The following is a 50,099-nucleotide window of genomic DNA, read 5'->3' as shown; positions in this document are numbered from 1 at the left end:
CGATGGTAGTGTGGGGTCTCCCCATGCGAGAGTAGGTCATCGTCAGGCACTTATTCCGAGAAAACCCCGAGTTCGAAAGAGCTCGGGGTTTTTTCATGGGCCCTGAAAAAGGGTGCATTAATGTTTATGGAAAGGAGACACCATGAGCAAAATGATGATGCGTAAGCTTGCGATGCTGCTGCTTGTCGGAATAACGGCCGGAGGTCTGTTGGGCTGCGAGAATGATGCGGGCCCTGCCGAGGAGACGGGGAAGAATATCGACGATGCCATGGAAGAGGCCGGGGAGAGCATCAAGGAGATGGGCGATAGCATCCAGGAAGAGGCCGAAGGTGATTGAGGCCAAGCGCAAGAGTCGTGATGAAGCACTTCTCCTCATCCTCGCACGACTGCAAAGTCAAATGAGGTAGAACGGAGCCTACATTTTCTTCCCGAGCGGCCGATGTACTGTTATTGACCATATGGTCAATTTCGGACAGACCCATTCCCTGAATGGGCTCGGGAGCGAATAGAATGAAAAACCTGACGATTTCCCAGAAGTTGATGTTGTTTATCAGCCTCACGATGATAGTGATCGTCGGCGGGGCGACCGCCGTACAGTATCGTCTGTTCAGTGGGCTGGTGACGGAGCGTGTCACAACGGCAGAGTTGCCGGCCACCTTGGAAAGCATTCGCAATGACATCAATGCAACCCTCACGGAGCCGATCACCCTGTCGCGCAGTATGGCGACCAACCCTTACCTGCATGGCTGGCTCGATGAGGGTGAACCCGCCGAAGGAACTGAGCGAGCCGTAGCCTATTTCCAGGATATTCAGGACCGCACCGGTGCCAGCATCGTCTTCTACGTTTCGGCTCTCAGTGGAAACTACTACACCTCGGAGGGTCTCGAGCGCACGCTCAGTCGGGAGCAGGACACGTGGTTCTATAGCCTTGTGGGAGACACCGAGGGAGACAGCTACCGGCTGAATATCGATTTTGAAGGCGACGAACTTCAAGTCTTCATCAATTACGTTATTGAGCGGGAGGGTGAGCGAGTCGGCATCGCTGGGGTCGGCTATACCCTGGCGGGAATGGCCGAGACGATCCGCAGCTATCGGCTCGGCGAGAGTGGCCTGGTATTCCTGACCAGCCGCGAGGGCATTATCAACCTTCATCCCGATGGCGCATCGATGGTCGGGGAGTCCGTCTTGTCGCTCCCCGGCTGGGACGGCGTGGCCGCTGAGCTGCTTGCCGGCACGGGTTATCGTTCGGGTATGGCTCAGGACACCAACGGTTCGGATCAACTGGTAGCCGCCATTGATGTACCGGGCACCAATTGGATCGCTTTTGCCCAGATTCCTGCAAATGAACTCTTTGCGGATCTCAACAGGGCAGTGGGAATGGTGATAGTGGCCGTCGCTGCAATTCTGCTCGCCAGCCTCGTGGTGATAGGCGTATTGCTGCGCACTCTATTTCGCCCCTTCCGGCGAACCGCGGATGCCATGCGAGAAATTGCCGAGGGGGAGGGGGACCTGACGCAGCGGCTACATGTTCGGGGCAGGGACGAAAGCACCGAACTGGCAACGCAGTTCAACGCCTTCGCGGACAGGGTCCATGACGTGCTCTTTCACGTACGGGGCAGTAGTGAAGCGGTTCGTGTTGCGGCCATGGAGATCGCAAGTGGCGGGCGCGACATGTCACAGCGCACCGATAATGCGGCTGCCAGCCTTCAGCAGACTTCGGCCTCCATGGAGGAGATCACCAGTACGGTAGAAAACACCACGGCCTCCTCGCGGGAAGCCAGCAGCTTGTCGCAGTCTGCCGCACAGCTTGCTCAGCGTACCGGAGACACCGTGGGCCAGGTGGTGACCACCATGGGTGAGATCCAGAGCTCTTCCCAACAGATTGGCGATATCGTCAAGGTCATCGACAGCATCGCTTTCCAGACCAACCTGCTGGCTTTGAATGCCTCTGTCGAAGCGGCGCGAGCCGGCGAGAATGGGCGCGGATTTGCCGTGGTTGCTGGTGAGGTGAGACAGTTGGCGACGCGCAGCGCGGAGGCTTCGCGGGACATTCGTCAGCTGATTGAAGCCTCTGGTGAGAAGGTGGAGGGCGGCACCAGGCTGGTGCGTGAAGCCGGCGATGCCATGCAGCAGCTGGTCGATGGGGTGAATCGTGTGGCGACAATGCTGGGTGAGATCAGCCATGCGGCGAGCGAGCAGAGCGATGGCATCGGCCAGATCAATGTGGCTGTGTCCGAGCTTGACCGCATGACGCAGCAGAATGCGGCCCTGGCGGAAGAGTCGACCTCAGCTGCCGACCAGTTGAGAGGGCAGGCTGATCGGCTTGCAGAAGTGGTGGCAAGCTTCAAGCTGCGTGACGAGGCGATAAACCATGCCGGCTACCTGCAGCACAATCGAGCCGCGGCCACGACAAACGAGTAGGCGTGACGCCCGCCGCCCGTCAAACGAGTGACGGGCGGTTCCTGACGCTGGCTGGGGTCACGCCTGGCCAGCGTCGTTCTGTTCGATGCCCTGAAGGTACCAGGGCTCACCCTCACGCAGCTCCCGGGTGAGATGCCAGGTCTCGTTGAACTCGACCTGCTCGTCGTTTTCTTCGAGCACGCCATGGAATATCACGGTGGCTTCGGCCTGCTGGCCAAGCTCACGGATGTCGCCGAGCTCGGCGAAGAGGCGCGCGATTTCCGTCCGATTGTTGGCCGGGTGCTTGCGCCGCTCCTCACGCAGCAGGTTGTAGAGCTCGGGGGTGACGTATTCCTGAATGCCGGCGAAGTCATTGTTGTCCCAGGCGCGCTGGAGCGTCATGAAGTGTTCCTTGGCGCCGCTAAGGAACTGTTCCTTGTCGAACCAGGCTGGCAGGCTGCCGAAGTCGGAGCCTCCCAGGGTGGTGTCGGGAGCCGGCTGGAAAGCCTGGGTCGGTGCTTCCGACGTCCGATAGGTTGCCGGTGATGCGCCCGCGGTGACGGTGCGGCGGCGCGCCAGCAGACGGAATAACAGGAAGCCGAGTCCTGCGATCAGCAGCATATCCATCAGGCGCAGTTCATCGAAGGCGCCACCGAAGAACAGGGCCGCGAGCAGGCCGCCTGCCAGCAGGCCACCCATCATGGCGGGCATGCGAGAGCCGGCGGCCTGACCCGGTTGAGCCTGGCGGGTAGGCGCTGCCTGATTGGGGGCGGCAGCGGGTCGGTCGGCCGAACGGGAAAAATTGCCGACATTGCCCCCACCGCCCATGCGGCGAGCTTCGGCGTAGTCTGCGGCCAGGGTGAATCCCAGGATACCGACCACTAGCATGACAAGAAGGTGACGCATCGAACTGGCCTCGCTGGATGGGAACTGAAAGAAAGGGTTCAAGAAGCGCTATTCTAGCGGCTATGCTGAGGGAAGTGTGCGAGAAATAACGATGCAAGAGGAGCGTTCATGCGCCTGAAAAGTGAAGAGAGTCTGCTGTTGATCGTCGACCTTCAAGCGGGGCTGCTGCCGGTGGTCGCTGGTGGTGAGCAGGCGGTTGCCGAGGCGGCCTGGCTTGGTGGTGTGGCCGAGACATTGTCGATTCCGGTCTGGGTCACCGAGCAGTACCCGCAAGGGCTGGGGGGCAGCGAGCCCCGTCTGCTCGAGGCGCTACGGGAGCCCCGGCTGTGGCAGAAGGTGCATTTCAATGCCCACGCCGAACCCGATTTTGCCGCTGCCCTGGCTGACAGCGGCAGGCGGCAAGTCGTTCTCTGTGGCTCCGAAGCGCACATCTGCGTCATGCAGACGGGGCTTGGCCTGCTGGAGGCGGGCTACGAGGTGTATTGGCTAAGTGAGGCCTCGGTCAGCCGGCGTGCGGCGGAGGCGCAGCTGGCACGGGAGCGAATGGTGCGCTGCGGGGCCGTGCCGGTCAGTGCCGACATGGTGGCCTATGAATGGCTGCACCGCTGCGACGATGAGCGCTTCAAGGACGTCCATCGTCGCTTTCTGAAGCCTCGCTCTGCCCGGCCACTGCGTTTCTTCTAGCGGTGTCAGCGAGCCGCCTGGCTCTGCTGCTCCCGACGCGTGAAGACGAGAGTATCGTCTTTCGACATGGCCGCATTGTAGCCATATCCCGCCACATCGAAGTCCTTGAGCCCCTCGGGATCATCAAGCCGCTGGCGGATCATCCAGGCCGCCATGAAGCCACGCGCCTTCTTGGCATAGAAGCTGATGATCTTGTAGGTGCCGTTCTTCTCGTCCTTGAACACCGGGGTGATGACCCGGGCCTTGAGCTGCCGGGTATCGATCGCCTTGAAGTACTCGTTGGAGGCCAGGTTGACGAGCACCGGCGTGCCGCTTTCTGCTACCGCCCGATCCAGTGCCGGGGTCAGGGTTTCCTGCCAGAAGGCATAGAGGTCCTTTCCAGCGTGGTTGGGCAGGCGAGTGCCCATTTCCAGGCGGTAGGGCTGGATCAGGTCCAGGGGACGCAGCAGGCCATAAAGCCCGGAGAGGATGCGCAGGTGCTGCTGGGCGAAGGCGTTGTCGTCATCGCTGAAGGTATCGGCCTCGAGGCCGACGTAGACATCGCCCTGGAAGGCCTGGGCGGCAGGCTTGGCGTTACTCGGCGTAAACGGCGTCTGCCACTCGGCGAAGCGTGCCGCATTGAGCCCGGCCAGCTTGTCGCTGATACCCATCAGCTCGCTGAGCCGCCGGGGCGAATAGTCGTGCAGAATCTCGATCAATTCACGGCTGCGGTCGAGGAAATCCGGCTGCGAGTACCGGGACGTGGTGGCCGGGGACTCGAAATCCAGCGTCTTGGCGGGTGAAATCACGCTCAGCATGGGGCACTCCTGTACCGGTAGGCTAATGTGCCGAGTATATCAAGGGCGAGGAGAGGGCGGGGCTATCGAGACGATAGCCTACCAATTGCACACGGGGCCTCTCGGCAGCGCCCCTGTGCGCCTGTCGTCTCAAGGGCGGCTTTCTTTCTCAAGGGCAGGTTCAGGGGCAGGGATTGGGCAGGCGCCGATGCACCTCGTCGATGGCATCCAGCACATTCTGCTCGAGCCTCAAGGACTCGCTCGCCAGGTTGTCCTCGAGCTGGTCCATGGTCGTGGCGCCGATGATGTTGCTGGTCAGGAAGCTGCGCGAATTGACGAAAGCCAGCGCCATCTGGGCGGGGTCCAGGCCATGTTCGCGGGCAATCTCTACATAGGCCCGCGTCGCTTCCTCGGCCTGGGGTGAGGTGTAGCGCTGGAAACGTTCGTAGAGGGTGAGCCGGGCCCTCGCCGGGCGCGCGCCATCGAGATACTTGCCGGAGAGCACGCCGAAGCCCAGCGGTGAGTAGGCCAGCAGGCCGACGTTCTCGCGATGAGCGATTTCGGCGAGGCCGACCTCGAAGGTGCGATTGAGCAGGTTGTAGGGGTTCTGGATCGAAGCGACCCGGGGCAGGTCGAGACGCTCGGCCAGGTTCAACGCCTGCATCACGCCCCAGGGGGTTTCGTTGGAGAGGCCGATGGCGCGTATCTTGCCCGCGTTCACCAGCTCTTTCAGTGTGCCCAGGGTCTCCTCCAGGGCAACGCCGTTTTCTTCCTCGTCATGCTCATAGCCCAGCTTGCCGAAGAAGTTGGTGCGCCTGTCGGGCCAGTGCAACTGGTAGAGGTCGACGTAGTCGGTCTGCAGTCGCGACAGGCTGGTATCGATGGCCTGAAGGATCTGTTTGCGGGTCAGCCGTGAGCCGCCCCTAAGGTGCGCCATTCCGGGACCGCTGACCTTGGTGGCAATGATGACGTCGTCACGGCTGTCGCGTCGCTTGAGCCAGCTACCGATATAGGCTTCGGTGCGCCCCTGGGTCTCGGCCTTGGGCGGTACCGGGTACATCTCGGCGGTATCGATGAAGTTGATACCGAAGGCGACGGCGCGGTCGAGCTGCTCATGGGCCTCGCTTTCGCTGTTCTGTTCGCCGTAGGTCATGGTGCCCAGGCACAGGCGGCTGACCTCGATGCCCGTGTTGCCTAGCTGTCGCGTCTGCATCACTGCTCCTGTCGCGGTTTCGTCCGGTATCGAGTGCCATGCTAGCCGAGGCCCAACAAGGCAGCAAATGGCAGGGGTTGAGTCGCCGGAGGGGCGGGCGTATGCTGGCCACCCTCAACGGCCCGGCGGAGTCCGGGCGGCGAGCTTACGACAGGCCATGGTGAGGACCAGAGGATGGTCTGACTTGCCATGATACTGACACACGCACGCAAGGTTGTTTGCCCATGACGCAGGCATCGTCACTGTTCACCCGGCTCGAGTACCGTCTAGCGGAGCAGCTGTTTCATACCCGCTGGTTGCCGCGCTCTCCGCGTACCCAGCGCCTGACCATGCGCCTCTTCAAACGTTGCGCCGATGCCGGCCATCCCGGTGCGCTCTCGCTTTATGGACACGTGCTGTTCCATCGTGGCGTCAGCCCCCAGGACAAGGCGAAGGGCGCCCGCTACGTGCTGGAAGCCGCCCAGGCGGGAAACCTCAAGGCACAATATCAGGCGGCCCGTATTCATGAGCATGGTTGCCTGCAGTATCCCCGGCGCGAGGACAGAGCCGTGACCTGGTACGCGCGTGCCGGCGAGGCGGGGCACCCCCTGGCAGCGGCACGCCTGGCGAAGGCCTATCGCCATGGCGAACTCGGGTTGACGGCGGATGCGACTCACGCCGCCCACTGGCAGGCCCTGGCCGACCGTCACGCACGGTTGGAAGGCGCCGAGCTGGACATCGACGGTGCTCAGACACGACACTAGACTGCCGGCCACCTTGGCGACTGATGACATCGCCCGGCCCATCATCGAGGAAGCGCCCATCCGTGACGCTGCCCACACTATTGGATATCGAGGCGTCCGGGTTCGGGCGCGGTAGTTACCCCATCGAGATCGGCCTGGCCAGGGCCGATGGCAGCGACTGCGCCTTTCTCGTTCAACCTCTCGACGACTGGACCCACTGGGACCCCAAGGCCGAGCTGCTGCACGGCATCTCGCGGGCACGCCTTCACCGTGAAGGATTGCCGGTCCAACAGGTGGCGCGGTGGCTGAATGATGAACTGGGCAGCATCGGTATCGCCTATAGCGACAGCTGGGGGTACGACAATACCTGGCTGTCGCTACTGTTCCATCATGCAGGGGTGCTGCCGGCATTCCGTCTGGAGGCGCTTCGTATCCTCCTCGACGAGCGCCAGCTCGCCCTGTGGCATGCCACACGAGAGGCGCTGATTCAGGAGCTGGGCATTCACCGCCACCGCGCAGGAGAGGATGCACGACTGCTGCAGCTCACCTACCTGCGAACACGGCAGCTGGTAGACAATAGCTGAAGCACGCCTCTTTGCGCTTCCGTGATCGAGCCAGCTTGTGATCGCTGCCGTCAGCGGCATGCAGGAGCGGTTTCGTGCGTGATCAGCCGTTGGCCAGGCGAGCCTCCAGGGCATCGAGCAGTGCGACGGGTTCTTCGGCGTCGATCAGGCAGGTGCGGGTTCGTGAATTGAGAAAGCCGTGCTCCACGGTGCTGTCCAGGAAGGCCAGCAGCGGGGAGTAGAAGTCCGCCGTGTCGAGGACGCCAATGGGCTTGTCATGCAGCCCCAGGTACTGCCAGGTCCAGGCCTCGAACAGCTCCTCGAGTGTGCCGATACCGCCGGGAAGCGCAATGAAGGCATCGGCATGGGCGGCCATGCTGGCCTTGCGCTCGTGCATGTTTTTGACGCGAATCAACTGAGTGAGTCCCTCGTGGGCCTGCTCCCGCTCCACCAGGTGGTCGGGCATCACCCCGATCACTTCACCCCCTTCGGCCAACATGCTGTTGGCCAGCTCCCCCATCAGGCCGATACGCGCACCGCCATAGACCAGGCCATGGCCGCGTGCGACCAGTTCACGTCCCAGTATCCGAGTGGCTTCCAGAAAGGCAGGATCCCGGCCATCGCGGGAGCCCAGGTATACGCAGAATCTCGACATGCTTTTCTCCTTGGCAAGGGGGGTTATCCTAGCAGCCAGGGCATACGAAAAGGAGTCTCAGGGGAGGCAGTCGGCAACGGCATATTCCCGGTCCATCCACTGGCCGATGACGTTGTCGCCGCAAAGGTGGTGTGCATACTGGGTATGCAGGCAGCGGACCTGGTCCCAGTTGGCGATGCCGCCGATGCCGCGTTCGCGAAGGACCGTTTCGTAGCCGAGCTGGATGACCCTTTCGCGCTGGGCCGGCACCATGTGATGCCAGCGTGATGCGACATAGTCCCGGTGGCTGGCGTGATAGGCTGCCAGGAAATCACCGTCCTCCTGAAGCCGGGTTTCCAGCTCCTTGATCACGCCGCGGGCCTCGATGCGCGAGATCTCGATCTTCAGACGGTCGGAGCAGAGCCAGTAGAGGGTGGGGAAGGGCTTGCCCTCGACGATGGGCGCCATGCGCAGCACCAGGGGTGTGCCTTCGCCATCGGTGGCGGCAACGGCCTCTATGCCCCGGGGAGCGCGGCCCAGCTGGCGGGCAATGATGGCCAGTTGGCGTTCATCGGGTGTCTGATCGGTCTGGATCACCATCGCTTGGGTCCCGTACGAACTTGTTGGAGCGGCCCACGGCGCGAAAGAAGGTTCGGTTGAGCTGCTCAGGGGAGGGAACATAGCCCTTCCAGCGTCGTTCGCAGTACTCATTGGCCCGTGCCATCAACACGTCGTAGAGGCGATTGAACGGCGCATCATAATCGTAGGGGTCTGCCCCGAACAAGCGGATGTGGGGGTAATCCGCGAAACGCTCCATGAAGTATCGCTCCAGATCCTCTTCCACCGCACGGTGCTGGTCGACGTTGTCGGGATCGAGCCAGAGGTTATAGCGGATGGCCATGATCAGCTCCAGGCAAAAGTAGGTGGTCCCAACCAGGTGGGCCATGACTCTGTGACCACGAGGGTCGGGCTTTGGCTCAGGGTAATGTCAGTATCGTGCGAGCGGCGCCAGCTTTGCGCTCGTCAGGCGAACCAGATCGTCGGGCGCCAGGCGGATTTCCAGGCCGCGCCGGCCGCCACTGACATGGACCACGGTAAAGCTCACGGCACTCTCGTCCAGGAAGGTGAGCAGGCGCTTCTTCTGCCCCAGGGGGCTGATACCACCGAGTACATAGCCCGTTGCACGCTCCGCTTCGGTGGCATCTGCCATGCTTGCCCGCCGGGCGCCGGCGGACTTTGCCAGTGCCTTGAGATCCAGCTGAGCAGTGACTGGGACGATGCCTGTTACCAGGCGGCCATCGTCGAGCCGAGCCACCAGGGTCTTGAACACGCTGCGGGGCTCCAGCGACAGCGCACGGGCCGCCTCCTCGCCGTAGGCCGCCGCGCGAGGGTCATGTTCGTAGCTGAGCAGCTCGAAGGTGGCGCCGTGGCGCTCGAGCATCTTGATGGCCGGCGTCATGCCTTCGCTGGCTCCTCGACGGCGCGCAGGTGAGCCTCCAGCGCAGCGCGCAATTCGCCTTCGATCGGTACGGCCCGCTTCTCGCCATGGTCGAAGTGTACCAGCACGGTGTGCCCCAGGTTGGTGAGCACCCCCTTCTGCCACGCCTCCTGGGTCACGGTGAAGGAGCTGTTGCCCAGTCGCGAGAGATAGGTGCGCAGCTCGATGTCGCTGCCATAGTGCAGCTCGGCCCGGTAGTCGATCTCCATGCGCGCCATGATCAGCCGCCACTTGCGCGGGTCCAGGTCCGGTGTGAACAGTCGAAAAAGGTCGTTCCGGGCCATCTCAAACCAGGCCGGCAACCGGGTGTTGTTGATATGACCCAGGGCGTCGGTGTCGTAGAAGGCGGGCTCGATGGTGCGCACGAACATGGCAATGATCCTTGTGGGTCAGAATGTTGTCCTGTCGAAGCGGGGCGTCAAGAACCAGCATTGCCCCGAGCAAGCGCTAGGTCAAGTGGCGCTATTGGCCCGAGCGGCATGCCAGGCCTGGAGCCGAGTCCAGCCAAGCAGCCAGAGAGTAGCCACCCCGAATCCGGCCAGGGTGCCCAGGAACAGGCCCAGGGTGGCATAGGTCAGGGAGACGCACAGGGCGTAGCAGAGTAGTGCTCCCAGGCCGGCCGGATAATGCTTGATCACCGTGGCGGCTGGGGCTGCTCCGTGGGTGAGGTGCAGGATCACCAGCAGCGGGAACATGGAGATCGGGAAGGCCGCCAGCATCCCCGCCCAGGAGGCGGGCAGCACATGAGCGAGCCCGGTCACCAGGAACACGATAGCGGTAGCCAGCGTCGCCCGCATCCCCAGTGCCGGCCAGCGGGAGCCGCCGGGTTTGACCGTGACCCGGGTCTCCGCAATGTGACGATAGAGCCAGGTAAAGACAAAGATGGCCAGCAGGGTGGTCAGGGTGCCGGTCAGACGAGTGAATTCGAAACGGGTCAGCAGCAGGCTGACCAGGAACCAGGCCGTCAGGCCCCCGGCGGTGCCGGTGAGTACTCCCCTGAGGCCGTCGCGACGGCCGCAGATCAGGTAGCCACCACCCAGCGCCATGGTGGCGGTAAAGCCGGCCAGGCTGTATACCGCGCTCTCGGCGGCAAAGCCCGGCGATATCTCAAGCCCAATGAAGAACAGGGCAATGGCAGTACCCAGCGGGTAACCGGCGAGCAGCCCGGCCATGCGAGTACTGACGCGCTCGGCGACCATCGCCAGGCCCAGCACGATGCCGATCGACACCACCAGCTTGGCCAGTTGCCAGCTCAAGGGAACTTCCATGGGTGAGTCCTTATGGTCTAGACGAGTCGCAGGCCCTGGCGATCGGCCCAGGCGGCGCCGACTGCATGGGTGAGTTTGTCATGAAGATGCGTCGGCAGGGCGGCCCTGGCGGCCTCCACGTCATCGAAGCTGCGGTTGAGCAGCCAGCAGTAGGCCCAGGCGCAGGCCTCGTTGTCGCTGTGCGGCTCAGGGCGCGCCGGCATCTGAACCAGCAGGAACGCGGCGGTGCGTGCCGCCCAGAGCGGGATGTCGTCTCCAGCCTCGGGGCGACTCCAGGCCGCCAGCGTGGCGCCAGCGGGTGTCTCGTCGGGCTGCCCCAGTTTTGCCACCCGAGCGGTCTCTGCCAGAATCAGGGCCAGCCGGTCCGGATCGCCGCTTCCCAGCTTGAGCCACTGTTCGATCAGGGCGGGCATGCCTTGTCGTACCTTGGCATAGAAGCCGCTTTGCGGCATGGTTTCACTCATTGTCGCTGCTTCCCGAGGAAAGAACATGGAGTTCGATTTTGCCACGCCCGTCGAGCGTCGCCACCCCGAACAGGGGTCTTCACAACGGTGGCCTTCGCAGAAGTGGCACCGTTATGACGAAAGCGTGCTTCCACTGTGGGTGGCCGATATGGACTTTCGCTCACCGCCGGCGGTCATTGAGGCGCTGCGTGAACGCGTCGATCACGGTGTCTACGGCTATGGCATGGTACCCGACTCGCTACGCAAGACTCTATGCGAGTGGAGCGCCAGGGAGTATGGCTGGGCGATCGAGCCCGAATGGCAGCTCTGGCTCCCCGGCGTGGTGCCGGCACTGCATCTGGCCAGCCTGGCTCTGACCGAGCCGGGTGACGGCGTTTTGACGATCACACCGATCTACCCACCTTTCCTCAAGGTGGCCGAGCGCACAGGGCGGCTGCCCCAGCGAGCGGCGATGGCGCCACCGCAGGTGTTGGGCGAGCAGTGGCGCCTCGACATCGAGGCGCTGGAAGCGGCCGTTACCCCACGGACCCGACTGTTGCTGTGGTGTCACCCCCACAATCCTACCGGTCGGGTCTGGCGTCACGAGGAGCTGACTGCGCTGGCGGAGCTGGTGGAACGCCACGACCTGCTGCTGGTCTCCGATGAGCTGCACTGTGACCTGTTGCTGGACGAGGGTGCCAGCCATCGCCCGCTGGCGGCTGCCTTCCCCGAGCTGGCTGCCCGCACGATTACTCTCTGGGCGCCTTCCAAAACTTTCAATCTCGCCGGACTGACCACGGCCTGTGCCGTGATCGAAAATGAGTCCCTGCGCCACCGCTTTGCCGCCGCCCTCCGTGGCTTGATGCCTGACAGCAACGTGCTCGGCCTGGTGGCCGCCGAGGCGGCCTATGCCCATGGCGATCCGTGGCGCCGGACATTGATCGAGGTGCTGCGCGGTCATCGCCGCACCCTGGTCGAGCGGGTGGCCGCCTGGCCCGGCGTTGCTCTGAGCGCACCCCAGTCCACCTACCTGGCATGGCTGGACCTGCGTGTTGCCGAAGGGTTGGCCGGTCTAGCGGGCTCACCCCAGCAGGTGCTATTGGAGGAGGCCGGGGTGGCCCTCTCCGATGGCAGCGATTTCGGCTGGCCGGGGTTCGTGCGTCTCAACTTCGGCACCACCGCCGCTCAGCTCGATGAGGCCCTGTCCCGACTCGACGGTGTGTTGAAGGGATGAGCCGAAAAAGAGACGGCCCCTGTCGGGGCCGCCTCCTGAAACGATCCATCCTGCACATGGTGCTCGATAGCGTCGGGCTCAGTAGAGCAGGGTGAAGAGCCGGCGACGGTAGGTCACGGTCAAGGGATGCTCGGCCCCCAGGGCATCGAAGACCCTCAGCAGCGTCTTGCGGGCAACGTCGTCGCCATAGGCGCGGTCCGCCTGCATCAGCTTCAGCAGCGCTTCCAGCCCCGCCTCGTACTGACCATCGGCCACCTGGCGCAGCGCGCGCTTGAACTGCGCTTCGCTGTCGTCGCGCCCGGCCAGGGCTTCCAGCTCCTCACCGGTGGGTGCCTCCTCCCTGAATTCGACGCTGGCACGCACCCCTCTTGCCGGTGCCGCGTCTCGCTCCTCGGGTGGCAGGTTGTCGAGCAGTGCCAGGGCCTCCCCGCTGCGCTCCTGGGCCACCAGTGCCCGCGCCAGCTCCACCTGGTAGGCGTAATGCTCGGGATGCTGCTGGACCAGCTCCTCGTAGAGAGTGCGGGCCGTCTCGGCGTCGCCCTGGGCCAGGGCCTCGGCGGCCTGCTCCTCGGGGCTGGCCGGGGCGTCTTCCGGGGCGGGGAAATAGCGCCCCAGCCACTCGCGGATCTCCTTCTCGGGCAGCGCCCCCTGGAAGTGGTCGACCAGGCCGCCCTGGCTGATCAGCTTGACGTCGGGGACCGAACGCACGCCCAGCTGCGCAGCGATGTCCTGATTGTCTTCGATATTGAGCTTGGCCAGGATGAAAGCGCCATTGTACTCCCGAGTGAGCTTTTCCAGGATGGGCATCAGGGTCTTGCAGGGCTCGCACCAGGGGGCCCAGCAGTCGAGCAGTACCGGCACCTGGGTGGAGAACTCCAGCACTTGCTGGATGTTGTTGCGATCGACATCGATGATCAGCTGCTCATCGCTCGGGGCAGCGGCAGGCGATGGAGCGGGCTCCGGGGGCGTCAGGGGGGCACCGCTGCGGGGATCGACGATGGACATGGGCACAGACCTTTCATGAAGGTGAATTTGTTCGATAGATGCGGGTGACTGGCCCATGATTCAAGGGCAGGGGTGCGAATCGTTTCAGCCTGGCGTTGGCGATCTGGCCAAGCTGGCGGGGCATCCCGGCATGGGCTGTGGTAGTCTCGGATTCGTCTGGCCGGAACGGTGCCAGGCGTCACGATACGAGGAGCCGCCGATGGCGACATACCAACTCAACAGCAGCAGCGACCTGATCGAAAACCCCTCTCCTCGCTGTGCCTGCATGCTGGTGCTGGACACTTCTGCCTCGATGTTCGGCCAGCCCATCCGTGAGCTGAACTCGGGCGTCCAGGCCTTCATTTCAGCGATCAAGGAAGATGACATGGCCGCCTGTTCGGTCGAGCTTGGCGTCATCACGGCGGGGGGCAAGGTCACCGAGCAGCTGCCGTTCACCACCGCCATGAACATCTCCCAGTGTCGCCACTTCGCCGCATCCGGGCTCACTCCGCTGGGGGCGGCCATGGAGCTGGCGCTGGACCGATTGGAAGAGCGCACGGCAGCCTACCGCAAGGCTGGTGTCGCCTACTACCAGCCCTGGCTGGTGGTCATCAGCGATGGCGTTCCCACCGACCAGTGGCAGGCGGCATCGGCCAGGGCCCGTTCCCTGGCGCAGCAGCGCAAGATGGTGGTGATGCCGGTGGGGGTCGAGGAGGCCGATCTCGAGGCGCTCAGCGCCTTCTCGACGCGTCCGGCCAAGCGGCTCGACGGCTTGAAGTTTCGCGAGTTCTTCCTCTGGCTGTCGGCCAGCATGAGCCGCGTCTCCGCCTCGGCTTCTACCACCGAACAGGTCAGGCTACCGCCGACCGACAGCTGGGACAGTATCTGAGCATGCCCCAACGCGTCGATGGGAAGGAGGTCTAGTGGCATTGCGGGCAAGGGTCGTGACGGATTCGCTGGGCAAGACGCGCCGGCTCGGCAAGCGCCTGGAGCGCGGCGGGGAAGGGGAGATATTCGCCCTTCAGGAGCGCCCCGACGTGATCGTCAAGTGGTACTACCCCGAGGTCCTCGACAAGCGTGGCGACGAGCTGCACCGCAAGGTGGAGGCGATGCGTGAACTGCGCGATGCGCACATGACCCGTGACGTCTGCTGGCCCCTGATCCGCGTCTTCGACGACAAGCACCGCTGGATCGGCTTCGCCATGTATCGGGCCCGGGGCGTCAGGATGGGCTTTCTGGCCCATGCGCTGCTCTATCAGCGCTACTTCCCCGGGCTGGATCGCCGGCAGATCGTCGATTATCTGATCCGCTTCGTCGAGATCGTCCAGCAGCTGCATCGCGCCGGCGTCTGCATCGGCGACTATAACCTCAACAATATCTTCTGCGTGCCCTCGACCCAGGAGGTCACGCTGATCGACTGCGACAGCTACCAGCTGCGCATGGGCGGCACCTTCTATCCCTGCCCGGTGGGCAGCCCCGACATGACCCCCAAGGAGCATCAGGGCGTCGCCTTCCGCGATATCGTGCGCACGCCCCGCAGCGAGGCGTTCTCGCTGGCCATCGTGCTCTTCAAGTGCCTGATGCTGGGACGTCACCCCTACGATATCGTCGGCGGCGACGACCCGGTCCGCAATCTCCGTCGCGGCAACTTCGCTTACGGACACGGCCAGCGCGATGTGCCCCAGGGGGCCTGGTACGATCTCTGGCGCGAGCTGCCCGAGCCGATTCGCGACATGTTCGTCACCACCTTCACGGCGGGTGCCAGCGCGCCGAGCCGTCGCGCGACACTGCCGCAGTGGCATGCCGCCTTGACGACGTATCGTCAGCAGCTGGAAGCCGGTGAGTGCCCCCGTGAACTTGCCAGGCCCAGCGCGAAGCCGGATTCGCAGGTGCTTCATGCCCGATGAGCTGAGCCACGCCGAACCTGAGCGGCAGGAGGGGGCCTGGACGGCCCTGGCCACGGCGGTGCCGGGGCTGGCGCATCTTGAAGCGCCAACCCCGCAGCCCTGCCAGGATGCTGCTGGGGCTGCTGCTGGCTGGCGCCCCGTGCTGGTGGTGGCCGATGGCGCGGGTAGCTCGCCGGCGTCGGACGTGGGTGCGCGCACACTGGTCGCCGCCATGTTGCGTCTGGCCGACACGCTGGAGCCCCAGCTCGCCTGGCTGCTCGATGGTCAGGATGAGCCGGGGAGCGAGCCGCTTGGTCAATTCGCCGAGCTTCTGGTTCGCCACGCCACGGGAAGCCTGCTCGACCGCGCCGCCGAACGGTTGCGCCCGGCGCGCGACCTTCGCTCTACGCTATTGCTGGCGTTGGGGGGCCGCGAAAGGCTGCTGTGGCTCAAGGTGGGTGATGGCGAGATCGTGCTGGAGCGGGCGGTGCCCATCGAATCCCCGGAGGGCGACGAGCCCGCGCTGGCGCCCGAGCTTGTCACGCTGGGTGAACGGGGCAAGGGCGAGTTTGCCAACCAGACGCTGTTCGTCGACGATCGGCTGACTACCGAACAGGTACAGTACGGCTGCGAGCCGATGTCAGCCATGACAGGCATCGCCCTGATGAGCGACGGTGCTGCCGAGAAGCTGGTGGCACACGACGGTGGACGGGTGGCAGGACAGCTTAGCCACTGGCTCGATGACCTGCGCCGGGGCCGGCTGCGCCAGCGCGACCTGGTCCGGCTCTTCTACAGCGATACCTTCTGCCGTGGCACCAGCGGCGACGATCGCAGCATCGCCCTCGCCGCACGTGACCTGGCGCTGCCTCAGGAAGCGTTTAAGGAAAATTGAGAGCGGATCGAGGAGGCGAAAGGAAGCGAACCGATGACCGGTCATCGTGATGACGCCCAATAAAAAAACCGAGGCTTGTGGCCTCGGTTTTCTCGAATTTGGTAGCGGGGACCGCTGAATTGGTATCGAAAGCGAACCGATGACCGGTCATCGTGATGACGCTCAATAAAAAACCGAGGCTTGTGGCCTCGGTTTTCTCAAATTTGGTAGCGGAGACCGCTGAATTGGTATCGAAAGCGAACCGATGACCGGTCATCGTGACGATGTCCAATAAAAAACCGAAGCTTGGAAGCCTCGGTTTTTTCGAAGATGGTAGCGGGGACCGGATTTGAACCGATGACCTTCGGGTTATGAGCCCGACGAGCTACCAGACTGCTCCACCCCGCATCAACGTGGTGCGAATACTACGCTTTTTCTGCGCCATGTCAAGTGGGTGGTCGTTGTTCGTGCACTTGTCGCTCAAGGGTCCATAATCATAAAGGATGCTTGAAGGGGGCGCCCCTCAGGAAGCATCCTGTTACCGCTTGCCTGCTGCTTCAGGTCAAGCCATTCTGCATAAGTATGCGTCATGATCAGGGAGGTGGAATATGACCCAAACAGCACCCGTTGCCTGGGTAACCGGCGGAACCGGTGGTATTGGCTCGGCAATATGTCGCGGCCTGGCCTCAGCGGGCTATCAAGTGGTTGCCGGGTATCACAACCCGGAGAAGGCGAAAACCTGGCTTGAGACCCAAAAGGCTGACGGCTTTGACAACATAGCGCTTTCTGGTGTCGACCTGACCAGCTTCCAGGCGTGTGAGGCTGGAATCAAGGAGATCGAGGAAAAGCACGGGCCCGTGAGCGTATTGGTCAACTGTGCCGGGATCACCCGGGACGGCACCATGAAGAAGATGACCTACGAGCAGTGGCACGAGGTCATCGACACCAACCTCAACAGCGTCTTCAATACTTGCCGTAGTGTCATCGGGACCATGCTCGACCAGAAATACGGCCGCATCATCAACATATCCTCGATCAACGGCCGCAAGGGACAGTTTGGCCAGGTCAACTACTCCGCTGCCAAGGCGGGTATGCATGGCCTTACCATGGCGCTGGCCCAGGAGACCGCCACCAAGGGAATTACCGTCAACACCGTATCGCCGGGCTACATCGCCACCGACATGATCATGAAGATACCGGAGAACGTGCGCGAGGCGATCCGCGAAACCATCCCGGTCAAGCGCTATGGCACGCCGGAGGAAATTGCACGCCTGGTCGTGTTCCTGGCAGACAAGGAGGCGGGGTTCATTACCGGGGCCAATATCGATATCAACGGTGGCCAGTTCATGGGCTGACACCACGGCGCCAGAATGTCATCCGGCTACGGGAGGCTTTGCCTCCCGTTTGCGTATCTGCAGCTGCGAAAGCAAGCCGGCAGCGGTGTCCAGCCCCTCTCAGGGAGGCGGTAGGTGGGTCAGTCGTGTCAACAGCGCGTCGAGTTCACCCACTTCACGCGCCCACTGGTCCGGGGAGACAGGGCCGGTGGCCAGCAGATTGCGCAGCACGATACGCACTTCTTCTGCACGGCTGAGTTCTCGACTCAGCCCTTCGTTGAGACGCTCGACCTGTATGGCCAGGCGCAGCGGCTCGTCATGTTGGCTCACTCGCCCCATGGCCAGCAGCGAAAGATGGACGCGCAGCCGGGCCAGCTGCTCGGCCACGTCGGCGTCGGAGGGTGGGTGAAGGCGTGCGGCATTGCGCTGCTCATGGGCGGTGCGCATGTCCTCCGGGAGAGAGAAGCCGTCCTGGATGGCCACGTCCTCGGCGGTACCCTCCTCGAGCAGCCTGGCGTCGGCCTTCAGGTGAGCGTCGACCAGGGGCTGGCAGGTCTGCCACCGCTGGATCTCCTCGGCCACGGCAAGGCGGTTGAGTCGTTCGCGCCGAGCTCGAACGATGCCGCTCCAGCGGCGTCGCATGCCCTCCGTTCGCCGTCCTGATGGCAGCGGCTCCAGGGTCGACGCCTCATCAATGGCCTGTTCCAGGATCGTGCTATCCGCATGGCGGCTCGGCTGCCAGGCGTCGAGTCGGTCGATCAGTGCCTGCATCTCCTCAAGTCGCTGGCGAGCTCGCTGCGTGCGGTCATCCCGCTGGGCTTCACGGGCCGCGAATATCTGGTCGCAGATCTCGCGAAATTCCCGCCACAGCGTCTGCTCCTCGCCACGCGGTGCACGGCCCAGCTCTCGCCAGCGCTGCTGAAGCGTCTTGGCTTCTTCCGCCCGGGCGGCTGCCGGGAGCTGCCGCTCGAGCAGGGCGCGGGCGTCTTCGACCAGTTGTCGCTTGGTAGTGGCGACTTCGCGAGCCCTCTGGTCGATAAGCCCCTGAAGTGCGTAGCGAATGCGTCCGAACCGGCGCCCGATGGCTTCCGCTTGCTCCTTGGGGACCGGAGTGTGGCGACGCCACTCCTCCCGGGCATGATCGCGGATGCGGCGCAAGGCGTCCGGGTCGGCGTCTGCGGCGGGAGCTTCCAGCAAGGCTTCCAGTTGTTCGCAGAGAGCCGTTCGGGCTTGGAGGTTGCTTGTGCGCTCGGCGTGTAGCCTGTCGCGCCAGGGGGCCAGGCGTTCGTGAATACGATCCGATGCCGCGCGAAACTGTTCCGAGAGCTGGCGATTGGCAGCGGCATCGCCCAGCAGCTTCCAGTCCCGCACCAGTTGCCGGTGCCGGCGGTCGAGCTCTGCGTCGGTCAGCGATGGCGTCTCGGCCAGTTGCTCAATGGCCTGGCAGAGCTGCTCGCGCTTGGGGCCGGCAACAAAGCCACGCCAGTCGCGTAGTTCTGCAAGCCTGGCGCCCAGACGCTTGAGGGTGGCCCGATGGTTCTGGAGTCGCTCGTCAGGCAGCGATTCGGCACGGTGCCTGAGGCTCTGATGGAGGCGGCTGGCCCCCTTGAATGCGCCCCGGTCGAGCAACTGCTCCAATTGTGAAAGGTCGGCTGCAAACTGTTCCAGCCGTGTGTCGATGTCGACGTCCGTTTTCTCCGAGCCAGCGAGTTCGCGGCGGGCCCGGGCGAGCAGCGGCGTGGGGGGCAGGGATTCGGGCCACTGGCAGGCCTCGATGCTGGCCGCCAGGCGTTCCGGATTCCGCTCCTTCAGGGCCGCTTCGAGTTCGAACGCCTCTGCGCTCAGTCGCTCCCAGGCGGTGAGGACGCGGTCATAGTCGGCCAATACGGTGTCATAGCGTTCGCGCAGCCCTTCATCGGTGACATGCAGGTCCGAGAGGGTCTGCCAGCGGTTGGCCAGCAGCAGCTTCTGTGAGCGCAGACTGGCGATATCCTGCTCGGTGAGAAGATCCCCCCGGGGTAGGCTGGCAAGGCTCTCCTCCAGCGCTTCGAGCAATGATTCGCGGGCCTCGGTGGCCAGCTCGCGGCGGCGGTCCGCCTGGGCATGGGCGTGTTCGCGTGCCTCGTGATCGGATATGACCTTGCGGCAGCGCTGGCAGGCGTCCTGGTAGCGGCGCTCCTGGCTGGCATCGGGAAGCCCCGGCATCGACTCCCACTCCCTGGCCAGATGTCGGTATCGACCGGCATAGAGCGGCTCCCATGGGGCGCGGCCTTGAGCTTCCAGCTTGGCCAGCAGGGCCTCGCGGTTCTCTCGCTCGGCGGTGAGGGAGGCGGCATCGGCTTTCAGACGATTCAGGCGCTCTTTGGCTTGGCGCATGACCTGGCGGTCGCGGCGAGCCTTCTGGGCCAGCTGTTGTAGGCCGGCTTCGCTGGTTACCCGTGCCGCAGCGGCGTGGCGGACGGCGGCAATTCCGTTTTCGCAGGCCTGATGGATGAGGTCCTCTTCCGCGTCAAGGCGTGCCACAGCGGCCAGCCTGAGCTGCTGGTTGTCCCCCTGCAGGGCGATGGCGGAGAGCAGGTCGCGGTCGTCGATGTTTTCCAGTAGCTGCAGGCGCCGGGTCAGCGTCATGCCGCCGGTCTTGCCGGTAATGATGTCGATCAGGCGGCGATGCAGCTCCGGGGCATAGGGCTGTTCGCCGAGCAGGCGAATCAGGGTGTCGGGCTCATCGATCCTCGCCAGCGCCGCCAGGCGAACTCGCGGGTCGCTGTCGAGGCAGAGGCGCTCCAGGCCCTCACGCTGGTCTGGGCGCGATGGGTCGAGCTTGTCAACGGCCAGGCGTCGGACCTGGGCATCGTGGTGCTTCCAGCGAGGGGCAAACAGGCGTCGAAGGAATCCGGGCATGGGGCATCCTAAGCGTGAGGAGCGCAGAGCAAGGCGCCTGCGCCTAGCCGTTTTATTGCTATCGGGTCGGCATCTTTCGTCTAATGTATGTATCTAAGCATGCGCCGCGGCTGGGGAAAAGTCTTGCACCCAGCCAAGTGTGGCCAAACTGCGACTCTGTCATCCCGGCCCGGCTGGCCGTATGATCAGTTGCAGGGTCGCAGGGAGTCGCTTAGCTTTAGACCACGACCCGACAACACCCGAGTGGAGTCCGGCAATGAGCCTCAAAGTGGACAGGGCAAGCATGGCATTTACCTTCAAGGGGGGCATGCTGCCAATGACGGTCATGGAACTGGCCAGTGCAGACCCGGAACGCATCAGAGAGCAGCTTTCCGGCAAGCTTAGTCAGTCCCCCGCCTTCTTTCAGCATACCCCCGTGGTTCTCAGCGTAGAGAAGCTCGACGAGCCTCATCTGGCGCTGGAGCGCATCTGTGCCGTATGCCGGGCCCACAAGCTGCTTCCGGTAGCGGTGCGCGGCGGCCCCGACCCGGTGAAACAGTCGGCCTGGGCGCTGGGGCTGGGCTGGTTTCCACCCAACGACGGCGCTCGTGCGCGCACGCTGGAGGGCGTGTCCACGGTTCAGCCGGCGCCTGACGTGCCGGAACCCTCCCCGGAGCCGATCAGCACGGCCAGCGGCGGGCGTATCTATCGGGGCACGGTCCGCTCGGGGCAGCAGGTTACCGCCCCGGATGGGGACCTGGTAGTGATCGGTGCCGTCAATGCCGGTGCCGAGGTGCTGGCCGCAGGCAGCGTGCATGTCTATGGCGCCCTGCGTGGCCGCGCCCTGGCCGGTATTCATGGCGATACCATGGCCGGTATCTTCTGTCGCGAGCTCCGTGCCGAGCTGCTTTCGGTTGCCGGCAACTACAAGCGCCTTGAGGATATCGACCCTCAACTGCTGGGAACCTCGGTTCAGGTCAAGCTCTGTGATGCCCAGTTGGGGATAACCTCACTCGGTTGACCGGCGGCTTGCGCCTGGTGACGCCGCTTTTCATCGTTTTCCGTTTTCACCGTCATCCATAGGAAGGACAACTTGGCCAAGATTATCGTAGTGACCTCAGGCAAGGGTGGGGTCGGAAAGACAACCAGTGCAGCGGCCATCGCCACCGGCTTGGCCCTGAGAGGCAACAAGACTGTCGTCATCGACTTCGACGTGGGGCTGCGTAACCTGGACCTGATCATGGGCTGCGAGCGTCGCGTGGTATACGACCTGGTCAACGTGATCCAGGGGGAGGCGGGACTCAATCAGGCACTGATCCGCGACAAGCGCGTCGACAACCTGCATATCCTGCCGGCCTCGCAGACCCGCGACAAGGATGCCCTGACCTCGGAAGGGGTGGAAAAGATACTCGAGACCCTGAGCAAGGATTTCGACTATATCCTCTGCGATTCGCCTGCCGGCATCGAGCGTGGAGCCCAGTTGGCCATGTACTACGCCGACGAGGCGATCGTGGTGACCAACCCCGAGGTGTCATCGGTGCGCGACTCCGATCGTATCCTGGGGCTGCTGGCATCCAAGACCCGCCGGGCCGAGCGTGGCGAGGATCCGATCAAGGAGCATCTGCTGATCACCCGTTACAACGCGGCCCGCGTCGACGATGGTGACATGCTCAACCTCGACGACATTCGCGAGATCCTGGCCATTGACCTGCTCGGCCTGATCCCGGAGTCGGAAGCGGTGCTGCGTGCCTCCAACCAGGGGGTCCCGGTCACCCATGACGACAACAGCGACGCGGGCCAGGCCTATGCTGATACCGTCTCGCGTCTTCTCGGGGAGGAGGTGCCGCTGCGCTTCCACGAAACTCAGAAGAAGAGTCTGCTGAGCCGCATGTTCGGAGGAGGTCGCCGGTGAAGTTGCTCGAATTCCTGAAGCGTGAACGCAAGAAGTCCGCGTCGGTCGCCAAGGAGCGGCTGCAGATCATCGTGGCCCATCAGCGCAGCCAGCGCGGCCAGCCGGATTACATGCCGATGCTGGAGAAGGAGCTGCTGGAGGTGATTCGACGCTATGTCCAGGTGGATGACGATGCCATCAATATCAGCCTGGACAGCGAGGACAACTGCTCTGTGCTGGAGCTCAACGTCACCCTGCCGCGCAGTTCGTAGTCGAGCGCTGCTAGCACCGAGCGCAGGCTGGACGTTTTAAGCCTGGCTGAGGCATCGGCGAGGCTGTGTTAGGCTGTGCCACTCAGCGACGCAGAGTCAGGAGACACCGCGCCCATGGCGAAGCCCGATGCCGCCCCGATGACCTTTCTCTGGCACGACTACGAGACCTTCGGCGCCGACCCGCGTCGCGATCGACCCTCGCAGTTCGCTGCCATTCGCACCGACGCCGACTTCAACGAAATCGGCGAGCCCGTCGAACTCTTCTGCAAGCCTGCTGACGATTATCTGCCGCACCCCCAGGCCTGCCTGATCACCGGCATTACCCCACAGCAGGCGCGCCGTCGCGGGCTGCCGGAAGCCGAGTTCGCGGGACGCGTCCATGCTCTGATGAGCGAGCCCGGCACCTGCGCCCTGGGCTACAACAGCCTGCGTTTCGACGACGAAATCAGCCGCTGCCTCTTCTATCGCAACCTGCTCGACCCCTATTCCCGGGAGTGGCAGAACGGCAATTCCCGCTGGGACCTGATCGATGCCGTGCGTGCCTTCCACGCCCTGCGACCGGCCGGCATCGAGTGGCCGCGTCGCGAGGATGGCAGCCCCAGCTTTCGGCTCGAGGACCTGACCGCTGCCAATGGCATCGCCCATGAAGGCGCCCATGATGCTGTCGCCGACGTGCGTGCCACTATTGCCCTGGCGAAGCTGCTCAGAGGCTGCAATCCGCGTCTCTTCGATCACCTGTTTGCGCTGCGCAAAAAGCGTGAAGTGGCGCGTCGTCTCGACGTGCCCGGCCGCAAGCCGGTACTGCACATCTCGCGCCGCTACCCGGCGAGCCGTGGCTGCAGCGCACTGGTGATCCCGCTTGCCGAACACCCCACCAACCCCAATGGGGTGATCGTCTATGACCTCTCGGTCGATCCTGAACCGCTGCTGACCCTGAGCGCCGAGCAGATTCGTCAGCGCATCTTCGTCAGCAACGACGACCTGGCCGAGGGTGAGGCGCGTATTCCGCTCAAGGTGATTCACATAAACCGCAGTCCGGTGATCCTGCCGGCGTCGGCCTTGAAGGATGTGGATGGCCCCCGGCAGGGCGAGTATGGCGATATCGTCGAGCGACTGGGGCTGGATCTGGCCGCCTGTCGTACACACTGGAAGCGCCTGGCCGGCAGCGCCGATGCGGCGAGCAAGGCCGTGGAGGCCTTCGCGGCTCCCCCTCCCGAAGGGCCGCAGGATCCTGATCTGATGATCTACTCTGGCGGTTTTTTCTCGCCAGCCGATCGCCAGCAGATGCAGCGAGTGCGCGATACCGACCCCTGGGATCTGGTGGATGCCCGATTCGCCTTTCAGGATGGGCGGCTGGAAGAGATGCTCTTCCGCTATCGAGCCCGCAGCTTTCCGGAGACGCTTTCCAGTGAAGAGCTGGTTCGCTGGGAAGCCTTCCGCTGGGAGCGCATGAACGACTCGGCGGTCTCCGGCTTTACCTTGAAAGACTTTGCCCGGGAGATCGAACGGCTCAATCAGGTGGCGCTGAGCGATCGCGACCGCCAGGTGCTGGAGGAGCTGGTGATGCATGTGGAGGCGATGATGCCGCCCCAGGCCTTCGGCTAGTCTTCTCCGGAACGAAACCATGAAGCAACAGTGCCCGGCCAATGGCCGGGCACTGTCGTTGAGGTGCTGTCGTTGAGGTGCTGTCGTTGAGTCGATGATTGGAGCCGAACGGGTCAGTCGTCGGCCTCGGGCATCGGTTCCAGGTGCCGGGTCAGGTCGGCCACGTCGCTGGGCTCGTCGCCCGGATCATGGCTGATGGTGGCGGTGGCGCCTTCGCGCAGCTCAGGCCAGGCCTGGCGGAGCTCATCGGCGCTGACGTCGAGTACCCGTGCGGCCAGGCGTTCGCGACGGTCGAAGTCGGTGTCTCCGAAAGACAGCGCGCGCCAGAGCCGGTTTGTACGCCCCGAAAGGCTGGTGTCGCGCTGCAGCAGGTTGTCATGGACCGCCTGGCGGTACGCCGCCAGCTCGTCGTCCTCCAGCGCGCCCAGTCGCTCGCCAAAGGCGTCCAGGAAGGCGTCGATATGCGTCAGGATCTCGTCGCTGGGGGTATCCGGCGACTGCACCAGCAGGCTGAGGCCCGGTGCGTCGAGCAGCGGCGAATAGCCGGCGTTGACCACGTATCCTAGCTGTTCCTCGGTGCGCAGGCGCTGGTAGAAGGGGGTATCGATCACCTGGCCGAGTACAGCGAGGCGCGCCTGGCTCGTGAGCGAGCGGTCGCTGCCCTGCAGGTAGCGCAGCACCAGTGACTCCTCCCGCGAGGTAACCGGATGCAGTGGCGGCAGGTCACTCACGATGCGCAGCGGCGTCAGGTCGGGTATCGCTTCCTTCGCGGCTTGAGGCTGCAGCAGCTCGGCGATCTGACGCCCCTCTCGAATGGCCAGCTCTTCGTCGAGGTTGCCCACGGCCAGGGCTTCCATGTGCAGATCGGAGAGGAAGGCGTCGCGGAAGTCGCGCAGTGCCTGGACATCGAGGTCTCGGCTGGCCTCCAGCAGATCGTTGGTGGGCCACTGCGGCCGTACCAGGGCTTCGGTCAACGTGCGATGGGCCTGGCGGAAGAGGGCGGCCTGGGGCGCGTTGCGCCACTCCCGCTGCAGGCGATAGCGCGCACGCTCGAAGCTGGCCTCGTTGATCTCGCCCTGCTGTAGCTGAGCCAGGGTGCGCTGCATGACGCGGTCCTGGCGATCGCGCCAGCCGGAAAAGGAGAGCGTGATGCCGCGGGCATGCGCATAGGCCTCGGCATGGTGGCCCGCCAGGCGGGCTGCATAGAAGTCTTCGTTGAGGCTGTCATCCAGCCAGCCTGCCAGCAGGTGGGCCAGCGCCGCCTGCCTTGGGTCCGAGTTGGCCGCCGGATGCTGCAGACTGATGCGCCACTCCACCTTCGGCGTGTTGAAGGAGGCGTCCGCCATGTGCCAAAGGGCGAAGCTTGGTTCGTCCAGCACTTGGGAGGGCCGTTCATGCTGTTCGGTGAGCAGCGTCAGGTCCTCGGCGATGAAAGGATTCGGTTCCGGCAGGGACAGGCCGGCCAGGGGTTCTGCCGTCGCCGGGCCGGTATCGCCGGCCTCACGCCAGGGGGCATTGAACCAGGGCGAGATCTGCTCGCCTTCGACATCCGGGGCGCTGTAGAGACGCAGCAGCCGGTCAGGGCGCAGCTCGTCGAGATAGCGCTCGACCAGCTCGCGGTCGAAGCCGTCCATGCGATAGGCGGCGTACTGCACGTCCTCGACCGGGAAGCGTGCCAGGTTCATGGCCAGGCGCATGGCGCCCTGTAGCGGCGAGCCATGCTGCTGGAAGCGAAACTGCTGTTCGGCCAGTTGGGCCTGCTCGTCGTAGCGCCACTCGTCGAGGCTCGACTCGCGGATCTGGTCGATGGCGGCGAACAGGGTGGCCTCGATCTCGTCGAGCCGTTCGGCCCCGGCAGGTGTCAGGCTGATGCTGACGGTGAACAGGGCATCGCGCTCGTCGCTGCGGCCGACGCCGGCGGAGAGCCCGTCGGCCAGTCCTGCTTCGCGAAGCACCGCCAGCAGGCTGCCCTCCCCCTCGTGGCCCAGCAGGTGGGCCAGGTAGTCGGCGGGCTTGTGCTCGTAATACTGGATGGAATCGGGCACCGGGAACATGAAGCGTACATGGCGGCTGTCCCTGACCGACTGCATTTCCAGTTTCAGGGGCAAGCTCTCTTCCCGCACCAGCGGCTCTTCGATGACCGGGCGCTCCAGCCCCCGGTCGGCGATATCGGCGAAGCGCTCGATGACCATCGCTTCGAGCTCGTCCAGCGAGTGCGGTGCGACCAGAGCCAGATGCATGACGTTGGCGTCGTAGTAGCGCTCGTAGAAGTCGATCACCCGTTGACGCAGCGATGCTTCTCCCTCGGGCGGATCGAGTGTCTCGCGGCTGCCGACCGAGAACCCGACGGTGGGGTTGTCGGGGTTGAGCACCTGGTTGAGCACGTCGAGTTCGCGTCGCCCGTCGTCGCGGATACGAGCCATGTACTCCGAGTGCACGATATTGCGCTCACTCTCCAACTGGTCGGGGTTGAACAGCGGTGTCAGAAAGAATTGGCTGAAGCGATCCAGCGCCCCGGTCAGGGCCTCGGGCTCGATGTCGAAGAAGTAGTTGGTGTCCTGTGGCGCGGTGAAGGCATTGTGGCTACCGCCATGGCGACGCAGATAGCCCTGGTAGGCATCCGCTTCGGGAAAGGGTTCGGTGCCGAGGAACAGCATGTGTTCCAGGAAGTGGGCCAGCCCGGCGAGGTCGTCGGGGTCCTGAGCGCTACCGACACCCACGTTCATCGAAGCGGCCGCCCGGTCGGCGTCAGGGTCGCTCACCAGCAGCGCGGTGAGCCCATTCTCCAGCGTCAACACCCGGTAGTCCCGTGTATCGTGGGGGCTGACCCGTGGAGTAACGACCTCATCAATGGCGGCCTCGGCGGCCTGCTCAGCGGTCTCGGCGGCGGCTGTTGGCAGCAGCGCACCGTGCAGCAGCGCGCCGGCCAGCAGCAGCCCGGCGAATGGTTTTGACCAGTGCCGTTGGCCCTGGGGGGAAGTAGCAAGACTGGACATCATATCTCCTGGTCACTCCAGCGCAGCATTGGCCCGGTGGGATGCGCGCAGGCTGGGTCCTGGTTCTTGGGATCGTTCACTCGTCTAGATACCGGAAAAGCGCCCAACAGTTCCCTTGGGGCGGGACGCAGCAGGGCCTTGGCTGTCGGAAGTGGCGTCTGCGGGTCGAGCCAGCAGGCGGCATCATCGGCGTCAATGATTGCTGGCAGCCTATCGCTGAGTGGCGCAAGAGGGTCGCTGGCGGCCACGGTGATCAAGGCCATGGAGTCAGCATGTTCGCTCAGGCTGGTGTGATAGCGGCACCATACTCCGGCCAGCAGCAGGGGGCCACGGTCGACCCGAGTGATCAGGAAGGGCTGCTTGAAACGCGGCTGAGGCTTCCAGACGTAGATGCCACCCACCGGAACCAGGCAGCGTCTCGCGGCAAAGGCTTCGCGAAACATGTGGCGCGACTCCAGCGATTCGGCGCGCGCGCAGTGAGGGGCATGGTCGAGTACGGTCAACCACGGTGGCGTCAGGCCCCAGAAGACTGGCGACAGCCGAACGCTGCCGCCTTCGAGGCGAATCTGCGATACGGGCCGTCGTGGTGACAGGTTGGCCGCGGTGATCAGTGGGGCGTCATGGCACAGGTCAGGCAGCAGTCGAGCGAGATCGAGGGTGGGAATGAAGAGTCGACCGGCCATGGTTTCTCCGCGAGTCGGGGCACTCAGGGTAGCCAAGTCGAACGGGACTGAAAAGGGCTTGATGCGTAATGGTCGAAAACAGTGTTCGATGTGCGCTATCCTAAGCCACGCGAGGCATGGCAGGCGCCATGCCATGCTTACGATTTGATCATCGCCCTGCGAGGAATTCATGGCCCGTCCCCGACAGCATGCGCCCGAAGCGCTACATGCCCAAGTCATGGCGGCAAGCGATGCCTGGCTGCAGGGCAACCCCGTACATACGCTGTCGCTGCGCGCCCTGGCGCGTGAGGTCGGCTGTGCGCCAAGCACCCTGCTCAAGCTCTACGGCAGTTTCGGCAACCTGCTGCAGCATGTGAACATCGAGACCCTGGGGCGCCTGCGCATGGTGATCGAGCCCTTGACCGAGGGCGCCTCTCCCGAGCGCCAGCTCAACGCCCTGGCGCTCGCCTACTGGCAGTTTGCCCAGCGCGAACCCTATCGCTGGCAATTGCTGTTCGACTATCCGCTGGCCCAGGAGGGCGAACTCGATCAGCGCCAGTCCGACATGATCGAGGCCCTATTCCTGCGCGTCGAGGCGAGTCTCAAGGAGTACCAGCCGGCGCTGGGCGACCTGGAGGCGCGCCGGCTGGGGCGTACCCTGTGGGGCAGCGTTCACGGCCTGGTGCAGCTTGGGCTCAATGAGCGGCTGGGGTACTGGCAGGGGCAGCAGCTCGAGGTCGGCGAACTGCTCGATCAGCTGCTGGTCACCATCCTTGCCGGCCTCAGGAACAGGTCCGGTATCGCGTGAACCTGGCCTTTCTCGGGCTCTTCGGCACCCTGATGGCGGCGGGTGCCTGGCGTGTCGCCCGCGCGCCGCGACCGATCATTCGGCGGCTGATCTATCTGCTCATTCACTGCCTCTACCGCTTGCGCTTCCGGGGTCGTCGCTTCATACCGGCCAAGGGGGCGGCGCTGGTGGTATGCAATCACGTCAGCTTCATGGATGCGCTGGTGGTCGGCGGTGCCAGCCCTCGGCCGCTGCGCTTCCTCATGGACCGGCCGATCTACGACTCCCCCTGGCTCAACTGGCTGTTCCGTCTGGTGGGAGCGATACCGGTGGACTCCGACCGGCATGATCCCGGCAGCGTGCGACGCGCGCTGGAAGAAGTGAGTCGTGCGCTACGCAACGGCGAGGTCGTGATGCTGTTTCCCGAGGGGCGGCTGACACCGGACGGCGAGGTGCATGCCTTTCGCCGCGGACTGGAGACGATCCTGGCGCGGGATCCGGTGCCGGTGATTCCGGCGGGCCTGGCGGGTCTCTGGGGCTCCTGGACGTCCCACTGCGATGGGCCGGCCCTTTCCAAGCGCCCCCGCCGTTTCAGGGCCCGTGTGGCGCTCTATTTCGGCGAGCCGGTGTCACCCCGCCTGGCTCGGCGCGACAGGATGGAAGCCCGGGTGCGGGCGCTCAAGGCCGAGGCCGACGACTGGGCCTGCTCTGTTGGCCACGGGCTGGGCAGCAAGGATTCGGGTAGCAAGGATTTGGACAGCAAGGGCTCAGGCAAGAGCTGATCACTCCTGGCGGCGGCGGACACTTCGCGAGGGTTGCGGCCAGCAGCGTGCCCCGGTGATCAGGTTGTCCTGCACGTCGAGTATCTCCATGCGGATGCTGCCGATCTGAAGGCAGGCGGGCCCGTCGGGGAAGGCTTCCAGATGTTCGAGAATTAGCCCATTCAAGGTCTTGGGTCCATCGGTGGGCAGCTGCCAGCCCAGCATCCGATTGATGTCGCGGATGTTGGCCGTGCCGTCGATCACATGGCTGCCATCATCCTGGCGATGGATATCCTGGTCCTGGCCCGCCACGTCAGTGGTGAATTCGCCGACGATCTCCTCGAGAATGTCCTCCAGCGTCACCAGCCCTTCCACGTCGCCGTACTCGTCCACCACGATGCCGATTCGTCGCTTCTGCTTCTGGAAGTTGAGCAGCTGCGTGTGCAGTGGGGTCGATTCGGGGATGAAGTAGGGTTCCCGTGCCTCCTGGACGATGGAGGCCTTGGTCACCTCGTCCCGGGATAGGAAGCGCGCGGCATTGCGCAGGTGCAGCATGCCGATGATGTTGTTGATGTCCCCCTTGTAGATCGGCAGTCGCGTATGCTGGCTGGTGCGGATCTGGGTAAGGATCGCCGGCAGGTCATCGTCCAGGTCGATACCCACCACCTCGTGGCGGGGGACCATGATGTCGTTCACCGTCACGTTCTCCAGGTCGAGAATCGACAGCAACATGGCCTGGTGGCGATGGGGGATCAAGGTGCCCGCCTCGTGTACAACGGTGCGAAGCTCGTCGCGGGTCAAGCTCTCGCCGCCACCCTCGATGCTTTTGACCCCCAGCAGCTTGAGCAGGTTGTTGGAGATGACGTTGACCAGCCAGACCAGCGGATAGAGCAGCTTGAGTAGGGGCTCCAGGGCGCGTGACGCGGGGTAGGCGATGCGCTCGGGTTTGATGGCGGCATAGGTCTTGGGCGTGACCTCGGCAAAGATCAGGATCACGATGGTGAGGACCAGGGGGGCGATGGCGGGGCCGGTGACATCACCGAAGAAGTGAATGGCAAGCACCGTGGAGATGGCGGCGGCCAGGTTGTTGACCAGGTTGTTGCCGATCAGGATCACGCCGATGAGTCGATCCGGTCTGGCCAGCAGTCGCATCACGCGGCGGGCACGGCTGTCCCCGCTGTTGGCCTCGTGGTTCAGCCGGTAGCGGTTGATCGACATCATGCCAGTCTCGGAACTGGAGAAGAAGGCAGAAAGACAGATAAGTAGGAAAAGCAGGCCGAACAGCAATCCCAAAGGGAAGTCGTCGCTCAAGTCGAAGGGTCCTCGCTGACGTGTCAGCCACGTTTTTAGGGATTCGGCCCGTCACTGTCAAGGCGACTTCCGCCTGGCAGGCGATTAGGTGCGTTGAAGGATGACCTCCAGCACGAATTTGCTACCGAAATAGGCCAGCAACAGCACTGAGTAACCGCCCAGCGTCCAGCGTACGGCTCGCATGCCGCGCCAGCCCAGAATGTGATGACTGATCAAGAGAATGGCAAAGATCACCCAGGCAGCCAGGGCAAGGATGGTCTTGTGTGCCAGATGCTGGGCGAACATGCTTTCGACGAAAATGAAGCCGCTGACGATGGATAAGGTCAGCAGGATCATGCCAGCCCAGATCAGCTCGAAAAGCACCCGCTCCATGGTGGTCAGTGGCGGCAGCACCTGTACCACGCCACGGGTGTGGTGGTGGCGCAGCGCCTGGTTCTGCAGCCCCAGCAGGACCGCCTGGAAGGCGGCAATCGCCATTACGGCGAAGGCGAGCGCCGAGCTGATGGCGTGCAGGGCGATGCCCGGCGTCATGCCGCCGGTGCGCTCGGGGCTGGGCACGCCGACTGCCAGCAGCAGGGCCAGGCCGGACAGGGGGAATAGACCTATCGCTACATTGAGAACCGGCTTGGCCAGGCTCACCGCCAGCAGCAGGAGGACCATGATCGCCGTCAGGAAGACTGCGCTGGTCGACAGGCCTGGCAGCAGGCCGGGGCTCTGGTCAATCAGCTTGAGTGCAACAGGCAGATGGAATAACAGGCCCAGCAGGCCCAGGGCGCGGACCAGTACGGGGCGCTGCGGCACCCTGCGCAGCAGGGTGAGTCCCTGCCAGGAGGCAGCACCCAGATAGAGGATGAGGGCCATGATAGCCAGAGGAAGCGCCTGCATTCAGTTGTCATCCGTGCGCCGTTGGCGGCGTCAATGCATCTCGAAGGAGGAAAAGGTTTTTGCCGACATCACTATACCCAATCCGTGCAGCGCCGCACAGCTATGGCTGCCAGCTCCATGGAGACTGGCGGCCACAAGGCGTATAATTCTGCGTCAATAACTCTCTACCGCTAGTTTCAACGACTGTTTTACAGTATTGCGGGCAATGCGAGATGCCTGGCGAGCGTGACCGATCGTCGCACGACAACAATCACAGCGACGCCGGGCGGGTTGCCAGCCCTGCCAGTATCGTAGCCGGAGTGGCCCATGTTTCAGAATCTCAGCGAGCGGCTTTCGCAGACGCTCAAGTCCATCAAGGGTCAGGCGCGCCTGACCGAGGACAATATCAAGGATACCCTGCGCGAGGTGCGCCGGGCCCTGCTCGAGGCCGACGTCGCCCTGCCGGTGGTCAAGGACTTCATCGAACGCGTGCGCGAGCGTGCCGTAGGGCAGGAAGTGTCGAAGAGCCTCTCCCCGGGGCAGCAGTTCGTCAAGATCGTCCAGCAGGAGCTGGAAGCGACCATGGGCGAGGCGAACGAGGGGCTCTCGCTCAAGGGGGCGCCTGCCGTTGTCCTGATGGCCGGCCTGCAGGGCGCAGGCAAGACCACCTCGGTGGCCAAGCTGGCGCGCTACCTGCGTGAGCGCGAGAAGAAGAAGGTGCTGGTGGTCTCCGCCGACGTCTACCGCCCGGCAGCCATCGACCAGCTGGAGACACTGGCCGCCGAGGTGTCGGTCGACTTCTTTCCCTCCCGCTCTGACCAGAAGCCGGTTGCCATTGCCGAGGCCGCGCTCAAGCACGCCAAGATTCAGTTCCATGACGTGGTGATCGTCGATACCGCCGGCCGGTTGGCCATCGACGAGGCGATGATGGCCGAGATCGCCGAGCTGCACCGGGTCTGCCAGCCGCAGGAAACCCTGTTCGTGGTCGATGCCATGACGGGCCAGGATGCGGCCAATACGGCGAAGGCGTTCCACGAGGCACTGCCGCTGACCGGGGTTATCCTGACCAAGGCCGATGGCGACGCCCGAGGCGGCGCCGCGCTGTCGGTGCGTCACATCACCGGCAAGCCGATCAAGTTCATGGGCGTGGGGGAGAAGGTCGACGCCCTGGAGCCCTTCCACCCGGATCGGGTGGCCTCGCGCATCCTCGGCATGGGCGACGTGCTGTCGCTGATCGAGGAGGCCGAGCGCACCGTCGACAAGGACAAGGCCGAGCGGCTGGCGAAGAAGGTCAAGAAGGGGGATGGCTTCGACCTCGAGGACTTCCGCGACCAGCTCCAGCAGCTCAAGAAGATGGGCGGCATGGGCGGGCTGCTCGGTAAGCTGCCCGGCATGGGCCAGATGGCCGAGATGGCCCAGGGCCCCGGACCTGAGAAGGAGCTGGGCAAGCTGGAGGCCCTGATCAACTCCATGACACCCAAGGAGCGTCAGCGCCCCGAGATCATCAACGGTTCGCGCAAGCGGCGCATCGCCGCCGGTGCCGGCCTGCAGGTGCCCGATCTCAACCGACTGCTAAAGCAGCACAAGCAGATGCAGAAGATGATGAAGAAGGCAGGCAAGAAGGGCGGCATGCAGAAGATGATGCGCGGCATGTCGGGCATGATGGGCGGCGGTGGTCCCGGCGGCCCGGGGGGTATGGGCGGTATGGGTGGCCCTGGTGGCATGGGCGGCCCGGGCGGGTTCCCCCGTCGCTGAGCCGGTATCGGCCGCTGGGCGGCAAAAGGATTGTCGGTCGGGCTTTCCAAGACGGGCTGATTTCCGTAGAATGCTGCGTCTTCATGGCAGGACCGGACATCTGTCCGGCTGCACGCTTGATAAGCAACAGTGACCGAATGACGCGGAGGCTGGCCTGGTGGCCCGCTTCCGGGGCAGTATGTCGGCATCCGGCCGTTAGCCGGGGTCGTCACGCATCGGTATTAAACGTAACCTCAACTGAAGGACAGTTAACGCCATGGTTACCATTCGTCTGGCACGTGGTGGCGCCAAGAAGCGTCCCTTCTATCATCTGACCGTGACCGATTCGCGCAATGCGCGCGATGGCCGCTTCATCGAGCGTCTGGGTTTCTTCAACCCCATCGCCCGTGGCGGTGAAGAGCGTCTGCGCGTCGATCTGGACCGCGTCACTCACTGGCAGAGCCAGGGTGCCCAGCTGTCCGATCGCGTGGCAGAGCTGGTCAAGGAAGCCCGTAAGCAGGCCTGAGCCTGTCGCTTTGCGGTGACGTCATGAGTGAGCAAGCCGAACGCATCGAGTTGAACGACCATGTGGTGCTGGGCAAGCTGACCAGTCCCTATGGCGTCAAGGGGTGGCTCAAGGTCTACTCCCACACGAGCCCGATGGACGGCATTCTGGAGTATCCCGAGTGGGTGCTGCGGCAGGGCACCGCCCTGACCCGTCATCGCCTGTTGCAGGGCCGTCGGCACGGCAAGGGCCTGGTCGCGCTGCTGGAGGGCGTCGACGGTCGCGAGGCTGCGGAAGCCATGGCCGGTGCCGAGATCCTGCTGCCCAAGTCGGCACTGCCCGGCCTGCCCCGCGGCGATTACTACTGGCATCAGTTGGAAGGGCTGGTGGTAGCGACCCGTGAAGGCGAGGTGCTGGGGCGCGTCAGCTACCTGTTCGAGACCGGGGCCAACGATGTGCTGGTGGTAAAGGGCGACCCGGAAGGGGAGCCGCCGGCCATCGACGATCGTGAACGCCTGCTGCCTTATTTACCCGACGAGGTGATCGTCGAGGTGGACCTGGCCGCTGGGACCATGACCGTGGACTGGGATCCGGCGTTTTGACGGATGAAGCGACCTCACGGGGTTTGTCCATGTGGGTTGGCGTGGTGTCGCTGTTTCCCGAGATGTTCGATGCCATCACTCAGCATGGCGTGACGGGTCGGGCAGTCAGCCAGGGGCGTGTGGCGCTGGAGTTCTACAATCCGCGCGACTATGCCACCGACCGACATCGCACCGTGGACGATCGCCCCTATGGGGGTGGCCCCGGCATGCTGATGAAGGTCGACACGCTGCGTGCGGCCATTCATGCCGCCCGCGATCGGGCTATTGTGGCAACCGGGCAGCAGCCACGTGTGATCTATCTGTCGCCCCAGGGGCGCCGGCTCGATCAGCAGGGTGCGCAAGAACTGGCCTCGGGCCCACCGTTGGTGGTGGTGGCCGGGCGCTACGAAGGCATCGATGAGCGCGTGGTAGAGAGCGACATCGATGAAGAGTGGTCGATCGGCGACTATGTGCTCAGTGGCGGCGAGCTGCCGGCCATGGTGCTGATCGATACTGCGGCAAGGTTGGTCCCCGGCGTGCTGGGGCATCAGGATTCCGCAGTGGAGGACTCCTTCAACGAGGGGCTGCTGGACTGCCCGCACTACACACGCCCGGAGGTGATCGACGGGCGGCGGGTGCCGGATGTGCTGCTCAGCGGGCATCACGGCGAGATCCGGCGCTGGCGGCTCAAGCAGTCGCTGGGGCGGACCTGGCTGAGGCGGCCCGATCTGCTCGAGGGCAGGACGTTGAGTCGAGAGCAGCAGGCGCTGCTCGAGGAGTTCATCGAAGAATACGCGCTGTCTACTAGGTAGCCTGTCTACCCGGTTGACGGAGCGGAGGTGCAGGACGCTGACTCGCATTGAGCTCGCGGACCTGCGTCACCCATCATTTCCCGCGCTCTCGAGCCATATTCGAGCGCCGGGATCACGCTTCGCCACCAAGGCGGTGAAGCCATGTTATCGAGGAGTTATGTCATGAGTAGCAAGAACAAGGTGATCCAGGCGCTTGAAAACGAGCAGATGAGCAAGGAAGTGCCGGCTTTTGCTCCGGGCGACACCATTGTCGTTCAGGTCAAGGTCAAGGAAGGCAACCGTGAGCGTCTTCAGGCCTTCGAAGGCGTGGTGATCGGCAAGCGCAACCGCGGCCTGAACTCCGCCTTCACCGTGCGCAAGATCTCTCACGGTGTCGGCGTCGAGCGTACCTTCCAGACCTACAGCCCGCTGGTCGACTCCATCAGCGTCAAGCGCCGCGGCGACGTGCGTCAGGCCAAGCTCTACTACCTCCGCGACCGCAGCGGCAAGTCTGCCCGCATCAAGGAAAAGCTGGGCTAAATCCAGCTGGCCGACGGCGCACCCGAGCGTGCGCCTCCTGCGAAACCCCGTCACCGCTTGTGCGGGGCGGGGTTTCGTTGCATTAGGTCCGTCAGCGTCGGGGAGAGCCTGCATGTCGCACGCCGATGAATCTCATGTACTGATCGACACCTTTCTCGACGCGCTGTGGCTTGAGCGGGGGGCGAGCGATCACACGCTGACGGCATACCGTCATGACCTTGCGGCCTGGGTCGAGCGCCTGGGGGAAACGGGTGGCTCCCTGCTTGCCCCCGGCGATGCCGCGCTACCGGCCTGGCTCGACGAGCGGCGAGCAGCGGGTTATCGTCTGCGCAGCAATGCCCGGCTGCTTTCCAGCCTGCGTAGCTTCTATCGCTGGGCGCTGTCCGAGTCGCGCACCGACCGCGATCCGCTGGCGGACGTGCGCCTGCCGCGGGTGCGGCCGAACCTGCCGGATACCCTTGAAGAGGCGGAGGTGGAGCGCCTGCTGGCCGCCCCCGATCTCTCGACGGACCTGGGCCTGCGTGACCGGGCCATGCTCGAAGTGCTCTACGGCTGCGGGCTGCGCGTCTCGGAGCTGGTGGGGTTGACCGTGGATGCAGTCAATCTTCGCCAGGGCGTACTGCGTGTGCGCGGGAAAGGGGACAAGGACCGGCTGGTCCCCCTGGGGGAAGAAGCCGTACACTGGGTGTCACGCTATCTACGCACGGCCCGCGGGGCGCTGATTGCCGATATCACTCGTCCAGCACTTTTTCCCGGTCGAGGTGATAACTGCATGACGCGGCAGGCATTCTGGCATCGCATCAAGGCTCATGCCCGGACCGCCGGGATCACGCGACCACTGTCGCCCCACACCCTGCGGCACGCCTTCGCGACGCATCTATTGAATCATGGGGCCAATCTGCGTGTCGTACAGCTGCTGCTCGGTCACAGCGACCTGTCGACCACTCAGATCTATACCCATGTCGCGCAGGCACGACTCGAAGCCCTGCACGCCGACCATCATCCTCGAGGCTGACTCATGATCGCTCTACCACGCCGTATCGCCAGCACCCTGATTGCCCTGTCGCTACCCTTGATCGCCCTGTCCCTGCCCGCAAGCGCGTTGGCGGGCGACGCGGCTCTGCTGGCTGAGCGCCTTCAGGTGGGAGGCCAGCCCATGCCGGTGGCCAGTATCCGTGACACTCCCATGGAGGGTATCTATCAGGTGCGCCTGGAGACCGGTGAATCCTTCTACAGCGATGTGGAAGGGCAATACTTTCTGGTCGGCGACCTCTACGAGAACAGCGACCAGGGGCTGGTCAACCTGACCGAGCAGTCCCGCAACGACGAGCGGGTGGCGCGCCTGGCCGACGTGGCCGAGGGCGAGCGGGTCATCTTTCGCGGCACCGGCGAGAGTCGGGCAGAGATCGTCGTCTTCACCGATACCACCTGCCCCTACTGCCGCCAGTTTCATGAAGAGGTGCCCGACCTCAACGCCATGGGCATCGAGGTGCACTACCTCGCCTTTCCGCGTGTCGGCATGGATGGGCAGGGCGCCCGCGAGTTACAGCAGATATGGTGTGCGGACAATCGCAGCGAAGCGATGACGGCGGTCAAGCGCGAGGAAGCCCTGTCGAGTGTCGGCGACTGCGACAATCCGGTCGAGGCACAGTATCATCTCGGCATGGAAATCGGCGTACAGGGTACACCGGCCATTGTGCTGCCCGATGGCCGCATGGTGCCGGGCTATGTGCCCGCCGATCGCCTGGCCGCAATGCTAGGCCTCGAGGGCTGACAGGCACTGAACCAATCAGTGACATTGATACACAACAGGGGAGCGGGACATTGAAACCGGTGAGAGTGGGAATCTGTGGTCTAGGGACCGTCGGCGGCGGCACATTCAACGTGCTGACGCGCAATGCCGACGAGATTGCGCGGCGTGCGGGCCGTCCGATCGTCATTGAACAGGTGGCACATCGCAGCCTGAACCCGGAGTGTGACCTCACCGGTATCAAGACCACCACGGATGTCTTCGAGGTGGCCCGCAACCCCGATATCGATGTTCTGGTGGAGCTGGTCGGAGGCTATGAGCTGGCCCGCGAGCTGGTGCTGACGGCCATTGCCAACGGCAAGCACGTGGTGACAGCCAACAAGGCGCTGATCGCCGTGCATGGCAACGAGATCTTCCACGCCGCCCACGAGCAGGGCGTCATCGTCGCCTTCGAGGGTGCCGTGGCGGGTGGCGTTCCGGTGATCAAGTCGCTGCGCGAGGGCCTGGGTGCCAACCGTATCGAATGGGTGGCCGGTATCATCAATGGCACCGGCAACTACATCCTGACGCACATGCGCAGTGAAGGACGTGCCTTCGAGGACGTGCTGGCCGAGGCCCAGGCGCTGGGCTATGCCGAGGCGGACCCGACCTTCGACGTGGAGGGCATCGACGCAGCCCACAAGCTGACCATCCTCGCCTCCATCGCCTACGGGGTGCCGTTGCAGTTCGAGAAGGCCTACACCGAAGGCATCTCCCGGGTCACCTTCGACGACGTGGAGCAGGCCGACAACCTTGGCTACACCATCAAGCACCTGGGCATCTCCAAGCGTACCGATGCGGGCCTCGAGCTGCGCGTGCATCCGACGCTGATCCCCAAGGAGCGCCTGCTGGCCAACGTGCATGGGGTCAAGAACGCCATCGCCATCATGGGCGATGCCGTAGGGCCGACCCTCTACTACGGTGCCGGTGCCGGGGCGGAGCCGACCGCCTCGGCGGTGGTCGCCGACCTGCTCGACGTAGCCCGCGACATCGCCACCGACCATCACTACCGGGTGCCCTATCTCGCCTTCATCGGCATCGGTGACGACGACGGCAGCATGCCGATCCTGCCCATGGAGGACATCGTTACCGCCTATTACCTGCGCCTGCTGGCGGTCGACCGTCCCGGCGTGCTGGCACGGGTGGCGACGATCCTCGCCGAACAGGGCATCTCCATCGAGGCCCTGGTGCAGAAGGAGGCCACCGAAGGCGAACTGGTGCCGATCATTCTGCTGACCCATCGCACCCGCGAGAAGAACATGAACGAGGCGATCCGTCATATCGAATCCATGGCCGATATCGCCGGGCCGGTAACGCGGATCCGTGTGGAATCGCTGGATGAGCAGGAATAACGCCATGCGCTATATCAGCACCCGCGGGCAGGCGCCCGCGCTCTCCTTCGAAGAGGTCGTGCTCACCGGCATGGCCAGTGACGGCGGCCTCTACGTACCGGAGGAGGTCCCCCAGCTCTCGGCCGAGGCGCTCGAGGCCATGGCGGGGCTCTCCTATGCGGAGATCGCCTTTCGTGTCATGAAGCCGTTCGTCAACGGCGAGATCGATGACGAGACCTTCCGCGGCATCGTGCGCGATGCCTACGCCACCTTCAGCCATGACGCCGTGGTACCGCTCAACCAGCTCGACGCCAACCACTTCCTGCTCGAGCTGTTCCATGGCCCCACGCTGGCCTTCAAGGACGTCGCCCTGCAGCTGCTCGGCCGGCTGCTCGATCACTTCCTGGCCAAGCGCGGGGAGCGTGCCGTGATCATGGGCGCCACTTCCGGAGACACCGGGTCGGCGGCCATCGAGGGCTGCCGCCACTGCGACAACCTCGACATCTTCATCCTGCATCCGCACAACCGGGTCTCCGAGGTGCAGCGTCGCCAGATGACCTCGGTGCTGGCCGACAACGTCTTCAACGTCGCTATCGAGGGCAACTTCGACGACGCCCAGGCCATGGTCAAGGCGAGCTTCGCCGACCAGGGCTTCCTGAACGGCACCCGTCTGGTGGCGGTGAATTCGATCAACTGGGCGCGGATCATGGCCCAGATCGTCTACTACGTGGCTGCCGGCGTGGCACTCGGCGCGCCGCATCGCCAGGTGAGCTTCTGCGTGCCGTCGGCCAACTTCGGCAATGTCTTTGCCGGCTACATGGCCTATCGCATGGGCCTGCCGGTCAAGCAGTTCATCATCGCCACCAACGCCAACGACATCCTGCACCGCACGCTGGCCGCCAACGACTTCTCCAAGCAGGAGCTCAAGGCGACCCTGGCGCCCTCCATGGACATCGTGGTGTCGTCCAACTTCGAGCGACTGCTGTTCGAGGCCTACGAGCGTGATGGTGACGCCGTGCGCGGCCTGCTCGAGCGCTTCCAGTCCGAGCCCACGGCGCTGGCCGAGGCGCCGCTGGCCAGGCTGCGCAAGCTGTTCGCCAGCCACAGTGTCGATGACACCACCATCCTCGAGGTGATCCGCGAGGCGCACCATCGCACCAAGGAGGTCCTCGATCCGCATACGGCGACCGGCTATCGTGCCGCCGAGCGGGCACGGGCCGATGCCCAGACGCCGATGATCACCCTGGCCACGGCCCATCCGGCCAAGTTCGCCGAGGCGGTGGTCAAGGCCGGCTTTCCCGGGGTGCCGCTGCCGCCGCATATGGACGACCTGCTGGAGCGGGAGGAGCGCTACACGGTGCTGCCGGCGGAGCTGGCTGAGGTTCAGAAGTTCGTGGTGGAAAACCGCCGCTAGTTAAGAGCGTGGCAGTAATGCCCATCAAGCTAGCGAGGGGCGAAGGGGACAGGTCGAAGAGGAGGTCATTTGTCAGAGATGACAAATGTAGCGCCCAGGGATGGGTTTACAGCGCCTCCTCGTAGAGCTGTCGCCGGCAGGCCCCGAGCGGTGCTGCAGCGCCTCCTCTACGACCGACCCCGGCGTCCCTCGCCATGGATGCCAGCCCCGAGCGGTGCTGCAGCGCCTCCTCGGTGGTACGGCACTCCGGGACCTGTCCCCGGCGCCCCTCGCATCTGTCTGCGCCCGTAGCCTACCGGGCAGGCGTTTGATCACTTGGCCTCGTCTCGTTTTCTTTCTCATACCGAACCACAGGAGCCACGCTTGGACGTGATTGCGCCCCCCGACCTGCACGCCCGACTCAGGCCACGGCTGCTGCCTCGGCCGCGCAACCAGGCGCTGTATGCCCGCGCCCAGGCCGAAGGCCTGACCGAACTGCAGGCCCGCGTGCTTGCCGGTCGCCTGGCCGGCTACGAGGGTGAGCTGGCGCCCCTGACCCAGCCCAGCCTGCGTTATCTCGAGCACCCGGAGCGCCTCGCCGACGGTCGCCGTGCCGCGGAGCGAATCGCCCAGGCCGTGGTCGAGGGCGAACATATCGGTATCCTCACCGACTACGACGTCGACGGCATCACTTCCCATGTTGTCATTCGGCGTACCCTGGTCGAGCTGTTCGGCGTGCCCGAGGCGCGCCTGCACAGCCTGATCGGCCACCGTATTCACGACGGCTACGGCATCAGCCTGCCGTTGGTGGAGCGCACGCTGTCGCTGAAGCCGCGGCCAAGCCTGGTCATTACCGCCGACTGTGGCAGCTCCGACGAGCCGCGCATCGCCCGGCTCAGGGCGGCCGGCATCGACGTGGTGGTCAGCGACCATCACGCCCTGCCGGCGGAGGGGCCACCGGCTTCGGCCCATGCCGTCGTCAATCCGACGCGAGACGACTGCGACTATCCCGACGCCACCATCGCCGGCTGCATGGTGGCCTGGCTGGTCATGTCCCTGGCGCGCCAGGTGCTGATCGAGTGGGGTGCGCTGCCCAGCGCCACGCCCAAGCTCTCGCCCTGGCTCTCCTACGTGGCACTGGGTACCGTAGCGGACTGTGTCTCCCTGGGGGCGAGTCCGGCCAATCGCGCGGTGGTCAGCCACGGGCTGACGCTGATCAACCGCATGGAGGCGGCCTGCTGGCGCGCCATGGCGGCCAGGCTGGGGGAGGACAGCACCCCCTTCACGGCCGAGACCCTGGCCTTCCAGATGGGGCCGAGGATCAACGCCCGCTCGCGCCTCGACGACCCCTACGCCGCGCTGCACTTCATGCTTGCCGCCGATGACAGCACGGCAACCCGGCATCTGGAGACGCTGGACCAGGACAACCAGTCGCGCAAGGCCATCGAGGCCGACATGACCGAGCAGGCGCGGCTGCTGGCGGTGCCGCAGCTTGACGCCAATCATCCCGCCATCGTGGTGTTTCTGAAAGGTGGCCACGCCGGGGTGCAGGGCATCGTCGCCTCGCGGCTGGTCCAGGCCTATGGCCGGCCCGCCCTGGTGATGACCCCGGCGGCGGCGCCGGGCATGCTTACTGGTTCGGGACGCTCCATCGAGGCGCTGCACCTGCGTGACGCCCTGCAGCGTACCTTCGAGTTGGCCCCCGAGGCGCTGCCACGATTCGGCGGGCATCGCGGTGCGGCCGGGGTCGGCGTACCGGCCGACCGGTTCGATGCCTTTCGCACGGCCTTCTTGCAGGCGGTGGGTGAACAGCTGGGCGGGATCGAGCTCTTTCCTCACGTGCTCACCGACGGCGAGCTGATGCCGGCCCAGTTCGACCTGTCGACGCTTGACGAGCTGGAGCGGCTGGGCCCCTACGGGCGGGAATTCGATGCACCTCTGTTCGAGGGCGATTTCCTGGTGGAGGCGCTCAGGCCAGTGGGTGCCGACGGCAGCCACCTGATGATGACGCTCTCGGCGGGAGCCGTGAGCCTGCGGGCGATCTGGTTTCGCGCCCTGACCCCCGGTGAGCTGCCGGCCTTTGGCCTGGGGGATCGGCTGCGCTGCGCCTATCGGCTCAGTCGCAACCGCTGGAAGGGGCGAGAGTCGCTACAGCTGATGGTGGATTACGCCGAGCCGTTGGATGGTTGAAAGGCGCGATTCCCGGTCCGGTGAGCGAGGTCAATGAAACCGCTGGCCATTGTCGCTAGAATCCGGCCCCATTCGGCCCTGCCGCACTCACCATCAAGGAATTCGTGAATGGATCCACAAGATCTATCGGCCGACCCCCATCGCCCCTACGAGGACGTGATGGCCATGCTGGTGGGCACGCTGTTCGTTGCCCTCGGTGTCACCTTCTATACCCAGGCGCTGCTGCTGACCGGCAGCACCGCCGGGATGGCCTTCCTGCTGCAGTACGCCACCGGCTGGCGCTTCGGGGTGTGGTTTTTCCTGATCAACCTGCCGTTCTACTATCTGGCCGTGAAACGCATGGGCTGGTCATTCACCCTGCGTACCTTTGTCGCCATCGGCCTGGTTTCCCTGTTCTCGGAACTCACTGGCAAATGGATCACCATCGAGAGCCTCAATCCGCTCTATGCCACCTTGATGGGGGGAAGCCTGATCGGCATCGGCATGCTGGTGCTGTTTCGCCACCGCACCAGCCTGGGCGGCATCAACATCCTGGCGCTCTACCTGCAGGCACGCTATGGCCTGCGTGCCGGCTATGTGCAGCTCGGTATCGATGGGCTGATCATGCTCGCCGCCCTGCTGGTGCTGCCGGCCGACCGGGTCGGACTTTCGGTGCTCGGTGCCGTGGCGCTTAATTTGATTATTGCCCTGAATCACAAGCCAGGGCGATATATGGGCGTTTCCTAATAATTAGGCCAGACGCCTGGCGTGGCCAGCTCGATCAGGTGACCGTCCGGGTCACGAAAGTAGAGGCTTTCGCCTCCCTTGGGCCAGTGGGTGCGGCCCTCGATGGCCACGCCGTGGTCGTCGAGCTGGGCCTCCCACTCGGGCAGGGAAGCGGCCGAGATGGCAAAGGCGAGATGCACCCGGCCCTTTCCGTCATGGGGTGGAATGGTGCCCATGTCGTTGGGCAGTTTCACGGTTTCCAGCGTCTCGCCCTGCAGGAACAGCAGCAGCACTGAGCCCCTGCCGGCGTCGTAGGCGGTGAAGCGATGGTCGGCGTTGAAGGGTTCCAGGCCCATCACGCCTTCGAAGAAGACCCGCGCCCGATCCATGTCGTCGACGTAGAGCGCGGTCTCGAGTACGCCGTTGAGTCTAGGCATGGCGTTCTCCCTGCGGCTTTATTCCTATAGCGTAGCAGCTCCCCTTCCGCCTACCTGCGAGCCAGGCTCAGCGGCGCCACCAGAACCACCAGACGATGGCGGCGATCATTGCCAGGCCGGCAAGATTGACGATCCAGCTCATGACAGTGCCTCCTCTGTCTCGACAGGGGCTGACTGGCGGCCGGAGCGATTATCGCCGCGAGTCTTGAGCAGCCTCAGCCGGTTGGCGTTGCTCACTACCGTAATCGAGGAAAGCGACATGGCCGCCCCGGCGATCATTGGCGACAGCAGCATGCCGGTGAAGGGGTAGAGCACCCCGGCGGCGATGGGGATGCACAGCACGTTGTAGCCGAACGCGCCGACCAGATTCTGCTTGATGTTGCGCAGGGTCATGCGACTGATCTCGATGGCATCGGCGATGCCGTGCAGGGAGCTGCGCATCAGCGTGATACCGGCGCTCTCGATGGCGACATCGGTGCCCTGGCCGATGGCGAAGCCCACGTTGGCCCGGGCCAGGGCGGGGGCGTCGTTGATGCCGTCGCCCACCATGCCGACCACTTCGCCGGCCTGCTGCAGGCGCTCGATTTCGGTGTGCTTGTCCTCGGGCAGCAGCCCCGCGCGGAAGTCGTCGATGCCGACCTCCCGGGCGATGGCCGCTGCGGTGTGTTCGTTGTCGCCGGTGAGCATCACCACCTTCAGGCCGTCGGACTGGAGCCGCTTCACTGCTTCCACGGTATCGGCCCGCAGCGGATCGCTGATGCCGAACAGGGCGGCCAGGCGGCCATCCACGGCGAGGTAGACTACGGTGCGCGCCTTGCGCTCCAGTCCAGCGGCAAACTCCTCGCCGGCGGAGAGGTCGAGCCCAGCCTCTTGCAGCAAGCGCGCATTACCCAGCAGCAGCACTTCGCCCTGCGGCCCGGTGGCCTTTACGCCGCCCCCGGTGACGCTGTCGAAGTCGCTGATCGCGGCTGCCTCGGCGCCGGCTTGCTCGGCGTGCTGCATAAGGGCGGCAGCCAGCGGATGCTCCGAGCCGCGCTCCAGTGCCGCCACCAGCCCGAGCAGCGTCGCCTCGTCGTCGGCAAGCCTTTCGCCGGGAAGTCCTTCGCCAGAGCGCCCATTGTCAGTGAGAAAATGCGCCTCGGTGACCCGGGGCTTGCCTTCGGTCAGGGTGCCTGTCTTGTCCACCACCAGGGTGGTGAGACGGCTGGCAGTCTGCAGCGCCTCGCCGTTTCTCACCAGTACGCCGTGCTCGGCGGCCTTGCCTACGCCGATCATGGTGGAGATGGGCGTGGCCAGGCCCAGTGCGCAGGGGCAGGCGATGATCAGCACCGTGGTGGCGGTCACCAGCATGTGGATCAGCCGCGGCTCGGCGCCGAAGTTGAACCAGGCCAGCGCCGTTAGCACGGCAATGATCATCACCGTGGGCACGAAGATGCTCGACACCTTGTCGGCCAGCTCGCCGATGGGTGGGCGCGAGTTCTGAGCCAGGGCCACCTGCTCGGTGATTTGCCCCAGGCGCGTGTCGGCGCCGACACGGGTGGCGCGATAGATCAGGCCGCCCCGGCCGTTCACCGTGCCGGCATTGACCTCGTCGCTCTCGCCCTTGCTCACCGGCAACGGCTCGCCGGTGAGCATGGACTCGTCGATATGGCTGGCGCCGCTGGTCACCACGCCGTCCACCGGCAGGCGCTCGCCGGGTCGCACGCGGATATGGTCGCCCTCACGCACTTCCTCGATGGGCAGCTCTCGCTCGTCGTCGCCGCGAATCACCCGCGCCGTGCGGCTCTGCAGGTCGAGCAGGCGCTTGAGCGCCTCGCTGGTGCGTCCGCGGGCGCGCAGCTCCAGGGCATTGCCCAGCAGCACCAGGCCGATGATCATCGCCGAGGCTTCGAAATAGATGCCGTGCGCCACGTGTGGCAGCCAGGGTGCGAAGGCCACCACCGCCATGGAGTAGAGCCAGGCGGTGCCGGTGCCCATGGCGATCAGGGTGTCCATGTTGGCCTGGTGATGCTTGAGATTCTTCCAGGCATTGACGAAGAAGTGTCGACCCGGCACGACGAGAACCGCCAGCGTCAGCAGGCCGATCACCAGCCAGAAGAGCCGGCCGGTGCCGACGGGGTGGGGGTGGTAGAAGAACATGCTGGCCATCAGCGGCACGGCCAGTGCCAAGGACCAGAAACTGCCGCGCAGGCGGCGGCGATAGGTCTCGGCATCCTTGGCGGTGCGGGCCTCTTCGGCCTGGCGCAGGTCGACGATGGGCTCGGCATCGTAACCGGCCGCCTGTATGGCTGCGACCAGCGCGTCGGCATCGACACGGCCATGTACCTGGGCCACGCGGGTGCCGAAGTTCACCGATGCGTTGGCCACACCCGGCGTGCGCGAAAGCGCCTGTTCCACGCTTTTCACGCAGCTGGCGCAGGTCATGCCCGAGACCGACAGGCGGTGGGTCACGCTGCCTTCGCTGCGTGCTGCCGGCTCGGCTTCGCTTTCCTGGAACAACGCGGCGGTGGGCGCCTCGCCTGGTGTCGCGTCGGACTCGCCGCCGGGTGCTGCCCCGGGCGGATAACCTGCCGCATTGAGGGCATCATCTAACTCGGCGTCGTCGAGGGTGGTGTTCACTAGCAGGCGTTTCTCGGCGGGAAAGCCGGTGACCTCGGCCTCGGGGTCGAGCGCCTGGATCGCCTCGCGCATGCGCTTCACGCAGCCCTGGCAGTTCATGCCCGGCACGTTGCGCTCGAGATCAGAGAGGGTCATGTGCGTTCCTCGTCGGCGTGGAGGCATGCCTCGGGAGCTGCCTCGGGGAAACTTTCGATCAGGCGGCACAGGCTGTGACCGTCAGGGGTGCCGTCGGGCATCTCGGCCCAGGCGTCGAGTGCCTGCTCCATGCGCGCCGCCAGCGCTTGCAGCTCGGCAATGCGGGCGCGGATCTGCGGCAGCCGGCTGGCCAGCAGGTCGCGCACCATGGGGCAGGGCGAGTCGCCCTGGTCGGCATGGGAGAGGATGTCGGCGATTTCAGCCACGCTGAAGCCCAGCGTGCGGGCACGCTGGATGAAGCGCAGCCGCTCCAGGTCGGCCTGGTCGAAGAGCTGGTAGCCGTTGTCCGGGTCGCGGAGGGGGCTCAGCAGCCCCTCTCTGGTGTAGTGACGCACCGTCTCGGCGGTGACGCCGGCACGCCGGGCCAATTCGCTGACCTTCATGGAAACACTCCTGGCATCTGTGCGATGTGAGCAGTGTAAAACCTATGGGTGACACAAAGGTCAAGGGGCTGCGCGACCCGGACATGTATTGTCCTGGGCCTTGAAAGTTCATGTTTAGGCGGTGGGTTAGGCTAAAGTATGAGGAAAATCGGCATTAAAACGAACGTTTGGCCTTGATCCCGACCCCCCTTTGGGCGAAAACTGTGTTCAGTAGCAAAGCACCCCGGCGAGGGTGCATTTCATAACCAGCTCCAGCTCGTCTGGAAGAGGACGTCGAGACATGCACAACAAGTTCAACAAGCTTACCTGGGCCGTGGCGGTTGCTGCCGCTGCCTTCGCCAGCCAGGCCAACGCTGGCGGCTACCAGATCAACGAGCAGAGCGTCAGCGGCCAGGGTTACGGCCACGCCGGGCGTAGCTCTAACGTCAACGACGCCACCATCGTCTTCGGCAACCCGGCGGGGATGTCCTTCCTCGACCGCGCCCAGCTGACCGCGGGCGGGACCTACCTGAATGTCAACAGCCGCATTCGCAATGCCGAGGCGACTCGCAGTGCGCCTGGCGTGGGGGTCTTAGACGAGCAGGTGGGGGGAACTTCCGAAGGTGATATGGTACCTGGCACCCTGATTCCCTTTGCCTTCTATGCCCACCCGGTCAATGAGCAGCTGGCCTTCGGTTTCGGCGTCTATGCACCGTTCGGTTCCAAGACCGAATACGAGGACGGCTTCGTTGGACGCAACCTGGGCAACTATACCGAGCTGCGAGTCATCAGCGCCCAGCCTACCGTCTCCTATCGCTTCAACGACCAGTGGTCGGTCGGTGTAGGTCTGACGTACAACCGGGTCGAGGGCGAGCTGCATCGTCAGGTACCGGTTGCCACTGGTCTTTTAACTACCACTGAGGCCGATTCCCGCGTAGAAGGCGATGATGATGCTTGGGGTTATAACCTTGGGGTCATGTACCAGCCTGTACCGGAAACAACCTTAGGCCTGACCTATCGCTCCAAGGTGGATTACACCTTGACCGGCGATTTTCGTGCCGTTGCCCAGGATATTGGCGTCGAAGTCACGGATAACGCCTCGCTTGATCTGACGACGCCCGAAACGATCAACTTCTCCGTGACCCAGCAGATGAGCGACAACCTCAAGCTGATGGCCGGTGCCTCTTGGACACGCTGGAGTCGCTTCGACAGGATCCTGATCGAAGGAGAATCCATTCCAGAAATCACCCGTGAGGAACAAGACTACTCCAACGCCTGGGCATATGCTGTGGGTGGTGAGTATCAGCTCAACCCGCAACTGGCACTTCGTGCCGGCGTGACTCTCGATTTTACCCCTACCAGCGACCAATATCGCAGCGCACGGATTCCTTCCGACGACCGCCGCATCTTTTCCATCGGTGCCGGTTGGACGCCCGTTGATAACCTGACGCTGGACTTCGCCTATTCCTATCTGACTGAGCGTAGTACGCAAGTCGATCAGGTCAGGACGGATGGGTTCCAAGGAACGCCGCCTGTTACCTCTACCTATACCGCCGACTACAAGAACGAGGCCCATGGCTTTGGTGCTCAGCTGACCTATCGCTTCTGAGTCATTCAAACGATTGATGCTAATCAAGCGTTCGTACTGGACCCGGCTTCGGCCGGGTCCTTGCATTGAGGCCGTGCGGTGGATGCGTCCCATTGGCGAATTCGCTACACTAGCTGCCTTTTCCGTGCCGCTGTCGCTCAGGTTGACGCCTGTGACGCGGCGGCCGTTTTTCCCATGCGATTCAGGCGAGCGAGCCCATGCTGGAAACCAACCCCATTCATAACCTCATCAAGGACCTGTCCGAGCGGACAGACGTCCTGAGGGGGTATCTTTGACTATGCCGAACGCAAGGATCGGCTAGAGGAAGTCTCACGCGAGCTGGAGGATCCAGCAGTCTGGAACGATCCGGACTATGCCCAGAAACTGGGCAAGGAGCGCGCCTCGCTGGAGCAGATCGTCCAGACCATCGATGAACTCGACCAGGGCCTGGCGGATAGCCGCGACCTGCTCGAGCTGGCCGAGATGGAGGCGGACGAGGACACCGTCGCCGAGGTCGAGAAGGAGTTGAATGGCCTCAACGCCAGCCTCGAGAAGCTCGAGTTCCGGCGCATGTTCTCCGGCGAGATGGACGAGAACAACGCCTACCTGGATATTCAGGCGGGCTCCGGCGGCACCGAAGCCCAGGACTGGGCCAACATGCTGCTGCGCATGTATCTGCGCTGGGCTGAGCATCACGGCTTCAAGGCCGAGATCACCGAAGTCTCCGCCGGCGAAGTGGCGGGCATCAAGTCGGCTACCGTGCATGTGCAGGGCGACTACGCTTTCGGTTGGCTGCGTACCGAGACCGGCGTGCATCGGCTGGTGCGCAAGAGTCCCTTCGACTCCGGCGGCCGTCGCCACACCTCCTTCGCTTCGGTATTCCTGTCGCCGGAAGTGGACGACAGCTTCGAGGTCGAGATCAACCCGGCGGACCTGCGCACCGACACCTATCGCTCCAGCGGCGCGGGCGGCCAGCACGTCAACACCACCGACTCGGCCGTGCGCATCACCCACGAGCCTACCGGCATCGTGGTGGCCTGCCAGAGCCAGCGCAGTCAGCACGCCAACCGCGACTTCGCCATGAAGCAGCTGAAGGCGAGGCTGTGGGAACATGAGATGCAGAAGCGCAACGCTGCCAAGCAGGAGGCCGAGGACTCCAAGGCCGATATCGGCTGGGGCAGCCAGATCCGCTCCTATGTCCTCGACGACCAGCGCATCAAGGATCTGCGCACCGGCGTGCAGACCAGCAACTGCGACAAGGTATTGGATGGCGACCTGGATCAGTTTATCGTCGCCAGCCTCAAGCAGGGTCTATAGCGCCCCGGATGTGCAGCAGTTCCACCGAATATTGTGATTTCAAACAGGTAGCGACATGGCCGACCCCCAGAGCCCTTCCGAATCCCCCCTGCAGGACGAGAACCGCCTGATCGCCGAGCGTCGCGCCAAGCTGGCCGATCGCCGCAAGCTGGCCGATGCGCGGGGCGAGAGCGCCTTCCCCAACGACTTTCGCCGTGACAGCCAGGCCGCCGAGCTGATCGCCGAGCTCGGTGACAAGGAGAAGGAGGCGCTGGAGACCCTGGGGCGCGAGGCCGCCGTGGCCGGGCGCATCATGCGCAAGCGGGGCCCCTTCCTGGTCATCCAGGATGCCACTGGGCAGATCCAGCTCTATATCGACAAGAAGGGGCTGTCGGAAGAGACGCTGGAGGACATCAAGGGCTGGGACATCGGCGATATCGTGGCCGGCCGTGGTCCGGTACACAAGTCCGGCAAGGGCGACCTCTACGTGATGATGGCCGAAGCCAGGCTGCTGACCAAGAGCCTGCGTCCGCTGCCCGACAAGTTCCATGGCCTGACCGACATGGAAGCGCGCTACCGCCAGCGCTACGTCGATCTG

Annotated in this window: 49 protein-coding genes and 1 tRNA gene (1 of these 50 only partly in view); 30 read left to right on the top strand and 20 right to left on the bottom strand. The window is 64.3% G+C overall.

Going from position 1 to position 50,099, the window contains the following annotated elements:
• The first annotated feature begins 142 nt into the window (after nucleotides 1-142).
• Both KZO25_RS08110 and KZO25_RS19975 read left to right on the top strand, forming a co-directional pair.
• Complete coding sequence (locus tag KZO25_RS08110) at nucleotides 143-337, top strand: hypothetical protein (protein ID WP_223136546.1); 195 nt, start codon at nucleotides 143-145, stop codon at nucleotides 335-337.
• Between the two features lie 173 nt (nucleotides 338-510).
• On the top strand, nucleotides 511-2,421 hold the full coding sequence (locus tag KZO25_RS19975) for a methyl-accepting chemotaxis protein (protein ID WP_262488899.1): 1,911 nt from the start codon (nucleotides 511-513) through the stop codon (nucleotides 2,419-2,421).
• 57 nt (nucleotides 2,422-2,478) lie between these two features.
• Here the strand turns inward: KZO25_RS19975 and KZO25_RS08100 are convergent, their stop codons facing one another.
• A complete protein-coding gene (locus KZO25_RS08100; RefSeq protein ID WP_223136545.1) occupies nucleotides 2,479-3,306 on the bottom strand; it encodes a Tim44 domain-containing protein in 828 nt (275 codons plus the stop codon).
• A gap of 108 nt (nucleotides 3,307-3,414) precedes the next feature.
• Between KZO25_RS08100 and KZO25_RS08095 the strand changes: the two genes are divergently transcribed.
• Complete coding sequence (locus tag KZO25_RS08095; protein ID WP_066448998.1) at nucleotides 3,415-3,990, top strand: isochorismatase family protein; 576 nt, start codon at nucleotides 3,415-3,417, stop codon at nucleotides 3,988-3,990.
• A 5-nt stretch (nucleotides 3,991-3,995) separates the two neighbouring features.
• Here KZO25_RS08095 and yaaA read toward each other — a convergent pair whose 3' ends face one another.
• Together yaaA and KZO25_RS08085 are read right to left on the bottom strand one after the other, a co-directional pair.
• Complete coding sequence (gene yaaA, locus KZO25_RS08090) at nucleotides 3,996-4,787, bottom strand: peroxide stress protein YaaA (RefSeq protein WP_223136544.1); 792 nt, start codon at nucleotides 4,785-4,787, stop codon at nucleotides 3,996-3,998.
• 160 nt (nucleotides 4,788-4,947) lie between these two features.
• The gene (locus KZO25_RS08085; RefSeq protein ID WP_066449006.1) at nucleotides 4,948-5,979 is read right to left on the bottom strand and encodes an NADP(H)-dependent aldo-keto reductase; all 1,032 of its coding nucleotides are present in this window, start codon (nucleotides 5,977-5,979) and stop codon (nucleotides 4,948-4,950) included.
• A 224-nt stretch (nucleotides 5,980-6,203) separates the two neighbouring features.
• On the opposite strand from KZO25_RS08085, the gene KZO25_RS08080 reads away from it, so the two are divergent.
• Complete coding sequence (locus KZO25_RS08080; RefSeq protein ID WP_223136543.1) at nucleotides 6,204-6,722, top strand: tetratricopeptide repeat protein; 519 nt, start codon at nucleotides 6,204-6,206, stop codon at nucleotides 6,720-6,722.
• A 23-nt stretch (nucleotides 6,723-6,745) separates the two neighbouring features.
• A complete protein-coding gene (locus KZO25_RS08075; RefSeq protein ID WP_223136542.1) occupies nucleotides 6,746-7,285 on the top strand; it encodes a hypothetical protein in 540 nt (179 codons plus the stop codon).
• An 82-nt stretch (nucleotides 7,286-7,367) separates the two neighbouring features.
• Here the strand turns inward: KZO25_RS08075 and KZO25_RS08070 are convergent, their stop codons facing one another.
• The 7 genes from KZO25_RS08070 to KZO25_RS08040 form a co-directional block, all read right to left on the bottom strand.
• On the bottom strand, nucleotides 7,368-7,919 hold the full coding sequence (locus KZO25_RS08070) for a TIGR00730 family Rossman fold protein (protein WP_066449012.1): 552 nt from the start codon (nucleotides 7,917-7,919) through the stop codon (nucleotides 7,368-7,370).
• A 57-nt stretch (nucleotides 7,920-7,976) separates the two neighbouring features.
• Nucleotides 7,977-8,498 carry a DUF501 domain-containing protein gene (locus tag KZO25_RS08065; RefSeq protein WP_066449014.1) on the bottom strand — a complete coding sequence of 174 codons (522 nt, stop codon included), beginning with the start codon at nucleotides 8,496-8,498 and terminating at the stop codon, nucleotides 7,977-7,979.
• The gene (locus KZO25_RS08060) at nucleotides 8,467-8,799 is read right to left on the bottom strand and encodes a hypothetical protein (protein WP_043516895.1); all 333 of its coding nucleotides are present in this window, start codon (nucleotides 8,797-8,799) and stop codon (nucleotides 8,467-8,469) included. The genes KZO25_RS08065 and KZO25_RS08060 overlap by 32 nt, the downstream gene beginning before the upstream one ends.
• A gap of 87 nt (nucleotides 8,800-8,886) precedes the next feature.
• A complete protein-coding gene (ybaK, locus tag KZO25_RS08055) occupies nucleotides 8,887-9,357 on the bottom strand; it encodes a Cys-tRNA(Pro) deacylase (RefSeq protein WP_223136541.1) in 471 nt (156 codons plus the stop codon).
• The gene (locus KZO25_RS08050) at nucleotides 9,354-9,767 is read right to left on the bottom strand and encodes an acyl-CoA thioesterase (RefSeq protein ID WP_066449019.1); all 414 of its coding nucleotides are present in this window, start codon (nucleotides 9,765-9,767) and stop codon (nucleotides 9,354-9,356) included. Before KZO25_RS08050 ends, ybaK begins: the two co-directional genes overlap by 4 nt.
• An 81-nt stretch (nucleotides 9,768-9,848) precedes the next feature.
• Entirely contained in the window at nucleotides 9,849-10,664 is an 816-nt protein-coding gene (locus tag KZO25_RS08045; protein WP_223136540.1) for a hypothetical protein, read from the bottom strand.
• A 17-nt stretch (nucleotides 10,665-10,681) separates the two neighbouring features.
• A complete protein-coding gene (locus KZO25_RS08040; RefSeq protein WP_223136559.1) occupies nucleotides 10,682-11,116 on the bottom strand; it encodes a hypothetical protein in 435 nt (144 codons plus the stop codon).
• Nucleotides 11,117-11,153: 37 nt separating this feature from the next.
• Between KZO25_RS08040 and KZO25_RS08035 the strand changes: the two genes are divergently transcribed.
• A complete protein-coding gene (locus tag KZO25_RS08035) occupies nucleotides 11,154-12,341 on the top strand; it encodes a MalY/PatB family protein (protein WP_223136539.1) in 1,188 nt (395 codons plus the stop codon).
• Nucleotides 12,342-12,419: 78 nt separating this feature from the next.
• Here KZO25_RS08035 and KZO25_RS08030 read toward each other — a convergent pair whose 3' ends face one another.
• Nucleotides 12,420-13,346, bottom strand: coding sequence for a tetratricopeptide repeat protein (locus KZO25_RS08030; protein ID WP_223136538.1), 927 nt, complete (start codon nucleotides 13,344-13,346; stop codon nucleotides 12,420-12,422).
• A 199-nt stretch (nucleotides 13,347-13,545) separates the two neighbouring features.
• On the opposite strand from KZO25_RS08030, the gene KZO25_RS08025 reads away from it, so the two are divergent.
• Genes KZO25_RS08025 through KZO25_RS08015 form a run of 3 tightly spaced genes read left to right on the top strand, consistent with a single transcriptional unit; the run spans nucleotide 13,546 to nucleotide 16,103 of the window.
• Nucleotides 13,546-14,214 carry a vWA domain-containing protein gene (locus tag KZO25_RS08025; RefSeq protein WP_223136537.1) on the top strand — a complete coding sequence of 223 codons (669 nt, stop codon included), beginning with the start codon at nucleotides 13,546-13,548 and terminating at the stop codon, nucleotides 14,212-14,214.
• A 55-nt stretch (nucleotides 14,215-14,269) separates the two neighbouring features.
• Nucleotides 14,270-15,232, top strand: a complete 963-nt coding sequence (locus KZO25_RS08020; RefSeq protein ID WP_235588888.1) for a kinase — start codon at nucleotides 14,270-14,272, stop codon at nucleotides 15,230-15,232.
• Nucleotides 15,222-16,103: a protein phosphatase 2C domain-containing protein gene (locus tag KZO25_RS08015; protein WP_223136536.1), complete on the top strand. Its 882-nt coding sequence runs from the start codon at nucleotides 15,222-15,224 to the stop codon at nucleotides 16,101-16,103. Before KZO25_RS08020 ends, KZO25_RS08015 begins: the two co-directional genes overlap by 11 nt.
• Nucleotides 16,104-16,413: 310 nt before the next feature.
• Here KZO25_RS08015 and KZO25_RS08010 read toward each other — a convergent pair.
• Nucleotides 16,414-16,490 (bottom strand) — tRNA-Met (locus tag KZO25_RS08010).
• 200 nt (nucleotides 16,491-16,690) lie between these two features.
• Here KZO25_RS08010 and phbB point away from each other — a divergent pair.
• Complete coding sequence (phbB, locus tag KZO25_RS08005) at nucleotides 16,691-17,437, top strand: acetoacetyl-CoA reductase (RefSeq protein ID WP_223136535.1); 747 nt, start codon at nucleotides 16,691-16,693, stop codon at nucleotides 17,435-17,437.
• 99 nt (nucleotides 17,438-17,536) lie between these two features.
• Here phbB and KZO25_RS08000 read toward each other — a convergent pair whose 3' ends face one another.
• Nucleotides 17,537-20,317 (bottom strand): DUF349 domain-containing protein, encoded by a 2,781-nt coding sequence (locus KZO25_RS08000; RefSeq protein ID WP_223136534.1) that lies wholly within the window; start codon nucleotides 20,315-20,317, stop codon nucleotides 17,537-17,539.
• Between the two features lie 256 nt (nucleotides 20,318-20,573).
• Here KZO25_RS08000 and minC point away from each other — a divergent pair, with 256 nt between their 5' ends.
• The 4 genes from minC to sbcB all read left to right on the top strand — a co-directional run bounded on the left by minC (nucleotide 20,574) and on the right by sbcB (nucleotide 24,064).
• On the top strand, nucleotides 20,574-21,317 hold the full coding sequence (gene minC / locus KZO25_RS07995; RefSeq protein ID WP_066451686.1) for a septum site-determining protein MinC: 744 nt from the start codon (nucleotides 20,574-20,576) through the stop codon (nucleotides 21,315-21,317).
• A 72-nt stretch (nucleotides 21,318-21,389) separates the two neighbouring features.
• Nucleotides 21,390-22,208 (top strand): septum site-determining protein MinD, encoded by an 819-nt coding sequence (gene minD, locus KZO25_RS07990; RefSeq protein ID WP_066451684.1) that lies wholly within the window; start codon nucleotides 21,390-21,392, stop codon nucleotides 22,206-22,208.
• Nucleotides 22,205-22,459, top strand: a complete 255-nt coding sequence (minE, locus tag KZO25_RS07985) for a cell division topological specificity factor MinE (protein ID WP_043512823.1) — start codon at nucleotides 22,205-22,207, stop codon at nucleotides 22,457-22,459. Before minD ends, minE begins: the two co-directional genes overlap by 4 nt.
• Before the next feature lie 114 nt (nucleotides 22,460-22,573).
• Nucleotides 22,574-24,064 carry an exodeoxyribonuclease I gene (sbcB, locus tag KZO25_RS07980; protein ID WP_223136533.1) on the top strand — a complete coding sequence of 497 codons (1,491 nt, stop codon included), beginning with the start codon at nucleotides 22,574-22,576 and terminating at the stop codon, nucleotides 24,062-24,064.
• 113 nt (nucleotides 24,065-24,177) lie between these two features.
• On the opposite strand, the gene KZO25_RS07975 is transcribed toward sbcB, so the two are convergent.
• Together KZO25_RS07975 and KZO25_RS07970 are read right to left on the bottom strand one after the other, a co-directional pair.
• The gene (locus tag KZO25_RS07975) at nucleotides 24,178-27,060 is read right to left on the bottom strand and encodes an insulinase family protein (protein ID WP_223136532.1); all 2,883 of its coding nucleotides are present in this window, start codon (nucleotides 27,058-27,060) and stop codon (nucleotides 24,178-24,180) included.
• On the bottom strand, nucleotides 27,060-27,743 hold the full coding sequence (locus KZO25_RS07970; protein WP_223136531.1) for an SOS response-associated peptidase: 684 nt from the start codon (nucleotides 27,741-27,743) through the stop codon (nucleotides 27,060-27,062). The genes KZO25_RS07975 and KZO25_RS07970 overlap by 1 nt, the downstream gene beginning before the upstream one ends.
• Nucleotides 27,744-27,912: 169 nt before the next feature.
• Here KZO25_RS07970 and KZO25_RS07965 point away from each other — a divergent pair, with 169 nt between their 5' ends.
• Entirely contained in the window at nucleotides 27,913-28,530 is a 618-nt protein-coding gene (locus KZO25_RS07965; protein ID WP_066451678.1) for a TetR/AcrR family transcriptional regulator, read from the top strand.
• A 32-nt stretch (nucleotides 28,531-28,562) separates the two neighbouring features.
• Complete coding sequence (locus KZO25_RS07960; protein WP_066452412.1) at nucleotides 28,563-29,291, top strand: 1-acyl-sn-glycerol-3-phosphate acyltransferase; 729 nt, start codon at nucleotides 28,563-28,565, stop codon at nucleotides 29,289-29,291.
• Here the strand turns inward: KZO25_RS07960 and KZO25_RS07955 are convergent, their stop codons facing one another.
• On the bottom strand, nucleotides 29,292-30,581 hold the full coding sequence (locus tag KZO25_RS07955; protein WP_223136530.1) for an HlyC/CorC family transporter: 1,290 nt from the start codon (nucleotides 30,579-30,581) through the stop codon (nucleotides 29,292-29,294).
• A gap of 84 nt (nucleotides 30,582-30,665) precedes the next feature.
• A complete protein-coding gene (locus KZO25_RS07950) occupies nucleotides 30,666-31,466 on the bottom strand; it encodes an inner membrane protein YpjD (protein ID WP_066451675.1) in 801 nt (266 codons plus the stop codon).
• 306 nt (nucleotides 31,467-31,772) lie between these two features.
• Here KZO25_RS07950 and ffh point away from each other — a divergent pair, with 306 nt between their 5' ends.
• The 11 genes from ffh (at nucleotide 31,773) to KZO25_RS07895 (ending at nucleotide 43,025) form a co-directional block, all read left to right on the top strand.
• The gene (gene ffh / locus KZO25_RS07945; RefSeq protein ID WP_223136529.1) at nucleotides 31,773-33,200 is read left to right on the top strand and encodes a signal recognition particle protein; all 1,428 of its coding nucleotides are present in this window, start codon (nucleotides 31,773-31,775) and stop codon (nucleotides 33,198-33,200) included.
• 256 nt (nucleotides 33,201-33,456) lie between these two features.
• Nucleotides 33,457-33,705, top strand: a complete 249-nt coding sequence (rpsP, locus tag KZO25_RS07940) for a 30S ribosomal protein S16 (protein ID WP_066451671.1) — start codon at nucleotides 33,457-33,459, stop codon at nucleotides 33,703-33,705.
• Between the two features lie 23 nt (nucleotides 33,706-33,728).
• A complete protein-coding gene (gene rimM / locus KZO25_RS07935) occupies nucleotides 33,729-34,286 on the top strand; it encodes a ribosome maturation factor RimM (RefSeq protein ID WP_223136528.1) in 558 nt (185 codons plus the stop codon).
• A 29-nt stretch (nucleotides 34,287-34,315) separates the two neighbouring features.
• Entirely contained in the window at nucleotides 34,316-35,077 is a 762-nt protein-coding gene (trmD, locus tag KZO25_RS07930) for a tRNA (guanosine(37)-N1)-methyltransferase TrmD (protein WP_066451667.1), read from the top strand.
• A 162-nt stretch (nucleotides 35,078-35,239) separates the two neighbouring features.
• On the top strand, nucleotides 35,240-35,596 hold the full coding sequence (gene rplS / locus KZO25_RS07925) for a 50S ribosomal protein L19 (RefSeq protein WP_066451665.1): 357 nt from the start codon (nucleotides 35,240-35,242) through the stop codon (nucleotides 35,594-35,596).
• Nucleotides 35,597-35,708: 112 nt separating this feature from the next.
• Nucleotides 35,709-36,611 (top strand): site-specific tyrosine recombinase XerD, encoded by a 903-nt coding sequence (xerD, locus tag KZO25_RS07920; RefSeq protein WP_066451663.1) that lies wholly within the window; start codon nucleotides 35,709-35,711, stop codon nucleotides 36,609-36,611.
• Between the two features lie 3 nt (nucleotides 36,612-36,614).
• A complete protein-coding gene (locus tag KZO25_RS07915) occupies nucleotides 36,615-37,370 on the top strand; it encodes a DsbC family protein (protein ID WP_223136527.1) in 756 nt (251 codons plus the stop codon).
• Between the two features lie 50 nt (nucleotides 37,371-37,420).
• A complete protein-coding gene (locus KZO25_RS07910; protein ID WP_223136526.1) occupies nucleotides 37,421-38,737 on the top strand; it encodes a homoserine dehydrogenase in 1,317 nt (438 codons plus the stop codon).
• A gap of 4 nt (nucleotides 38,738-38,741) precedes the next feature.
• Nucleotides 38,742-40,130: a threonine synthase gene (gene thrC, locus KZO25_RS07905; protein ID WP_223136525.1), complete on the top strand. Its 1,389-nt coding sequence runs from the start codon at nucleotides 38,742-38,744 to the stop codon at nucleotides 40,128-40,130.
• Between the two features lie 363 nt (nucleotides 40,131-40,493).
• On the top strand, nucleotides 40,494-42,299 hold the full coding sequence (locus KZO25_RS07900; protein WP_223136524.1) for a single-stranded-DNA-specific exonuclease RecJ: 1,806 nt from the start codon (nucleotides 40,494-40,496) through the stop codon (nucleotides 42,297-42,299).
• 108 nt (nucleotides 42,300-42,407) lie between these two features.
• Nucleotides 42,408-43,025 (top strand): YitT family protein, encoded by a 618-nt coding sequence (locus tag KZO25_RS07895; RefSeq protein WP_066451706.1) that lies wholly within the window; start codon nucleotides 42,408-42,410, stop codon nucleotides 43,023-43,025.
• On the opposite strand, the gene KZO25_RS07890 is transcribed toward KZO25_RS07895, so the two are convergent.
• The 3 genes from KZO25_RS07890 to KZO25_RS07880 form a co-directional block, all read right to left on the bottom strand.
• A complete protein-coding gene (locus tag KZO25_RS07890) occupies nucleotides 43,022-43,441 on the bottom strand; it encodes a VOC family protein (protein ID WP_066451704.1) in 420 nt (139 codons plus the stop codon). The genes KZO25_RS07895 and KZO25_RS07890 overlap by 4 nt on opposite strands.
• Nucleotides 43,442-43,579: 138 nt before the next feature.
• Nucleotides 43,580-46,195, bottom strand: coding sequence for a heavy metal translocating P-type ATPase (locus KZO25_RS07885; RefSeq protein WP_223136523.1), 2,616 nt, complete (start codon nucleotides 46,193-46,195; stop codon nucleotides 43,580-43,582).
• On the bottom strand, nucleotides 46,192-46,638 hold the full coding sequence (locus tag KZO25_RS07880) for a MerR family transcriptional regulator (protein WP_066451098.1): 447 nt from the start codon (nucleotides 46,636-46,638) through the stop codon (nucleotides 46,192-46,194). Before KZO25_RS07880 ends, KZO25_RS07885 begins: the two co-directional genes overlap by 4 nt.
• Nucleotides 46,639-46,918: 280 nt before the next feature.
• On the opposite strand from KZO25_RS07880, the gene KZO25_RS07875 reads away from it, so the two are divergent.
• The 3 genes from KZO25_RS07875 to lysS form a co-directional block, all read left to right on the top strand.
• Entirely contained in the window at nucleotides 46,919-48,226 is a 1,308-nt protein-coding gene (locus tag KZO25_RS07875; RefSeq protein ID WP_223136522.1) for an OmpP1/FadL family transporter, read from the top strand.
• Between the two features lie 197 nt (nucleotides 48,227-48,423).
• A protein-coding gene (gene prfB / locus KZO25_RS07870) for a peptide chain release factor 2 (protein ID WP_144439677.1) occupies nucleotides 48,424-49,522 on the top strand; the annotation gives its coding sequence in 2 pieces (ribosomal slippage) (nucleotides 48,424-48,498 and nucleotides 48,500-49,522; 1,098 coding nt in all).
• A gap of 55 nt (nucleotides 49,523-49,577) precedes the next feature.
• On the top strand, nucleotides 49,578-50,099 hold the start of the coding sequence (gene lysS / locus KZO25_RS07865) for a lysine--tRNA ligase (RefSeq protein ID WP_066451091.1). It continues 1,029 nt past the right edge of the window; only the first 522 of its 1,551 coding nucleotides appear in the window; it begins with the start codon at nucleotides 49,578-49,580; its stop codon lies beyond the right edge, outside the window.

The sequence above is a fragment of the Halomonas sp. ANAO-440 genome (genome assembly GCF_019915905.1).
GTDB classification, from domain to species: Bacteria; Pseudomonadota; Gammaproteobacteria; order Pseudomonadales; family Halomonadaceae; genus Halomonas; species Halomonas chromatireducens.
Note: the sequence above shows the minus strand (reverse complement) of the source record. Positions and strands in the feature narration are given on the sequence as shown.

Coding starts and splice junctions, on each gene's coding strand:
- KZO25_RS08015 (WP_223136536.1), top strand. CDS start 15,222: ATGCCCGATGAGCTGAGCCACGCCGAACCTGAGCGGCAGGAGGGGGCC.
- KZO25_RS07890 (WP_066451704.1), bottom strand. CDS start 43,441: ATGCCTAGACTCAACGGCGTACTCGAGACCGCGCTCTACGTCGACGAC.
- KZO25_RS07965 (WP_066451678.1), top strand. CDS start 27,913: ATGGCCCGTCCCCGACAGCATGCGCCCGAAGCGCTACATGCCCAAGTC.
- KZO25_RS08075 (WP_223136542.1), top strand. CDS start 6,746: ATGACATCGCCCGGCCCATCATCGAGGAAGCGCCCATCCGTGACGCTG.
- phbB (WP_223136535.1), top strand. CDS start 16,691: ATGACCCAAACAGCACCCGTTGCCTGGGTAACCGGCGGAACCGGTGGT.
- rimM (WP_223136528.1), top strand. CDS start 33,729: ATGAGTGAGCAAGCCGAACGCATCGAGTTGAACGACCATGTGGTGCTG.
- yaaA (WP_223136544.1), bottom strand. CDS start 4,787: ATGCTGAGCGTGATTTCACCCGCCAAGACGCTGGATTTCGAGTCCCCG.
- rpsP (WP_066451671.1), top strand. CDS start 33,457: ATGGTTACCATTCGTCTGGCACGTGGTGGCGCCAAGAAGCGTCCCTTC.
- KZO25_RS08030 (WP_223136538.1), bottom strand. CDS start 13,346: ATGTCCATCGTCGATCCCCGCAGCGGTGCCCCCCTGACGCCCCCGGAG.
- KZO25_RS08085 (WP_066449006.1), bottom strand. CDS start 5,979: ATGCAGACGCGACAGCTAGGCAACACGGGCATCGAGGTCAGCCGCCTG.
- KZO25_RS08040 (WP_223136559.1), bottom strand. CDS start 11,116: ATGCCGCAAAGCGGCTTCTATGCCAAGGTACGACAAGGCATGCCCGCC.
- sbcB (WP_223136533.1), top strand. CDS start 22,574: ATGGCGAAGCCCGATGCCGCCCCGATGACCTTTCTCTGGCACGACTAC.
- minC (WP_066451686.1), top strand. CDS start 20,574: ATGAGCCTCAAAGTGGACAGGGCAAGCATGGCATTTACCTTCAAGGGG.
- KZO25_RS07915 (WP_223136527.1), top strand. CDS start 36,615: ATGATCGCTCTACCACGCCGTATCGCCAGCACCCTGATTGCCCTGTCG.
- KZO25_RS07895 (WP_066451706.1), top strand. CDS start 42,408: ATGGATCCACAAGATCTATCGGCCGACCCCCATCGCCCCTACGAGGAC.
- KZO25_RS07970 (WP_223136531.1), bottom strand. CDS start 27,743: ATGGCCGGTCGACTCTTCATTCCCACCCTCGATCTCGCTCGACTGCTG.
- KZO25_RS19975 (WP_262488899.1), top strand. CDS start 511: ATGAAAAACCTGACGATTTCCCAGAAGTTGATGTTGTTTATCAGCCTC.
- ybaK (WP_223136541.1), bottom strand. CDS start 9,357: ATGACGCCGGCCATCAAGATGCTCGAGCGCCACGGCGCCACCTTCGAG.
- KZO25_RS07950 (WP_066451675.1), bottom strand. CDS start 31,466: ATGCAGGCGCTTCCTCTGGCTATCATGGCCCTCATCCTCTATCTGGGT.
- KZO25_RS08000 (WP_223136534.1), bottom strand. CDS start 20,317: ATGCCCGGATTCCTTCGACGCCTGTTTGCCCCTCGCTGGAAGCACCAC.
- KZO25_RS08045 (WP_223136540.1), bottom strand. CDS start 10,664: ATGGAAGTTCCCTTGAGCTGGCAACTGGCCAAGCTGGTGGTGTCGATC.
- KZO25_RS08065 (WP_066449014.1), bottom strand. CDS start 8,498: ATGGTGATCCAGACCGATCAGACACCCGATGAACGCCAACTGGCCATC.
- rplS (WP_066451665.1), top strand. CDS start 35,240: ATGAGTAGCAAGAACAAGGTGATCCAGGCGCTTGAAAACGAGCAGATG.
- KZO25_RS08060 (WP_043516895.1), bottom strand. CDS start 8,799: ATGGCCATCCGCTATAACCTCTGGCTCGATCCCGACAACGTCGACCAG.
- KZO25_RS08050 (WP_066449019.1), bottom strand. CDS start 9,767: ATGTTCGTGCGCACCATCGAGCCCGCCTTCTACGACACCGACGCCCTG.
- KZO25_RS08025 (WP_223136537.1), top strand. CDS start 13,546: ATGGCGACATACCAACTCAACAGCAGCAGCGACCTGATCGAAAACCCC.
- KZO25_RS08035 (WP_223136539.1), top strand. CDS start 11,154: ATGGAGTTCGATTTTGCCACGCCCGTCGAGCGTCGCCACCCCGAACAG.
- KZO25_RS08110 (WP_223136546.1), top strand. CDS start 143: ATGAGCAAAATGATGATGCGTAAGCTTGCGATGCTGCTGCTTGTCGGA.
- KZO25_RS08080 (WP_223136543.1), top strand. CDS start 6,204: ATGACGCAGGCATCGTCACTGTTCACCCGGCTCGAGTACCGTCTAGCG.
- thrC (WP_223136525.1), top strand. CDS start 38,742: ATGCGCTATATCAGCACCCGCGGGCAGGCGCCCGCGCTCTCCTTCGAA.
- KZO25_RS08070 (WP_066449012.1), bottom strand. CDS start 7,919: ATGTCGAGATTCTGCGTATACCTGGGCTCCCGCGATGGCCGGGATCCT.
- KZO25_RS07880 (WP_066451098.1), bottom strand. CDS start 46,638: ATGAAGGTCAGCGAATTGGCCCGGCGTGCCGGCGTCACCGCCGAGACG.
- KZO25_RS07885 (WP_223136523.1), bottom strand. CDS start 46,195: ATGACCCTCTCTGATCTCGAGCGCAACGTGCCGGGCATGAACTGCCAG.
- ffh (WP_223136529.1), top strand. CDS start 31,773: ATGTTTCAGAATCTCAGCGAGCGGCTTTCGCAGACGCTCAAGTCCATC.
- xerD (WP_066451663.1), top strand. CDS start 35,709: ATGTCGCACGCCGATGAATCTCATGTACTGATCGACACCTTTCTCGAC.
- KZO25_RS07975 (WP_223136532.1), bottom strand. CDS start 27,060: ATGTCCAGTCTTGCTACTTCCCCCCAGGGCCAACGGCACTGGTCAAAA.
- KZO25_RS07875 (WP_223136522.1), top strand. CDS start 46,919: ATGCACAACAAGTTCAACAAGCTTACCTGGGCCGTGGCGGTTGCTGCC.
- KZO25_RS07960 (WP_066452412.1), top strand. CDS start 28,563: ATGGCGGCGGGTGCCTGGCGTGTCGCCCGCGCGCCGCGACCGATCATT.
- KZO25_RS08095 (WP_066448998.1), top strand. CDS start 3,415: ATGCGCCTGAAAAGTGAAGAGAGTCTGCTGTTGATCGTCGACCTTCAA.
- trmD (WP_066451667.1), top strand. CDS start 34,316: ATGTGGGTTGGCGTGGTGTCGCTGTTTCCCGAGATGTTCGATGCCATC.
- KZO25_RS08100 (WP_223136545.1), bottom strand. CDS start 3,306: ATGCGTCACCTTCTTGTCATGCTAGTGGTCGGTATCCTGGGATTCACC.